This window comes from Bacillus sp. Je.9.29.b (assembly GCF_051129925.1).
Taxonomy (GTDB): Bacteria; Bacillota; Bacilli; order Bacillales; family Bacillaceae; genus Bacillus; species Bacillus safensis.
In genome coordinates this window covers 230,686-288,356 of sequence record NZ_JBCPSO010000003.1, presented here as the reverse complement: position 1 = coordinate 288,356, position 57,671 = coordinate 230,686, and the positions used below count along the sequence as shown (strand labels likewise).

Genomic DNA, 57,671 nt, shown 5'->3' with positions numbered 1-57,671 from the left:
CCGGCCGTCTAATTCAAACAGATCTGGACATTCCCACATATAGCCGAAATTGTCTAAACCATTCTTTCCGCTGCCTGCAATCGTGCCTTGAAACGTCCAATTATCTAGCGTATCAGAGGTAAATAAGACAAGGTGTCCTTTCAGATCTAAGCTTTGTGCACCAAGGACCATGTACCACTGGCCATTTCGCTTCCATACCTTCGGATCTCGAAAATGGGCAGTGAATCCTTCCGGCAGCGTTGCCACGACACCTTTTTTCTCAAAGTGAATACCATCTTCCGAAACAGCTAAACATTGATACGTCTCACGGTTCCCTTGTTCATCCCGAACGTTTCCAGTGTACATCACATACATCCGCCCATCGTCTATAAATGCACTGCCAGAATAACAGCCGTTTTGATCAAACCAATCACTTGGGGCAAGAGCGGCTTCTTCGTGCTGCCAATTGACTAGATCTGTCGATGTGTAATGCCCCCAGAATTTTGCACCATGCCCCGTTTTGAATGGCTGCCACTGATAGAAGACGTGGTAAATTCCTTTCCACTGAATCAGCCCATTCGGATCATTTAAAAGACCGACTGGCGGCATCAAATGAAAATGCTGCCGGTACACATCCTTTTTGACCAAATGCTCATAGTTTCGAATACGGTCTGCTATCTTTTGACGAAGTGCTGCGTCAGTTGTTGTCATGACTGTGACCACTCCTTGATTATTTTTCGACTTCTTTTATTTTAAAAATGATAGTGAGAATAAATGAAACAGCAACAGCGATTAACATACCAATCACATAATTGACCACATTCTGAACACCGAATGGTGCTGCAATCGCAATCATCGGTATGCCTGTTAAACCATAGGCATTGGCTGCTACCTTCGTGAAAACGACAAATGCCCCGCCCAATGCTCCTCCAATCATCGCCGCAATAAATGGTTGACGATAGCGGAGGTTTACACCGAATATGACAGGCTCAGTAATTCCTAAAAAAGCAGAGAAGGCGGCAGGAAGGGCAATTTCTTTTGTTTTTGCACGCTTGGCTAAGAAAAAGACAGCCAATCCTGCCCCTCCTTGGGCGACATTGGACATTGCCCAGATCGGCAGCAAATAGTTACGCCCAATATCATTCAGCAATCCTGCCTCAATCGCATGGAAGCTATGGTGAACCCCTGTGAGCACAATTAAAGAGTAAGCACCGCCGAAAATGAGTCCTGCTAAGAACCCTGCATGGTCATAAATAAATGTCAGTGCATTCGAAATTCCTGTACCAAGCATTCTTCCAAGCGGTCCAACTGCAATAAATGTCACAAATCCAGTGACAATCACGGTCACAAATGGGGTCACAAGTAAATCAATACTGTTTGGAACCACTTTTCTTAAATTTTTCTCAACAAGGCACATGATATATACGGTCAATAACACTGGAATAACCGTCCCTTGGTAACCAAGAAGAGCAATATCAACATTGAATAAATGCATATATTCAGGTTTTGCTTCCGTCAATCCCCACGGATTAAGCAGATTCGGGTGAATCATAATTCCCCCAATGACAGCCCCTAAATACGGATTTCCGCCAAACTCTTTCGCTGCACTGACCCCAATTAAAATCGGCAAAATGATAAAGGCTGCACTTGAGAACATATCAAGCATTTGGAAGATCGCAGAGCTTGGATCAGCCCATTTGAAGGCTTTCATCATACCTAAGAGACCCATTAACAAACCGCTTGCCACAATTGCTGGAATGATCGGTACAAAAATATTCGATAACGTCTTTGCAAAACGCGCAAGTGGATTCATTTTTTGTTTCACTGCTTCATCATGGCTGACAGGCTTTTGTTTCTCGTCGCCAGTCTCAAGACCAGTCTCACGAGCAAATGGTTCATATACTTTGTTAACAGATCCCGTTCCAAAAATGACTTGAAATTGTCCTGAACTTGAGAAAGCCCCTTTTACCCCTTCAAGTTCTTCAATGGCCTCTTTGTCAATCAAATCCTCATTTTTCACCACCAATCTGAGTCTTGTTGCACAATGCGTTGCACTGATGACATTTTCTTTGCCGCCTAACAGTTTTGTTAATTCTTTGGCTGTTTTTTGATAATCCATGAAGTTTCCTCCTTTTTTAAAGCAAAAAAGACCTAAAATTCACCAACGAGTAAAGGACATACACGTCCCCTCGTTACGCAAATTTTAGGTCTTGCCTGCCTGACAGTCACAATCCCGCAGTATCAAATTTTGATTACGCTTTCATCATAGTATAAGACTGTGACATGCGTCAACCTCTTTTTTCAAATCCAATGACCCATATACACTAATAAGAGTAGTGTGCATAAAAAAAAGCCTGCATGCAGGCACGATCATTTTAAACCAATTCGGCTTCCTGCAGACGCTGGACATGCAGCGTGATGTAGCCGATCTCCGATTCAGGGAGATGAAGTCCATATTCATCTTTTAATAAATCAGCCAGTCCAAGTGCACACCGGTACGCCGTATCATACTTTGTTTGGATAAAAATCAGCATGTCTTCGTCCATGATTTGAAATGCCTCATTCGATTCCAACCTGCCTAATGCATACCTCAAATGTGTCACAAGCCGCTGATAGGAAATACTATCCTCATCAATTGAATGCTGAAAATAGCTTTCAATATGCTCGATCATTTCTTTTATCATCGTTGTATATTTCACGGTCTTTTTCATGGACTCCGTATTCATTTTGGCCGTATGAATATGAAGTGCCACATATCCTGCCTCATCGTCTGGCAGTTCAACCCCAAGCCGCTCCTTTACATAACGAATGGCATACTTTCCAATCTCATATTCCTGCTTATATAAGACTTTGATCTCACCAAGCAATTTATTATATAGCACAATGCCTTTTTGAAGGCGTTCAATGGCGAAGGACAAATGATCAGTCAGTGATATGTGGATGTGATCACTGAGCGGCATCATGAGTTTCCCCTCTGCATAACTGATGATATGCTCTGCCACCTCAATATGCGCTTCTGGCAATGTGGCAAGAATTTGTTTGAATTTCTCATTTTCTTCACGCACAACAAAGATTTTCTCTATTTTTTGAAGAGGAACGACGTCATTTTTCCCCTTCTGAAAAGCAATTCCGGGTCCCATCACAATTTTCTCCTGATCACCCTCCTTCACAACCACTGCGTTGTTATTCAATATTTTATATATCTTCAAGGGGTATCCTCTCCCAGCAGATAACATTTCTTATGTGGGATTTTACCCTGTTTCACTTTTTCTGTAAAGGTAAGAGCGGACCAGCACGCGCCTCTCGCATCGTCTTCTCTTCAAGCATCATCAGACTTTGAGTAAACCGCTTCTCTGCCCTGCGTTTCTTCTTATGTTCTTCTGCCAGCTTCTCCAGCTCTCTCTCTTTCACTACTTGAAAGAATCCGGCATCCCCCGCGGCCGTCTGAAACCCTTGATTCTTCATCATCACACCAGGGTTCACAAGCACATTCATCATGAAACCAAACCATACGCTCAACCAGCTTTTTAATTTCTTCACTGAACATCCCTCCGCTTTTCTTAGAATCTAGCAGCTCTAGCAAAACAACTGCTCCTATCATATCCCGAGAAAAAAGAGAGGTTTGTCACAATCTGGGTGAAAAAACAAACTAGTTTTCAGAAGTTTTGTTGAAAAGTGCAGAAGATCATCATGTTCCTAGATGTTTCATTGAAAATTTTATGCACACGCTATCCCAAAGATAAGCACACCTTATCAACAGGGTTTATCCACATATCAACACCCTCTTACTAGATTTTGTGTATGTAAATTTTTTATTTTCCATATATGTATCTTAATAATCGAGTTATCAACAGATATTTGTGAATAAGTGCGACTTTATAAACAAAATAGTTCCTTATAACTATGTAAAATAAGACCATTTTAGTAAAGGAATTGTTTTCAACGTATTGAATACTTAATAACGGGCAGTGAATCTTTCCTATTTATCCACAAAAAGAAAGGCTATCTCCCTAAAAACACAGCTAGAAAGGGGAAAATTAATGAAAAAGGTAATATCTCGTTCTTCTGTTCTATTGTTCTCCACTATTTTTATTTTATCCACATTCTTTACCGGTCAACAGGCTGCTGCTGCTCCATCTAACAAAAAGATGGAACTAGAAAAAGCAGAAATCTTCGGTGAAATCAATGTCAACTCGAGAAAACAAACCACTGTCATTGTTGAATTAAAGGAAAAATCCTTAGTTGAAGCCAAGCAAGATGGCGAAGCACAAACAAAAGCCTCCCTCAAAAAATCTCGAACAAAAGTAAAGAACGCAGCACTCAAAGAGGTAGATAAAGCGAGTGTTCGTCAAGAATATGAAAAAGTCTTCTCTGGTTTCTCTATGAAACTTCCTGCAAACGAAATCCCGAAGCTGCTCGCAGTTGATGGAGTAAAAGCCGTTTATCCGGATGTTACATATAAAACCGATGAAGTGAAAAAGGAAAGCATCCAGCTTCCAAACGAAGATGTCTCCCCGCTTATGGATAAGAGCGCTCCATTTATCGGTGCACCAAAAGCATGGGATGCCGGCTATTCTGGAAAAGGGGTCAAAGTCGCAGTCATTGATACTGGAGTAGACTATACCCACCCTGATTTAAAAGGAAACTTCGGTTTATACAAAGGCTATGATTTTGTTGATAATGATTATTCTCCGCAAGAGACACCTAAAGGAGATCCTAGAGGCGAATCCACAGATCACGGCACACACGTTGCAGGAACGATTGCGGCAAATGGACAAATTAAAGGGGTCGCAAAGGATGCCACGCTTCTTGCATACCGTGTACTGGGACCAGGTGGATCTGGAACAACTGAGAACGTTCTTGCAGGCATCGACCGGGCTGTTACTGACGGAGCAGATGTCATGAACCTCTCTCTTGGGAACAGTGTCAATAACCCTGATTATGCAACGAGCATTGCACTCGATTGGGCCATGTCTGAAGGCGTTGTAGCTGTTACTTCGAATGGAAACAGCGGTCCTAATAACTGGACTGTCGGTTCTCCCGGCACGTCAAGAGAGGCCATTTCTGTCGGGGCAACTCAGCTTCCGTACAGCCTTTACAATGTGAAATTCCCGAATTATTCTACTGCAAAAGTCATGGGATACTACCAAGAGAGTGATTTAAAAGCGCTTGACCAAAAACAAGTCACACTCGTCCAAGCAGGAATCGGTGACGAAAAGGCATTTGAAGACATCGATGTTAAAGGAAAAGTGGCCGTGATTGAACGTGGTGCCATTGCTTTTGTGGATAAAGTCGACAATGCAAAAGCCGCTGGTGCAATCGGCGTTGTGATGTATAACAATACCGATGGAGAAATTCCAGTCGACGTACCAGGTCTCGCACTTCCTACAATTAAGTTGTCAAAAGCTGAAGGAACAGCGCTTATTAAAGCCATTGAGGCTGGAAACGATACAACGGCTTTCTCCATTCAATTTGTCAAAGAACTTAGTGAGCAAGTCGCTGACTTCTCATCCCGCGGACCGGTTGTGGATACGTGGATGATTAAGCCTGATTTATCAGCACCCGGTGTCAGCATTGTGAGTACGATCCCAACGCATGATCCTTCTCAGCCTTACGGATATGGTTCTAAGCAAGGAACAAGTATGGCATCTCCGCATGTGGCAGGAGTTGCAGCGATCATCAAACAAGCAAAACCATCGTACTCAACTGAACAAATCAAAGCATTGCTGATGAATACAGCAGAAAAACTGTTTGACGCAAATGGCAGCCCATTCCCTCATAACACACAAGGAACAGGCAGCGTTCGAATCATGGAATCACTTCAAGCGTCTTCTATCGTTTCTGATGCGAGCTATTCTTACGGCACTTTCTTAAAAGAAAAAGGCGTTCAAATCAAAACGAAGAAATTTAAAGTAGAAAACCTTTCAAAAGCACCGAAAACGTATACCATTGATTACAAATTCAATGGCAACGGCATTAGTACAAACGGAACGAAAAAAATCACCGTCAAAGGGAATTCCACTGGATCCTTTACTTCCGCAGTACAGGTGAATTATGGAAAAACCAAAAAAGGGACGTACCAAGGCAGCATCACCATTCGCGAAAATGGCAGAAAGGTCACGGAAATCCCTACTTTATTGATTGTGAAAGAGCCTGATTATCCGCGCGTCACTTCTGTTTCCGTAGAGCCGGACAATCGTGCTGGAAGCTATGTCATTAGCAGCTACCTGCCTGGCGGTGCTGAGAACCTTGCATTCCTTGTCTACTCGACCGATGGAGAGTATTTAGGTGAAGCTGGTGTTTATCAACATGTTGATAAAGGAGAGCACCGCGTAAAATGGAATGGCACAATCAATCAAGGCCAGAAGCTTGAAGCTGGTGAGTATACAATGCTTGCGTATGCAAGTTTGAAAGGAAAATCAGATACCGTACAAACGAAGGAACCTTTCGAAATTTACCCTGAATAAATGTGCATCACAAGAAAAGCCTTGTATGAGCGGATAAGCTCATCAAGGCTTTTCGATCATATATGTTGATATTGCTATGGATCGTTTCTTTTTTTACTGCTTTTTTTCTGACGATCACTTCGGTTTATTTTCTAACCTTTTTACATACGAAGCAGCCTCGTCCTTTTCATCAAGCATGCGAGCTGACTGTTTATGCTTCATGTATCTATCCGCTCAGCCTGCTCGTGTCAGCCGCCTTCTTCCTCACCATGATGCTCCTTTTCCCCTTGTACTTGCTCCGCAGGCGATAAATATACATACGTTATGCATCAAAGGCTTCTTTTAATAAACGATACGATGTGAGCCTGTCTTGCATGTGATGTGTGATGGTCACAGCGATCAATTCATCTGTCCGATAAGCCTTCGCGAGTGTGGTCAGCTGCTTTTTCACAGATGCTGGTGTTCCAATGACCATCCTTTGACGATTGGCAGCCACTCGTTTTTGTTCATAAGGACTGTAGGAATACGACTGTGCCTCTTCATATGAAGGAAAGCCTTCAAGATTCAGCCCCTGTTCATTGGCAAGTAAAGATAAATCTAAGCTGACAGCCAGTTTTTCTGCCTGCTCCTCTGTTTCGGCACATAAAACAAAGACTGCCAGACTGACACGCGGCTGATCACCGAATACTGAAGGTTCAAATCGGTTGATATATTGCTCCACAGAGTCTTCTCCGCCTTCACCATTAATAAAAAGCGCAAACGTGTAGCCTGCACCTGCTTTCGCCGCAAGCCTTGCACTCCCTCCAGAAGAACCAAGCATCCATACTTCTGGCGCGGTCTCTACCTTCGGAGAAGCGGTCAAATGAGGCAGCGGGTAACATTCATCCGCTAGATCATGTAAATAGACCTTCAATTCCTCTACCTGCTCAGGATACTGGTCGCCTAGACGCTTGCGCTCACCATGATGAAGGGCAATGGAGGAAATAGGCATACCACCAGGAGCACGTCCAATCCCAAGATCGATTCTGCCAGGAGCCAGCGCTTCGAGAACCCTGAAGTTCTCTGCTACTTTATAGGCACTGTAGTGGGGGAGCATAACGCCGCCAGAGCCAATGCGTATATGCGACGTAACGGCTGATAAATGGCCGAGAAGCACCTCTGGACTCGATCCTGCAAGCCGGTTTGAAAAATGATGCTCTGATACCCAAAAACGGTGATAACCCCACTTCTCCGCCTGCTTCGCCAGTTCAACCGTCTGCTTCAGTGCTTCAGCAGGCGTAGCGCCTCCTATCAAAGGAGATTGATCCAGTATACTTAATTTCATTATGCTGCACCTCTTACAGAAATCCCCCTCTCTTAATGGAAAGGGGGATATCTTATTTATTTTCGATTAAAGCCCTTCTCTTTCACAAATTCCCCAAGGAAGGCACGCTTTGGCTGACTAAAGCCCCGCAGCATCTGCTCAGACCAAGTATCTTTTCTCTCACCGTTTGTTCGTGCTTCATAATATGCGGAAATACGATCGTCGTATTCTTTTAAATAACGATCCACATGCGCTTCATCTTGCTGATATGAATTTTCATGATAGATGAGTTCAACTGGCAGCCGTTCCTTTTGTGACGACTGATTAGCTGGATGGCCAACAGCCAGACCGAATAACGGCAGCACATAAGATGGCGTTTCAAGCACTTCAGAGACTTCTCTCAGCTGATTACGCAGTCCGCCAATATAGCAGATCCCAAGTCCCATTGATTCTGCAGCAACACTGACATTTTGTGCAGCCAATGCCGCATCGATGACGCTAATGAGAAAGGCTTCCGTATTCTCAAGCGCCTCCTGATGATTCTTCCCTGCTTTTTTTGCAATATGATCATGGCGTTTCAAGTCTGCACAGAAGACAAAGAAATGCCCGTTCTTCTCAACGTATGGCTGATTCCCAGCCAGTTCAGCAAGCTTGGCCTTCTTCTTCTGATCTGTCACCCCAATAATACTATACGCCTGTACATAGCTTGATGTCGAAGCAGCCTGTGCACTTTTGATCAGTGTCAGCACCTCTTCTTCTGTCAAACGCTCGTCTGTAAACGAACGGATGGATCGATGATTTAATATGGTTTCTATCGTTTTGTTCAATTCGAAGACCTCCTTCACTTCTTCTATCATAAGGCAAAGACATAGGACTTTTCAAAAATGAAAACTCGCATAAAAAAAAGACAGCCTATGCTTAGACTGCCCTTACCTGTTTTATTTAAATAAATAACTTTGATATTTCGTTAATTGAACGCTTGCGTTATAGGCGATCCCGAATCCAATAAGAACGGACAAGACAGAGCTTCCACCAAAGCTGATAAATAAGAGTGGAATCCCTGTTACAGGCATCACGCCTATGTTCATGCCAATGTTCTGGAACGTATGGATTACAATCAATGCTGTATATCCTACGCAGAAGAATGACGCAAATCGGCTATAAGGATGGATACGGTCAATCAGTACGACAAGCCGGTAGATCAAGAAGAAGAACATGATCACAACAAACGCACAGCCGATAAAGCCAAAGGCTTCACCTATAATGGAGAAAATCATATCCGTTTGTGCTTCAGGAACGTAGACCTTTAAGTTTTTAATGCCATTCCCAAAAATCTGCCCTGCACCAATGGCCATAATCGCCTGCTCCACTTGATATTTATCAGATCCAGATGCATCCTGCGTCTGTGCTTGGTTGGCTGTTGAAGAACTATCAGGCAGCCAAGCGGTAATCCGGTTGATCTGGTACTGCTGAATGCCTATTGTTTTCGCAAAATCAGGGAATAAGATGATCACAGCTAAAACAGAAGCAACTAAAAGCACAACCACTGAACCGATGAGAGAGATCAGTTTCCAATTGACCCCTGATAAAAACACCATCACGACAACAATAAACATACAAACAGCCGCAGTCCCTGCATCCTGCAAGAAGATCAGTCCAACTGGTACAGCTGCCACTCCGGCAATTTTTAATAGAAGGAAAATATCATCCTCTAATGTCCGCTTTCCTCTAGGTGTAGACTTACCAATGACAGATGCGAGCATCATAATCAAACCAATTTTCATGAACTCTGAAGGCTGAAATGTCCCTATTCCAGGTAACACAAACCAGCTTTTTGCACCATTTTTGATTGGAGCAAAATCATGACCTCCGATTTGTGCAGGAGCGATTTTTAGAAGAATTAACAGCATAATGCCGCCTATAAATATATATAAGCTCAGTTTCTCTAATTGCTCTAAGTCAAAATAATTAATAGCAACAATACATATAACTCCGACCATATAGTATATGATCTGTCTGGTCCATGCATTAGATCCGTACTGCCCAAATTGACCCGCAGCATAAATCGCAATGACACTGATGGCAAAGAAGGCTAAAAATATAAAAATCAAATCTCCTTGATAGTAAGGAGATGTATTCTGCTTGTTCATGAACTAACCACCCTTATTACAAAACATAAAAGCCCTTATTTATATTAGATTGAAATTTTCACAAAATCAACTCACCTTAAATATGACGGAAGATACATCCGAAAGGTTCCATTCAATTTTCAAAAAATGAAATACTTTTCATCCTAACAATAGGAAAAAATCCCTCTATCCACTTTTCATTCAATCGATCTCAAGTCCTTTAAAAAGTTTATTTTACAGATTTTAAGGGGAAAATTCAATGACCTATGTGGCAATATAACAAGTAAACATCAAACGAGCATAAGCTGCACTGAGGAAAGAGGAATAAAACCATTTTGTATGGAATAAGGCCCATTTTCCAATTATTACGTTTACTTCAAAGTCAATTGTGGTATAATACTTGTAACAAAATGTTCACAATATATCCTAAAAACAGACACAATTGCATCCTGACCTCTCATTTGATTTGAATATCAACTTACAAAGGAGTTGGATACGATGGATATGTTCTTTGCGTACCTATGTATAGCAACGGCTACACCCCTGTTTTTATGGCTGGAAAACAGAAAAATTGCATTAGCATCTATTCCACCCATTATGATTATGTGGATTTTCTTTGGTCTTTACATGACAAGCAGTTTATCTCCAGCAGGACATACCTTCATGATCGCATTCTTTGCCATTAACGTGATTTTGGCTCACATTGCAGCGTTCCTCATCTACGGACTTCCATTCATTCGCAAAAGATTCAGCAGCAGATAGATATCGTCCAACTATTGGAAGCGTTATCACCATCATGATAAAAACCACTCACCTTCAAGAGATGAGTGGTTTTTTTATTATTTCTCTGAATGCTCAGACTGCTTTGGCGCAGACGGTGAATAACCGTCTTTACTGTTCTCTCCGTGGCTGTAGTGAGCCGCAAAGATCCAAACAGATCCGATGACGAAGATAATCGCACAGAACAGACCAAACAAAGTATTTCCGACTTGAACAGTTCCGTTTTCACTCTCTGTCATGTGCATAAACATGAACAGCTGCAAGAATGCTTGAATGAACGCAAAACCAAAGATAATCCATAGTTTTGCGGAACTGCCAATTTCAGCTCCAATCGCAATCCAGAATGCTAAGACTGTCAGCACAATGGATAGGATAAAGCCAACTACGTGTTTCCAAGGGAAGTGTTCGTGCTCTGCTGAGGAATGTGTTTTTCCAGCCATATCACAAAAGCCCCCCTAATCCGATCAAGTAAACAGCTGTGAAGATGAAAATCCATACAACATCAAGGAAATGCCAGTATAGACTTGAGATGAAAATCTTCGCTGCTGTTTGTGGAGTTAATCCACGCTTTTTAATTTGGAACAAGATCCCGGTAATCCAGAAGATACCGATCGATACGTGTAATCCGTGAGTTCCTAAAAGTACAAAGAATGCAGACCAATACGCACTTGTATGGATGCTCGCACCTTCATGTACATAATGGAAGAACTCAAAAAGCTCAAATCCAACGAAGCCTGCACCTAGAAGCAGTGTGAGAATCGTCCAAATGACAACCCCTTTTGTACTTCCACGGCGCATTTCATGAACAGCAATCCCGCATGTAAATGAACTAACCAATAGCAGGAATGTCATGATCAATACAAGCTTCATATCAAACAGCTCAGCTGGTAAAACGCCGCCAGCTGTTCTGCCATGTAGAACAAAGTAGGTCGCAAAAAGTGTTGAGAACAACACGATTTCCGCGCCAAGGAATATCCAGAAACCAAGGATGTTTAAACGTCCGGTTTCAGACTGATATTCAAGCGGTGCATTTGCATAGCTGCTATCATTATGTCCCATTACTTCTGCGCCTCCTTATTCTTTTTCTCTGTTTCAATGACTTCTTCAACAGGAATATAGTAGCCGTCGTCATATTCAAATGAACGTAAAATCATCGTTGCGAATACACCGATTAAGCCAATAACGCCAATCCAGTACCATTCAAATACAAGACCGAATGCACCAAGTCCAAAGAATGCAGACATGATCAGCGGTCTGCCTGAATTATGCGGCATGTGAATTTTCTTGAATTCTTTTTCAGGATGAACGTCCACATTGTTTTGCTTCCAATGATGGAATGCATCTGGTGTTGTCACTTCTGGAAGTGCTGCAAAGTTATAATGCGGCGGAATTGCAGAAGATGTCGCCCAGTCAAGTGTACGTCCTTCTCCCCAGCTGTCTCCAGACACTTCACGTTTTGAGTGTCTCCAGCTGTAGTAAATGTTGTAGCAAAGGATGATGAATCCGATACCCATCATAAATGCACCAATTGTTGAAATAAAGTTGAGTGCAGTCCAGCCATCTTCTGGTCCATACGTATAAATACGTCTTGGCATTCCTTGCAGTCCTAGGAAGTACTGCGGGAAGAAACAGATGTTAAATCCGATCATGAATACCCAGAAGAACCATTTGCCGATTCTTTCGTTTAACTTGTAACCAAACATTTTTGGATACCAGAAAACAAGACCAGCAAAACAAGCAAATACAGTACCTGCGATTAATACATAGTGGAAGTGGGATACAAGGAAGTACGTGTTATGGTACTGGTAATCCGCAGCTGCCATCGCAAGCATAACCCCAGTTACACCACCGATTACGAAGTTCGGGATGAAACCAAGTGCCCAAAGCATTGGTGATGTAAAGCTGATACGGCCTCGATACATCGTAAAGAGCCAGTTAAAGATTTTCACACCTGTTGGTACAGAAATCGCCATTGTTGTAATCGAGAAGAATGAGTTAACCGCTGCACTGTTCCCCATCGTAAAGAAGTGGTGAACCCACACAAGGAAACTAAGAACAGAAATTGCCACAATCGATACAACCATCGCTTTGTAACCAAACAACTGCTTTCTTGAGAACGTCGCAAAGATTTCTGAGAAAATACCGAAAGCCGGCAGGATCACAATATATACCTCAGGATGTCCCCAAATCCAGAAAAGGTTCGCCCAAAGCATCGGCATACCGCCTGCTTCGAGTGTAAAGAATGCAGAACCGAATAAACGATCAAATGTCATAAGTGCTAAAGCAACTGTTAGTACAGGGAATGCAAACACGATGATGACAGACGTAATCAATGTTGTCCATGTAAACATTGGCATACGCATAAGCGTCATACCTTTTGTACGCATTTTTAAGATGGTCACCATGAAGTTAATACCTGTCATAAGTGTACCAATACCTGCAATTTGGAGCCCGAGCAAGTAGTAGTTCTGTCCAGGTCCTGGTGAGAAATCATTTCCGGCGAGCGGCATGTAACTCGTCCAGCCTGCACTTGGTGATCCTCCAATAACGAAGGAAATGTTGAACAGCATTGCTCCGACCATAAATGTCCAGAAGCTAAGGTTGTTCAAATAAGGGAATGCAACGTCACGTGCACCAATTTGAAGAGGAACAACGACGTTGATTAAACCAATTAAAAATGGCATCGCCATGAATAGAATCATGATCGTACCATGCGTTGTAAAGATTTCATTATAGTGGTTTGAATCTAAAAACGTATTATTAGGAAGCGCCAGCTGCGCGCGCATCATCAGTCCGTCTACCCCACCGCGGAAGAACATAATCACAGCAGCAAGGATATACATGATTCCAAGCTTTTTATGATCAACTGATGTCAGCCATTCTTTCCAAAGCCATTTCCACTTTTTAAAGTAGGTTAAAACAAACACGATGGCAATGGAAGTAAGAGCGATAGAAATTTGCGCACCAAGAATTAATGGGTCTCCAGTTACAAAAAACTCATCCCATTTTAAATGCATAACGGCCTCCTCCTTTCCTTAGTCAGTTTATTCTGTTTCTAATTTTCTTTTATAGTTCTTCACATTCTCGAAAGGATCTGTCTTGGAATGCGGAGAAACTGCTTGATAACCTAAACGTTTGCGTGCTTGGAGTGCATATTCAGAATCTTCTCCGTGCTTCGCAAAGGATAAATGTGTTGATGAGAACGTCTGCACATCTGCAGCATCAGGAAGCATCAAGTAGTCATACGTTTTCTTCGTTAACTTTGGTGCTTCTTTCTTCGTTTTGTTTACCCATTTATCATAGTCAGACTGCGTCATCGCATTGACTTTGAATTTTTGCTGAGCAAAGCCCTCGCCTGTGAAGTTGGCGTTTCTTCCTTGGTATGTGCCTACTTCATCAGCTTGAAGATATTGTTCCATTTCCATTCCAGCCATCGCATACTTCTCCCCGCCTAGCTGAGGAATCCATAGTGATGCCATAGTATCAGCGGAAGTGATTTTGAATAAAATCGGCTGATCTTTTGGAATGTTTAAGTAGTTCACTGTCTCAATATTTTCCTCTGGATAACTAAAGATCCATTTCCAATCAACAGCTGTCGCATAAACGACAAGTGGATCTTTATGGCTTGTTGCTTGAGGTGCCTCTTCCAAAGAGTAAATTGTTTTTACAGTTGGAATCGAAAGAGCAGCAACGATTAATATTGGGATCACTGTCCAGACAACTTCTAGAAGCGTATTCCCGTGTATTTCTGGGTTATAAGAGGCGTTTCCAACGTCCTTACGCTCACGGTATTTAACCAAAATGATGGTAAACAGTACAAATACCGCACCAACGATAAAGAGCATAAATCCGATAGATAAAAGGATTAAGTCTTTTTGTTGTGCTGCGACTGGTCCTTTAGGATCTAAAACAGCGATATTGCTGCAACCTCCTAATACAAAAACACTCACGAGCATCGCTAATAAAAGCATAGGTTTAATGGCTCTGAACAAGAAGATCACCATCCTTCCTTAAATAATGTATAAATTGCTGAATAATTGTGAAAAGCCATCTGCCTTCGAAAACTTTTCTTCCCTTTGTAATGCTATCAAAATCTGTTAGAGTTAGCTTCCCTTTTTTCAAAAGTTCATTTATTTTTCAACAGATTTCTATCAAAATGTCATAAATTCGACATAAATTTATATTATTGCACACACAATAAATTTCTAGGATTTTGAAAAGTTGAGAGTTGAAGGCAAAGGACAAACAATCAAGAACTTTGTCAAATTTAGGTTTACCACAATAAAAAAGTTTGGTCAAATTTCAATTTAACTTAATGAAATTTTATCTAGGTAAACAATTTCAAAATAGGTATCCCCACATTTAACAAAAACCTTACTTATTTTAACGCAAGTTGACAAGAAAAGAAAGTATCGATCCTCTGACTATGCGGTGTAAGAATTGGCAATAAAGATGAATATGTGGAATCCCGCTAAATGACTTCCAGCAAAAAACCGGCTCAGCGCCGGCATTCTGCAGTTATTCTTCTCTCACTAAAATATCAGGGCGTCTATAGATGTCCCCTTCATGCTCAACGTCAATGTATGTCCACTTGCCTGTATAGGTTAAAAAGCGGTTCCCCTCTTTCTCTACGACTATCGTATCCTCTGACTTCAATCCAGGCAATGAAGGGTTCCAAGTAAACACTTGTTGCAGCTGAATTTCTTCCTTCGATGAGGGAACTGCAATGATTTCTCTAGATACAAAGCCCGTTTTCCCTCCTTGATGAAGCTTTTTCCAGCTATCAGGGAAGCCTTCTTTTTCATACTGAGCAATACCTGCTTTCAATACATCTCCCAATGTCTTACCAGGGCGCGTGGCAGCATTCATGACCGTGTCAATTCGTGCAAGCCGCTCTTTGTTCTCTTCAAGCTCCTTTGGAAGCTGACCGAAGTAAACAGACCTTGTGACATTCGCCACGAGTCCATGCCGTTCAGCGCAAAGAACAACAAGCGCATGCTTTTGAAGTTTTTTGTCTGTCGGAATTGGATGACGGTATTGATGAATCCGGTCATCTGTTGCCACAAGCAGTACCTCTATCGTCATTCCGTGGGCGATCGCTTTTTGAGCCGCAAGCGAAGCGATTTCGTGCTCCGTCTGTCCTGGAACGATTTCTTTACAGACACTCTCTACAATGACTGCTGTTTCATGACAAAGCGTTTCATATTGGCGGAGCTGTGATGCGGAAAGAATGGATCGGACTTGCGACAAATCCGGCTCGATCCATTCGAATCCATCCATTTGAATGTCTGACCCGATCCGTTTGTCTTTTGTGAGTGTTTGAATGTGTGCCGTATCATCCTCAAACCAATCCATCGTTACCACTTGAAATGGGTGATCGATATACGCCATCTCTTCTTCAATGATCCGCTTTTCTTCCATTTGATTCACAATGAGGACGATGTCGTCTTTTAACACAAGCAGCTTGCACACGCCCTCTGGTGTATTTAACACGATGTGATTTCTTCTTCCTCCTGTCAGCCAGGAGAAGTTATTACGCTTTTGAATCAAGACACCGTCGAGCTGTTTTTCTTCCATTAATGTTCTTACTTGTTCAATCATCTAATCACCTGCCTATATGAGTGTATGAATGAAACGTTTAAAAGCTGTTTTCCCTTGCTCGGTTCTTTTAAACACACCCGCCTGTGAGAGAATACGAGAAAAAATCATACCGACTTCTTTTTGTAAAATGGCTTCTGTATTGTCCTCTGTAAAGGTATTCTCTTCAAGCAGACGCTTTGCCCATGTTTCGTGTTTCGTAATAGCAGGGCGGGCTTTGATTTCTTCAAGGGGGTTTTTGGATAACAGCGCTTCTTTTAATTGACTTAATTCCTCTGCTAATCTACCAGGAAGAACTGCAAGACCCATCACTTCAATTAATCCGATATTCTCTTTTTTAATATGATGGACTTCTACGTGCGGGTGGAAAATTCCATCCGGGTGCCGCTTGTTTGTACGATTATTGCGCAGCACTAGATCTAATTCATAGTCATCTCCATGGCGGCGTGCAATGGGTGTAATGGTATTATGCGGCGTCTCTCCTGTATGAGCTAGCAGCTCCACTTCTTCATCTGAATACATTTTCCACTTGGTTAAGATAAAGTCTGCGGCTTCTGCAAGCGTCTGCCGGTCACTGCTTCGAAGCCGGATCACAGACATCGGCCATTTCACAATGCCAGCCCTCACATTCGGAAAGGCATTCAGAGAGAAGACATCTTCCACCTCCGCTTTCGCCATCGGAAATTCATGCGCACCGCCCTGAAAATGGTCATGACTTAATATACTGCCCCCGACAATCGGAAGGTCGGCGTTCGATCCGATGAAATAGTGCGGGTATATATATATGAAAGAAAGCAATCGTTCAAAGGTCTTTTTGGTGATGCTCATCGGCTCATGTTCGCCTTTGAACACAATACAGTGCTCGTTGTAATACACATAAGGTGAAAATTGTAGAAACCAAGATTCATCTGTGAGTGTCACAGGAATAATCCGGTGATTCTGTCTCGCTGGATGGTCGATGCGCCCCTCAAACCCAACGTTTTCTTTGCAAAGGAGACAAAGAGGATATTGCTTTTGACTAAGCTTTTTGGCTTCAGCGATTGCTTTTGGGTCCTTTTCCGGCTTTGATAGATTAATTGTGATCTCCAGCACGCCATCATCTGTTGGTGTAAACCACTGCACATTTTTGGCGATTCTGCCTGTATGAATATAGTGTGCGTGCTGCTGCATTTCATAGAACCAGCTTGTAGCCGCCTCTGGCCCTTCATGCTGGCGTTTCTCTTCAAACTTTGCGTAGATGACACTTGGAGGCGCCACCAAGCATCCCATGATTTTCGCATCTAGTAAATCGCGATACGTATCCGTCCCCTCAGGGATAAGGCCAGTCTCAACTGCCCAATCCAGCATCGGCACTAAGATGTCTTCAAGCTCCGCCTCCCCTGAGACTGTTCTCGGCTCAGCTTCATCCAGCCCAAGCACCTCAAGCAGCCGATTTCTCGTATAATCGATATCTAGTCGTGTGATCAGCTCTTGATTGATCCCGTATTGAATCAGCTGTTCCAGTTTTTCAAAAATATCAACCGCCATTCTCTCTGTCCCCTCTCTTGCCTGCCTGTTATGCGTTATTTACTCTGGTAGCCGTCTGGATGCTTCTGAAACCAATCCCACGCACTTTGAATGATGGTGTGAAGGTCAGCATATTGAGGTGTCCACCCTAATTCTTGCAGTGCTTTTTCAGAAGAAGCAATCAGCTTTGCTGGATCTCCCGCGCGTCTGTCAGCCACCTGTGCTGGGATCGCATGCCCCGTGACGTTTCTAACAGCATCTACTACCTGCTTCACGGAGAAACCAGTGCCATTCCCTAAGTTATATGTTGCACTTTCTTTTCCAGCGCGCAGACGATCAACAGCTAAGATGTGCGCGTCTACTAAATCCATGACATGAATGTAATCCCTAATACACGTGCCATCCTCTGTCTCATAATCATCACCGTAAATCATGATCTGATCTCGTTTTCCTAAAGCCACTTGCAGAATGATCGGAATGAGATGTGTCTCAGGCTGATGATCCTCTCCGACAAGTCCTTCTGTATGAGCGCCAGCTACATTAAAGTAGCGAAGCACGACGTATTTCATTCCATATGCCTGCTCAGACCACTTCAGCATTTTTTCAATGGCTAGTTTCGTTTCTCCATAAGGATTGGTTGGATTCGTCTCATCCGTTTCAACGATCGGCACTCGCTTTGGTTCACCATATGTGGCAGCGGTTGAAGAGAAAACGATGTGTTTCACATCAAATTCATTCATCACCTGAAGTAAGGCTGTTGCTCCTCCAACGTTGTTGTCATAGTACTTTAGCGGGTCTGTTACACTCTCGCCGACAAGTGAATCTGCGGCAAAGTGCATCACCGCTTCTATTTGATGTGTTTTGAAAACCTGTCTTAAAAAATCTTGATCTCGTAAATCTCCCTCTTCTAAAACAGCTCCCTCCAAAACAGCTTCTTTGTGGCCTGTCTGCAAATTATCCACTACCACCACTTGTTCACCTTTCGCTAAAAGAGCCGCTACCGCATGGCTGCCAATGTATCCTGCTCCCCCGCACACTAAAATTGTCATTACACTTCCTCCTTCGTTAGTTCTCTTGCGCCGCCTCCAATTCCAGCTGTGTAAAAAGAGGCTTGAATGCCTGTCTTCTCTTGATAAATCGCACCCGTTTCTTTTATAAATGATGCCAGCTGCTTTTCTTTCACAATACTGATGGTGCAGCCGCCAAAACCCGCGCCCGTCATACGAGAGCCAATCGTTCCAGGATGGAGCCAAGCGGCTTCTGCAAGTGTATCTAGTTCAAATCCAGTCACTTCATAATCATTCTTTAAAGAGAGATGAGAAGACTTCATGAGGGCGCCTATTTCTTCCATTTTATCATTTTTCAGAAATTTGACTGCTTTTATGGTCCGCTCGTTTTCTGTCACTACGTGTCTTGCACGTTTAAGGCATGTTTCATCCTGAATCAAATGGGCATGTTCGGCAAATTCATCTGCCGTGAGCTCACATAAGTGGGCAAGATCGATTTCTTTTCGTAAATCGTTTAAAGCTGATTGACACTCTGACCGGCGTTCATTGTATTTGGAGTCTGCCAGTGTCCGCTTTTTGTTTGTATTGGCAATGACAAGCGCCAGTCCCTCTTGCCGAAACGGACTGTATTGAAAATCAAGGGTATCGCAATTGAGCAAGATGGCGTGATCTTCTTTTCCAAGAGCAATTGAAAACTGATCCATGATGCCGCAATTGACGCCAATAAATTCATTTTCTGCACGCTGCGAAAGGAGGGCAAGACGGGCATTTGAAACGCCGAATGAATGCCATTCATTGATGAAGACGGCGGTGACAAGCTCAATCGAGGCAGAGGAAGACAGGCCTGCGCCATTAGGAATATTGCCGCCGTATACAATGTCAAAGCCTTCTTCTATCTTCATCCCTGCTTCGATAAACTGATGGAACACACCCTTCGGATAATTCGCCCAGCCGTCCGATTCTAAGTAAGCGATTTCAAAAAGGTCGAATTCTTTCACACCATCGCCATCAAAGTTCAAGGAATACATTCTCACGCGGCCATCTGTCCGCTTTGCACATGCTGCATATGTACCGAGAGTGAGCGCACAAGGGAATACATGACCTCCATTGTAATCTGTATGTTCACCAATCAAGTTCACTCTTCCCGGGGCAAAAAAATAGCGTAGTTCTTCTTCTCTATCCCCAAATTGCTGGTGAAATGCCGTGCGTAACATATCGATCATATCCATTCCCCTTTTCTCTTCTGATACTCTTATTTTAGTTGCCTGAACTGCGTAAGTTCAATGGTAAAAAAATCGTTAAAAAATACCCTTTTTTTGCTGTGAATGGTACGATGTGATATGAGGTGTACCATGATTCAAAATAGAAAAAGGTTGTTTTTTGCTGTGAAGGAGGTTTTCCAATTTGAAGAAGGAAGCATTTGCATTTCGTTTTCACCATTCTGATGTTACATTGCCGGCACAAATATGGTCTGTTGGCTGGGAGGTTCAATCATCTTCGTTATACAGCTGGAATGGCGTGGAGCGGAAGGATCAGGGCAAGTGCATCTTTCAGCTCACACTGTCTGGACATGGCATGATTGAAATCGGACAGAAGCGGTTTAAAGTCTTGCCGGGGCAGGCCTTTCTTGTGAAAAGCCCTAGTGCCTATCAATATTATTTTCCAGAGGACAGTGAGCATTGGGAATTTCTCTATTTGACGCTTTATGGGGAAGCCTGCGATCTTTGCTTTGACCAATTTATAGATCAAGGAAAGCAGGTCATGCGTTTTCATCCTCATTCCAAACCGATCCGCCTGCTGAAGAAAATTTATGATGAAGCCAGTGAAAGACGGATAACCAATCCATTTGAGGGGTCTAGCCTTGCTTATCAATTTGTCATGGAACTGTATTCATATTTGCCAAAGCTTGAGGGACAAATGGAGAAATGGCCTGAGCCTATCGTCCAAGCGGCCTTGTTTGCCAGCCATCATTTTCACGAGGAAATTGGCCCAGACGATATGGCAGCTGCGGCACGTTTATCCAAAAGTCATTTTACGAGAGAATTCAAAAAGGCCACTGGCTTCACACCTATTCACTACTTAACCAATATCCGGTTAGAAAAGGCGGAAACATTACTAAAAACAACGAAATACTCGATTGAAGAAATCGCCATACAGTGCGGCTACCGAAATGCGAATTACTTGAATAAAGTCTTTCGAAAGAAAATCGGCATGTCTCCAAAGCAACTGCGGGAAACAAGCGATGCATAATAAAAAGCAGCCGCTGCATCATTGGCTGCTTCTTTTACGCTTTTGACAGGTCAACATGAATTCTCCCTTGTCTTAAAACAATGGTCATTTGTGTATCAGGGGTCATTAAGTTTTCTAAAATGTCCGTTGCCGTTTGAAGCGCAATGTCCATTCGGTTGATCTTTTCCTTTTCTTGTTCCGAAAACGCTTCTGGATGTGCGGTCATTTCTTTGACTAGCCTCAGCACTTGTTCATGCTGCTTTTCTGTTTGTTGATATATGGCATCATATAAGTCGTCTGGCCTGCTGCTCATTTCACATCACCTATCTTTTTTTATGTGTTAAATCGCATCTTCTTTTGTTTTCTTGAAGACGAACCACTTACTGGCGACATAATTGACCACCACAATCACAAAGTTGACGAGAATTTTTGCGACGGTTTCATTGAGCGCCATTTGGCTCACAAATAAAATCATCAGCCCCAGATCTACACCTAGAGACATGAGACGGACACTAAAAAATGAAGAAAGCTCACGCATGAGGCTTTTTGTGTCACGAGCCTTTTGCTTGAAGACATACTTCTTATTGGTGATATAAGCAAAGAGAACAGCAAATACCCATGAAACAACCGTAGCTGTTTTGTAATCCATGGAAAACATCTCAACGAATAAATAGAAGCTGACGATATTGACAATGGTTGTACACACACCCATCACAAGATACATGACAACTTCTTGATACTTTTGAAAAAGGCTATACATGTCTTTCTTCATTCCTTCTTGGTGGTTTCTGTTTCTTTTAGAATACCATCTTGAGAAGAACTTCCCAAACGAACAATATGTATGTCCTGCAAAGATGAAATTTGTTCTACTCGATGGCAAATGTCAACACAATTGGTTTATATGAGTCAAATGTTTTAGGTCTTTATCATTATTTTAATTTATAATCTTTCAACTGACTTTACAATTGTTTATTATTAGAAGTAAGATTTCAATATTTATGGGTTTTTTAGTCATTTTTTTAGGGACGTGGTAGGTGATAGATTTTACAAAATAGGTTAAATGTCATCATTTTTCGACAAAATTTATTTTGCGCTGTTTTCAACCACACGTACAGTTACTAGACGGTTTGTTCAAGTCATTGGTTGCAGTGAATATGTCTTATTGAACTGGAGGATATTATGGATACGCAAGTGAAAAGAAGAGTTGACGAAGAGTGGGTTTATTTGATTCAGGAAGCGAAAAAAATTGGACTAGGCATCGAAGAAATACAAGCTTTTTTAACATCCAACGGTGATCAGAAGATGATAAACAAACCGTAAATCAACGCCGTTATCCTTTGTCTTTCAGACTGCTTTGGCTATAAGTTCTGACCTGTCAATTGACCTTTTGAAAATCCTTTCATGACGATACGCTACAATAATTGAACACCTCTCCATACCAATCCCTTCACTCAATGGGGTTCTGTCTTTCTATATTAGGAGGACAGTCCATTTCCTGTTCTTTATATGATCCCTTTTTTAGCCGTCATTCATGAAAATTGTCCTTCTCTCGTTATAAAACCAAGCTGCTCACCCATATATTAAGCATGAAAACAACGAGAAAGCAGAAAGGTGGGTAGAGCGTGAGTTCAGATTCCCTTTCGTATTATCACCAAAAAAAGGATCAGTATTATCATGGGGTAAACCCGGTCATCGTCAGCCGTATCCGCGCGGAATGGACGTCTTTGTTGGATATCGGATGCGGCACAGGCAAGCTTGGAAAAGTCCTGAAACAAAAGGGCCGGACCATTTATGGCATTGAGTCATTTGAAGATGCAGTAAAAGAGGCTAAGCAAGAGCTGGATCATGTTCTCTGCGGAAATATTGAACAGATGGCTCTCCCTTATCAACATGAACAATTTGACTGCATGATTTTCGGAGACGTCCTCGAGCATTTATTGGACCCTTGGGCCGTTTTAAAAAAGGTGAAACCCTTCCTTAAAAAAGAGGGTGCCATCCTGTCATCTATTCCAAATATCGGCCACATTTCCACGGTTTTAGAATTACTAGCCGGCAGATTTACTTATACAGATGCAGGGTTAATGGATCAAACACATTTACGTTTCTTCACCCTTCACGAAATACATGCACTCTTTCATTCAGCGGGTTTTCACATTCGCGAATTCGAGGCCATTCGCGTACAGCATCCTTCCTATGCAAGCGTGTTGAATGATTTACATGAATTACTCATGAAACACGGCATTCGTTCTGATTTTCACGAGTCTGCTACAGCCTATCAATATGTGGTCGAGGCGGTTCCATTTCATGAGTAATCCGACGATTCTGTTTGTTTTATGTGTGAATGATGAATCGATGTTTCAAGCTTGCTTCCGGCAGCTCGCTTCACTTCCGGCTCCTCATGGATACCATGTGGAGGTCTTACCAATCAGACAGGCATCAAGTATGACCTCTGCATACAATGAAGCCATCACTCATCCAGCTCAGTTTAAAATTTATCTTCATCAGGATACCTTGATTGTCAAACAGCATATGCTGCTTGAACTCATCCCGCTTTTTTTACAAAATCCATCACTTGGCATGGTTGGCGTGATTGGAGCAGAAAACGTGCCTGACAATGGAATTTGGTGGGAGAGTTCTGATTGCAGGGGAAAAGTCATTGAATATCGTCACGACACCTATCAGCTGCTTTCGTTTGAAAGAGACCGTCAGCAGCCCGAAGCGCAAGATTATATCAAAGCTGCGGCCATTGATGGTCTATTCATGGCAACACAATACGATGTGAGGTGGCGTGAGGACCTCTTTGACGGCTTTCATTTTTATGATGTCTCGCAGTCCTTTGAATTCACTCAGAAGGGCTATAAAGTTGGGATTGCAAGACAAGAAGAGCCTTGGTGTATTCATAAATGCGGAGATCATTTTGACGCAGAAGCATATGAAAAAGCGAGAGAAACATTTCTTGCAAATTATCGATAGAAAGCACCCTTTTCGGGTGCCTTTTTTATGATATACTGTCATAAACAGCCAGATCGTCTCATATGCATTGGAGTACCTTGTCCCTAATTCGTACAAAGGAGGAAACAATGGCAGACAAAAAAGTTCATTATAAGAAGGTTGCCGCTTCAGAGGATTTTCGAAAACTTCTTGAGGAAAAACGCAGATTTATCGTACCGATGACGATTTTCTTTTTTCTCTTTTACTTTTCACTTCCGGTTGCTACATCCTACTTCACCTTTTTGAACACGCCGGCAATTGGCGCGATCTCATGGGCTTGGTTATTCGCCCTCACACAATTTGTCATGACCTGGGTTTTATGTGGACTTTATGCAAAAAAAGCAGCTAAGTTCGACAATTATGTAAGCGCTTTAAAAACTGAATCAAGAGGTGATGACGAATGAGCATGGCCGCTTTTATTTTGTTCGTAGCGATCGTAGGGCTCACATTGGTCATCACATATTTTGCTGCGAAAAAAACAAGCAATGCGAGTGATTTTTACACAGCAGGCGGAGGTCTGACTGGGTTTCAAAACGGCCTTGCCATTGCTGGAGACTATATGTCTGCTGCATCATTTTTAGGGATTGCTGGAATGATCGCGTTAAACGGATTTGACGGCTTTTTCTATAGCATTGGTTTTCTAGTAGCGTATCTTGTCGTTCTTTACGTTGTGGCTGAACCGCTACGAAATCTGGGAAAATATACGATGGCCGATATGATCGCTGCACGGTTTAAGCGCCCTGCTATTCGAGGGGTTGCCGCCTTTAATACCATTACAGTTTCCACTTTTTATATGATTGCACAGCTTGTTGGGGCAGGTGCATTAATCAAGCTACTTCTTGGCATTGATTACTGGATTGCGGTGCTGATCGTAGGTGTCCTAATGACCATTTATGTCGTGTTTGGCGGCATGATTGCGACCAGCTGGGTACAGATCACAAAGGCTGTGCTTCTCATGCTTGGGACGTTAATTATTTCTCTGCTTGTGTTTGCAAAATTTGATTTTAGTCTGCTGAAGATGTTTGAACAGATGAAAACAGCGACCCCGCTCGGCGAATCGTTTCTTCACCCGGGAAATAAATATGATGTGCCTTTAGAAACCCTGTCTCTTAACCTCGCCTTAGTGCTTGGGACAGCAGGTTTGCCACATATTTTGATCCGTTTTTATACGGTAAAGGATGCGATTTCTGCGCGAAAATCGGTTCTTTCTGCTACTTGGATCATCGGGATTTTTTATTTAATGACGGTTTTCCTTGGCTTTGGCGCTGCCGCCTTTGTTGGAACAGAAGCGATCACGGCAGCAGATGCAGCAGGGAATATGGCCGCACCTCTTCTGGCACAAGCCCTTGGAGGAGATTTATTATTTGCCTTTGTTTCCGCTATCGCCTTTGCAACCATATTGGCAGTGGTGACTGGGCTTGTTTTATCCGCCGCATCTGCTTTTGCCCATGACTTTTATAGTCAGATTATCCGCAAAGGAAAAGCGAGTGAGCGGGAGCAAGTGAAGGCGGCGCGCTTTGCTTCAATCGGCGTGGCGATCCTCTCTATCATTCTTGCATTATTTGCCCAGTCCTTAAACGTCGCTTTTCTTGTGTCTCTTGCCTTCGCAGTGGCGGCAAGTGCGAACTTACCTTTGATTATCTTCACTGTTTTTTGGAAACGATTTAACTCTACGGGTGCCATCGCAGGAAGCTTAACAGGCCTTCTGAGCGCACTGATTATCGTCGCGCTCAGCCCAAGCGTCTGGGACCCATCAGGAGCAGCCATCTTCACAGGAGAGCCGCTCATCCCGCTGTCGAACCCTGGGATTATCTCAATTCCACTCGGATTCCTTGCCGCATACTTAGGCACGATATTCTCTTCTGAAAAAGCAGATGAAGACACCTTTACGGAAATTCAAGTAAAGGCACATACAGGCATGCATATGGATACTGATTCATAAGGAAAAGCCGGCTGCACAGCCGGCTTTTTAATAGCGCTGGAATAACTCTGGGTTTTTCGGAACGTTTTCTAAATAAACGATCTTCCCGTGGTCGTCCAGCTCGGCGATATCAATTCCTTCTGCTGTATAGACACGGCCATCCGAAAGTTTTCCGCAAACGGCCCAGTTTGTTTCATACTTTCCATCTTCTCTTTTTATCCACCCATCCCACATATGCTTAATGTCATCATGTACGTGGAAAAATGTGTTCAAAAACTGTGTGAATGCTTGGATACCAGGCTTTTGGGCGCCATTTAAGACAATCATGACATCTTCAGAAAACAATGCCAGCAATTCATCCAGTTTCTCCTGCCCTTTTCCTGCTTCATCGTATCGGCGAAAATACGTATTGAGCACTTCCATGTTGATTCTCCTTTATTTACCTGTCATTTCGAAAATAATCGAACTATATAATTGTACACAATTGTTTCTATCCTGTCTATTTTCCCCGGCATAAGAAAAGACATGAATTGATTCAATCCATGTCTCCTTCAGATTAAAGAGATGCTTTTTCTGCTCCAACAAGTGATTTCAGCTCTTCTGCTGCTTTTTTTGGATCGGCGCTCTGGCTAATAGCACTAATGATGCTTATACCGTCTGCCCCAGCTTGTATCACTGGTGCAGCGTTATCGTATGTGATCCCTCCGATACCTACAATCGGAATCTGAAAGCCATGACGGCGGACTTCAGTGATCAAAGACACACCCTGGACACTGCGTGTATCCTTTTTCGTTTCCGTTGGATAGACTGGGCCCATCCCGACATAATCTGCTCCGTCCTTCATGGCTTGTTTTACTTCATCTAGGTTATGCGTCGACACGCCTAATATTTTATTCCCGATCCTTTCTCTAACGTCTTTTGCATTTGTGTCTTCCTGTCCAACATGAACGCCATCTGCATCAAGATCAATCGCTAGCTGTACATCATCATTCACAATAAAAGGAACATTTGCTTCTTGGCAAAGCGCTTGAATTTGACGAGCCAATTGTTTCTTCTCATCACCCTGCAAAGCCTTTTCACCCTTTTCACGAAATTGAAACATGGTGATTCCGCCTTGAATGGCCTCTTTCACAACATCAAGCGGCTGCCTCGTTGTATTCGCTGTGCCCATAATAAAATAAACCGATAATTGCTGTTTGATTTGCTGTTGCTCAGCCTTTGTCATGTGAAACTCCCCCTATTTTCCCTAACGTCAGCACTTCATCTCCGGTTGTGTGTGATAGTTCGTTTAACAATTCCATTTGAAAAGTTCCCGGTCCTTTATCCTTTGCGTGCAGAGCTGCCCTTTCAGCGGCGACACCATAAAACAGCAATGCAGCGGCCGACGCATGAAGCGGCTGTTCACCTGCTGCACAAAATGCCCCGATGACTGACGTCAGCAAACAACCGGTTCCCGTCACCTTGGTGAGCCATTCATGTCCATTATGAATGGACAGCACCTCATCTCCATCTGACACCACATCGACTTTTCCTGTAATTACCACTATTGTCTGAAGTGCAATAGACGCTTGTTTGGCTAATGCCGATACATCTCCATTCGCCGCTTTCGCATCAACGCCTTTTGACTCCCAGCCATCCACTCCAAGTAAATGAGCCACTTCAGCAGCATTTCCTCTGACAACGGTCATTTTCACTTTCTTTAACAGCTGTTTAGCGGCATTCGCTCGAAACGTTGTCGCACCGACGCCGACAGGATCTAACAAAACAGGTACACCTTTTTCATTGGCGGCTTGTCCAGCGAGTATCATAGCTTCCACCGTCTCTCTGGTCAGTGTGCCAATATTAAGCACAAGTGCATCCGCTAATTGCGCCATTTCAGCCACTTCTTCTTTGGCGTTTGCCATGACTGGCGAAGCACCTAAAGCAAGCAGTCCATTCGCTGTAAAATTCGTCACGACTTGATTGGTGATATTATGAACGAGTGGATTTTTTTCTCGAACCTTCTCCAATAAATGAGACGCGCAGCTTGTTTTCATCCGTATCGTCCTCCCTTTTACTCTGCATCCCACACGTAGGATTTCGTATGCTTTAACCATTCTCTTGCCGCAAACGACAAATAGCGGTCTTTACGCCAAATGACACCTAAATGCCACGGGATCGATGGGTTTAGGGAAATGACCTTTACCTTTTCAGGATCAAGATCACGGCAGATTCGTTCTGGCAGAAGTCCAATCCCTAAGTTTTCAGCTACCATTTCACTAATGAAATCCCACTGAGACGTTTCATAAATGACATTTGGCCGAAATCCCGCATTCATACATTCATTCAAAATCCGGCTGTGCAGAACAAAATCTTCTCTAAAGAAAATAAAAGACTCTTCCCTTAAATCAGCTAAATGTACCTCCTCACGACCAGCCATCGGATGGGATGGGTGCGTTACGAGCTTCATGTTCTCTTTAATAATGGTGTACGTATGAAAAATTTTATCATTTGCAGGCAGTACAATGACACCAATATCAAGCGACCCATCCTCAACTCCTTCTTCTACTTTAATAGAGCCGTGCTCAACCAATTGAAATGTGACATCTGGATATTGCTGGCGGAATTCCCCCATGACATTCGGGAAGAAACTTGACCCAATCATCGGCGGCAGTCCGATTCGAATATGCCCTTTTTTCACATTCATTAAATCATTTAATTCGCTCGTTAAATTCTGAAATGACTGTGTAATTTCACTCGCCTGTGTATACATGGTTTGGCCAGCATCTGTCATTTCAACCTGCCGGCCATTGCGGTAAAACAACTGGACCCCCAGCTCATCCTCCAGGTTTTTGACCATCTTGGAAATGGTCGGCTGCGATACGTAAAGGGACTGCGATGCTTTCGTGAAGCTCTTTAACCTTGCCACTTCTAAGAAATATGTTAAATGTCTGATGTCCATATGCTTCATCCTCCCTATAGACAAAAGGAATAATTACTATTCGATATATGTATTTTACCTATAACTGAACGTGCTGTACACTTTAAAGTAAGCTCATCACTTGGAACGTTGTCATGTTTTTGTGAAACACTGAACAATTTATATAGAAAAAGGAGTGAACAGAAAGTGAAATTGCTCAAAACGCCGCTGATTGCTGCCCTTCAGATTATGGCCTTGTTTATTTTTGCGAAATTCATGAATGTGCTGGCGGCCTTTTTGCATTTAAGAATTCCGGGCACGATCTTAGGCATTCTTGTCATTTTCTTATTACTTCATTTTAAGATCATTCAATTAAAATGGATAGAACTTGGCGCCGTATGGCTGCTCGGAGAACTGCTGCTTTTCTTTATTCCATCAGCAGTTGGTGTCATTGATTATGGAAAACTGCTTTCTCAATCTGGCACAAGTATTGTCCTTGTCGTCTTAATTAGTACGTTTGTGGTCATGCTCTCAACTGGTATCATGACGCAAATGATTGCGAAACGAAAGGAGCGGAAAAAGCTATGTTAGTTGGCGGACTATTTCTGATTTTAACAGTTCTTTTATATCTCGGATCAAAAGCGGTGTACAAACGGCATCCGAAGGTTTATGTCTCACCGTTACTTGTCACTCCGCTTGTCCTTGTCGTCTTGCTGTTAATCGTCAACATTCCTTACGATGCTTATAATCAAGGCGGGAAATGGCTCACGAATATGCTGCAGCCTGCGACTGTTGCTTTTGCCATTCCTTTATATAAGTATTTTCATATCCTGAAGAAGCATGCAGTGGAAATTATTTTGAATGTGGCTTGCGGCTCTGTCATTGCGATCTTATCAACGGCATTCATCGCCAAGTTGTTTCATCTGGACACAGGCCTTATTGAGAGCCTTGTCCCAAGATCGGTCACAACACCTGTAGCGATGAGTGTGTCAGAAATGATCGGCGGCATGCCGTCCGTTACGGCCGTATTTGTCATTTTAACCGCACTGTTTGGATCGATTATCGGTCCAATGGTGATCCGTTATTTCCGCATCGATAATGACATTGCCATGGGCGTCCTGCTTGGAACAGGTGCACACGGTGCAGGAACATCGAAGGCCTTTGAAATGAACTCCGTCTCAGGGACGATCTCAAGTGTATCGATGATTATTTCAGCCATTATTACATTATGTGCAGCGCCTATCCTTATGTCGTTTGCCTTATAGAAAAAAGCCATTCCTTATCGGAAATGGCTTTTTCTTATGCTTGTATGAAGACAACCTTTAAATAGTTTCCTTCGGGATAATTCTTCGTTGTACGGAAATCCTCAGGAAGTGTATATTCTTCAAGTATCCGATAGGTTTGCCCTGATTCTTTAAAAGCCTGTGCAATAAACCCTTTAAATTTCTTCATGCCAAATGCACTGCTATTCGTTGATGCCACAATGACGCCGTTCTCAGCTGTAATTTGGATGGCTTCTTTTAATAGCTTCTTATAATCCTTCGCCGCACTGAATGTGTGCTTTTTCGTTCGTGCAAAGGAAGGCGGGTCTAAGATGACGAGATCATAGGTCCAGCCTTTTTTCGCTGCAAACGGAAAATATTTAAAGACATCCATGACTTTGATATCCTGCCCGTCCACATCAATACCATTGACTTCAAACTGCTCAGATGTTTTTTTCAAGCTGCGGTTTGCAACATCCACACTTGTCGTACGGCTCGCTCCACCAAGCGCAGCTGCCACTGAGAAAGCGCCTGTGTAAGAAAACGTATTGAGCACAGTCTTTCCTTTTGCATAACGGTCTCGGATCGATTTTCTCACATGACGCTGATCAAGGAAGATACCCGTCATCGCGCCATCATTTAAGTAAACCGCCACGTTCATCCCGTTTTCTTTCACGATGAGAGGAAATTCACCTTTCTCTCCCTTCACAAAATCATCATCTTCTATATACTGTCCAGACGTATCAAATCGTTTCTTTTCATAAATGCCTTTATAGTCTGGATATACCTGCTCAAGTGCAGCCAATACATCTTCCTTTAATGTATAGACTCCTTCGCTATACCATTGGATGAGGTAGAATCCGTCATAATGATCAATCGTGACGCCGCCAATTCCATCACCCTCTCCGTTGAAGACGCGGAAAGCAGTCGTCTGTGCATCACGAAATAAATGCGTTCTGCTTTTCGCCGCCTGCTCAAGCCTAGAGACAAAGAAAGTTTGATCTATTTTTTCGTTCGCATCAAAGGTTAGGACCCAGCCGATTCCTTTATTTTGTACACCATAATACCCTTTTCCTAAAAAAGCGCCTCGCTCATCTACCCATTCAATGAGCTCGCCTTCCCGTACACCGTTCACATGCGATACTGCATCTTTGGAAATGAGCGGATATCCTTTTTTCACTTGCTCCGCAAATGTTTGTTTTAATGAGATTTTTTTCATTTGTGTCATCCTTATCCTAAATTGACTCTCTCTATCCTACCATATGAATGTATACGTTACTTCTATTATGATAAGATGAGGAGAAAAATATCAACATGACATAGAGGAGGCACTTCGTTTGACGACATTACGCTTAGATCATACAGGTATTATGGTTTCGAATATTGATCAATCGATTGATTTTTATGAAAAAGTGGTGGGCATGAAATTAAAGGACCGCATCACTCATACAAATGGAGTGATTGAGCTTGCCTTTCTCGGTTTTAAAGATGAAACCGAAACGGAAATTGAGCTCATCCAAGGCTACAGCAGTGACCTGCCATCTGAAGGGAAGGTCCATCATCTCGCTTTCACAACAGACAATATTCATGCTGAATTCAATCGTATTCAAAAACTGCAAATTGAATTAATTGATGAAGAAATCACGACATTACCAAATGGATATTGCTACTTCTTTTTCAGAGGACCAGACCAAGAATGGATCGAATTCTTCCAGCGCTAATATTTCCTAGGAAATGGGGCCGCTAAATCTATCTTCCACTTATTCATAAAGAAAAGAGTAAGAGCATATACATGCCCTTACTCTTTTTTATAACACTTTACTAAGAAATGATTTTGTACGCTCATGCTGCGGGTTCCCAAAGAGAGCTTCCGGTTTGTCTTCCTCGACAATATATCCGCCATCCATAAAGATGACACGATCTCCTACTTCTCTTGCAAAGCCCATTTCATGTGTGACCACAATCATCGTCATGCCTTCGACAGCTAATTGTTTCATTACAGCTAATACATCCCCCACAACCTCAGGATCAAGAGCCGATGTCGGCTCATCGAATAATAGTACTTTCGGGTCCATTGCCAAGGCTCTTGCAATGGCGACACGCTGTTTTTGTCCACCAGATAATTGATTAGGAAAGCTTTGAGCTTTGTCTTTTAAGCCGACTTTTTCAAGCAAGTCTAACGCTTTTTCGACTGCTGCCTTCTTCTCGATGCCTTTTACCTTGATCGGTGCAATCGTGATATTTTCTAAAACTGTTTTATGAGGGAATAAATTAAAATGCTGAAACACCATGCCTACTTCTTGTCGTACTTTATTGATATTCACTTTTGGGTCTGTAATCGTGTGTCCGTGGACAACGACTTCTCCAGCCGTGATATCTTCTAATTTATTGAGGCATCTTAGAAACGTGCTTTTCCCTGATCCAGAAGGACCAATGACACACACTACTTCCTTTTCCTCGATGACTGCATTAATATCCTTTAACACTTCGTGATCGCCAAAGGATTTCTTTAAGTTTTTCACCGTAATCATACTCATTTGATATCAAATCTCCTTTCTGCGTAGCTAGCCAGTAGAGAAAGTAAATAAATGATCACGAAATAAATGACACCGACAATGAGCCAGACATTCAATGGATCAAATGTAGCCGATGCTTGAACTTGTCCTCGTTGCATAATATCGGCAATCCCGATAATAGATAAGAGAGATGTATCCTTCAAGCTGATGATGGCCTGGTTTGTAATCGCTGGGAGCATGCGGCGGAATGCCTGCGGAAGGACGATAAAGCGCATGTTTTGCCCCCCTGTAAAGCCTAAAGAGCGCGCAGCTTCTGTTTGTCCTTTATCAATAGACTGAATCCCTGCACGAATAATTTCTGAGAAATAAGCCCCTGCATTAATCGCTACTGTAATAATTCCTGCAGGCACTCGATCAAGCGAAATGAATTCAAGTGTATTCAAACCAAAATAAATGAAGAATAGCTGTACGATAAATGGTGTACCTCGAATGGCATTCACAAAAACGAGTGCGATGAAATTTAAGATTTTAAATGGTGACAGACGGAATAATGCCACAATTAACCCTATGATAAACCCTAAAATGATGGCAACAACAAAGATATATAAAGTGGTTTGCAAACCATCCATTAAATACGGAAATGCATTAATAATAGTATCCATGTTTCTCCCTCCCTAATTCACATACGGCTGACACATAAAGAAAGCGCGCTCGGAGCGCGCCTCGCTTGTGTTATGACTTCAAATATTTATCAATAATTTTGTCATATTCACCGTTTTTCTTTAGGTTCTCAAGACCTTTATTGATCTTCTTCAATAGGTCTTGGTTTTTCCCCTTCATGACAGAGATACCATACTGGTCTCCATTCAAGCGGTCTCCAACTGTTTTCAATTTTAAATCTTGTTGTGCGATCGCATACGTAATGACAGGATAATCCTCAATTAAGGCATCTGCATTTCCGTTTGATACTTCCTGGAACATAGATGGGCTGTCATTAAATTGAACGACTTCATACCCATATTTATCAGCGTTATCAGATGCGAATTTTGCACCAGTCGTCCCGTTTTTAACAGCTAGCTTTTTCCCCTTTAAATCATTAATAGATTTGATGCTGCTGTCCTTTTTCACAACAACTGTCAGTCCAGCGTCGAAGTAAGGATCTGAGAAATCTACTTTCTTCTTACGCTCATCTGTAATACTCATTCCGCCCATTCCAACATCAAGCTGTCCTGCCTGCATCGCTGGAATGATGCCTGAGAAGTCCATAGCTTCAAGCTTCACTTTGAAACCTTGGTCTTTCGCGATTGCATTAATTAAATCAACGTCTATCCCTTCATATTTACCGCCTTTTTCAAATTCAAATGGCGGATAAGTTGTATCTATCCCAATTTTATATGTGCCTTTGCCTTCTCCCGAACCACTGTCCGATTTTGATCCACAGGCTGCCATGACAAGCACAACAATTAGTCCCATGATCAATAACATCGATTTCTTCATAAAACACGACCCCCATTGTCAGTTTTGTCTAAATATTCGCAATAACAATAATACTATACCACGCTAAATCTATAGTGTGTGATATTTTTTATCAATACCAAAGATCCATACAATTCTAGATCAATAGTCTCTTTAAATTTTACTTTTTTGCGAATAACTCATTTTATTCTAAAAGAAGAGTGATTCACAATTATGATGTGAGATAATCTCACAAAAAACGAGTCAGTGCCTTGATAAATGAAGTTTCTCCCTTGCATACGAAAGCAAACTCAACAACTTCCTTCCTCTCTTTATTGATATTGTAATATATTTTTTTCAAAACCCTCTTTTTACCTAAAATATGTAAGCGTATACAAAAAGAGCAGTGGCTCCCTATTTCTTTCACTACTGGTTGAATTTACATCAAAAAACATGTTTTACAAACTGCACGAGAGAGCTTAAAATATAAGAAGATACTGGAATATGGGAAGTTGATTCAGAAGAACGGTTACTGATAGATGAAGAAAGGAGGATATGAATTGGCAGAAGCAGGTGTTTTGTCGTCCGTTGATGTAGCGAATATGCTCAATGATTGGTATGTCATGATGAAAAAAAGAGAGATACAAGGTGCTATCCAGTTAAAAGAAGACATTCTTCAAGCGTTTGATCGAATGGAAGAAAATCAAGACGTCTTACTTTACTATCAACTGCTAGAGTACCGTTTTAAAGATCTAATAGAAGATACAGCTTCGTTAGATCATAGTCTTTTTGTTGATGAAAATGCCATCCGTACGGATGATATGCTCAGCTATTATTTCTATTTCTTTAAAGGGATGTATGAAATGCGCAGAGGCAATCAGGATACGGCATTTCACCATTTAAAATTGGCCGAGGATAAATTAGATCTCGTGCACGATGACATTGAAAAAGCCGAATTTCATTATAAAACAGGGTGTCTTTACTATAATATTAGATCCACGCTTCTCTCCATTCACCACTTAAAGATGGCTTCATCTATTTACGACGCAGATCCATGTTATGTGAAAAAATCAATCAGCTGTCAAATGATGCTTGCTTTGAATTATGCGGATCAGTCGAAATATGATGAGTCAGAATCGCTGTTCGAAGAAGTCATTCATTCACTAGAACAGATGGATGATCCAGATTTACTTGGACATGCCTATTGCAATGCAGCCTTTATTAAAAGTCTAAGAAATGAATACAGTGAAGCTGTGCCACTCCTAGAAAAGGCTTTAATGATAGAATCATTCGAAACTTCTTCTCCAGGCGGCTATTTACTTGCCATGTACGCCTACACAAAAGCACTATTTAAGCTGAAAAAGCCAGGTTTGTTCCACTATTATGTACAGCTTTCACTTCAAAAAGCAGAAAATTTAAAACAACGAAACATTTCACTTAAATTATCCATTTTAGAAACACTTATGATTCAGCCAGACAACATGATTGAGCAAATCAAGGATTATTGCGATCAATTAGAATCAATGAATTTCCTTGTTGACCTTGAAGCTATTTGTCAGGATGCAGCAGCTTACTTAACGGATCTTGGGCTTCATGAAGAATCCTCTTATTTTAGAAACAAGGCGTTGTCCTTGAAAACTTGTTAAGAAAATGGAGTGATGTATGATGAAGAAATGGCTCATCACAAGTGCGATTTTAACCCTCTTGATAACAGGTGTTTCTGTTGGTACTTTCATTCAAAAAGACAGTCAATCTGCACAATCTCAAGATATTATTCAAAAGAGAGACCGTGGAACCAACCCTTAATATGAAAAAAGCAGCTGTGATCAAAACAGCTGCTTTTTGATGTGCTAATCAATTTCTCGTTTAATATTCTGCATTTTTTCATCTAAGTAATGTGCAATATCTGCGGCTTCCTTCAGTTCATCAGTCAGCTGATGAGGAACATCGTTTTGCAGTTTATAATAGATTTTATGCTCTAGACTCGCCCAAAAATCCATCGCAATGGTCCGCACCTGAATCTCAACCTTCACATGCTCCACACGATTTGTTAAGTAGACAGGTATCTCAACAATTAAATGAAGGCTTCTGTAGCCATTTGGTTTTGGATGTTGAATGTAGTCCTTCACTTCAAGGATCTTTAAATCCTCTCTTTGCCTCAATACATCCATAATGTTATAGATATCTTGAATAAAAGAACAGATGATGCGGACACCTGCAATATCATGGATATGCTCCTTGGCACATTGTGTCGTGATGTCGCATCCTTTTCTTGCTAGTTTATTCACTATGCTTTCAAAGGATTTAATTCGTGATTTTGTATGCTCTATTGGGTTGTGTCCATGGATTAAATTATACTCCTGGCTGATAATTGAAAACTTTGTATCCATTTCATCTAATGCAAATTTATATACTAATAGTTCATTTTTCCAGTCTTCCATGACATTTTTCAAATCTTCTACATGAGTTGCTGACATATTCATTTTCTTTTTGTCATCTCCTTTTGGGAAACGGCAGCTGCACCGCTTTCCGTTTACTAGACGGAGAGAGGACTCGAATGGTTTTAAAAAATACGCAGTTAGCCTCGTTGTTTATAATATGTCAGCGCCAGCGCAAGGGCCAGCACAGAGCCTTTCACAATATCCATTGCATAATAAGGGACAGACATCATCACAAGCCCATTTTGTAAGATACCGATGAGTACAGCTCCGATAAAAGTGCCAAATGCGTTTGGTTTACCTGCTCCCATGACGGAAAAGCCGATAAAAGCAGCTGCTACTCCATCCATTAAATATGGTGCACCCGCATTAATTTCTGCTGTCATGACCCTTGATGCCAGTACGATACCGCCGATCGCTGCAAATAACGCAGAAAGCAGATAGGCCGCAATTTTGTATTTGTTCACATGTATGCCAGACAATCGAGCCGCTTCCTTATTCCCACCGATGATGTACATGAATCGGCCGTGCTTTGTGTAGGTCATGAAAACATGCGCAAATAGTACAATGACAGCCATAATCAGAATGATATATGGCACCTGTCCAATTTTGCTGAAAAAGGCAGGAATCGTTCCCGTTGAGAACGTGCCATCGGGAAGCACCATATTTTCAGAAATAGTCGCCCCTTTCGTATACGTTTGAGCCAGCCCTTGAATGATAAACATCATGGCTAATGTCATGAGCATATCTGGAATTTTCATTTTGACGATCATCCATGCATTTAGCAAACCAACAATGATAGAAGCTGCTAGTGCAGAGAGGATTGCAATCAGTGGGTTTTGCGAGAACCATACGAACATAGAAATGACAATCGCATTAGATAGCGTAGCGACTGATCCAACTGATAAATCAAAGCCGTTTACTGCCAATGAGATGGTTAAGCCCACCGCAATGATGGTCACTATTGAGATAGATCGTAGAATATTGATGATATTTCCTGATTGCAAAAACGCTGGATTCGATGCCGCAAATACCACAATCAACACGACAATGGTTAAGATTGTGCCATATTGATAAAAGAAATCAAACAGATGAAAGGATGGCCGCTGTTTTTTGATTTGCTGCACAGGGGCTGGAATTTGTTGTTCGCTCATGATTGTCCTCCTGTTGAATGATATAAAAGCTCCTCTTCAGTCGTCGGTGCGGTCATTTCCCGGGCAATGCTGCCATCATATAGCACGTATACTCGGTCTGCGATACCTGCAATCTCTGACAGCTCACTCGACGCATAAATGACAGATTTTCCGCGGGCAGCAAGCTCTGCAATCAGAGTAAAAATATCTTTTTTCGCTCCAACGTCTACACCTTTGGTTGGTTCATCAAAGAGATACACATCTGCCTCAGCCAGTAGCCATTTTCCGATGGCAACCTTTTGCTGATTTCCACCAGATAGGTGCTTCACCTTTGCTTCAAGCGACGGCGTTTTGACACCAAGCCGTTTGACGATGTCGCCTGCTTCCCGCTTTTCCTTCGAACGATGTAAGAAGCTGAATATCCGTGAAAATGAGTGAAGACTTGCAGCCGTTAAGTTCCACCCCACGCTCTCTTCGGTCAGAATCCCTTCTTTTCTCCGCTCTTCCGGCACAAGCGCCATTCCAGCTCTCACCGCTTGATGAGGCGATGTGATGCGAATGGTTTGACCATGAAGCTGCACGGTCCCCGTCTTTTTTTCTGAGGCACCGAAAAGGGCTTTGCACAATTCTGTTTTACCAGCACCGACAAGTCCTGCGATCCCGAGAATTTCTCCTTTTTTGACATAAAAGTGAATGTTGTTTAATTTATGTTGATCGTTTAGCTCTTTCACTTCAAGCACTATCGGTGCATCTTTCAGTGGCCTGCGAGACGGGAACTGCTCCTCTAATGGGGCACCTAACATTTCTTCAATGACCTGCTGCGGATTTGTGTCTTTGACAAGGTGAGCTGCGACATCCGTTCCATTTCGCATCACAGTCAGTTCATCACAGATGGTGAAAATTTCAGGCATGCGGTGAGAAATAAACACGATCCCCGTCCCATGCTGTTTCAACCGATCAATCATTGAGAATAATTTGCTTGTTTCTGCATGACTAAGCGGAGCCGTTGGTTCATCTAAGATTAAAATGCTGCATTTAATGGAAACGGCCTTGGCAATGAGCACCATCTGTTTTTCAGCAAGGGTCAGATCGCTGACAAGTCGTTTTGTGGAAATGTCGATGTCCATTTCTTTTAATAGCTGAGCCGCCTTGCGATGCAGCTCTTTCCAGCTGACAAATGTTTTTTTCTCAATTTCATGCATCATCATATTCTCACCAACACTTAAGTAGGGAACAAGCGCCGTATCCACTTCTTGATGGACCGTCTGCACACCATATGAGGATGCATCCTTTGGGGTTTGAATGGTTGCCGCCTGGCCATTGATGTGGATGGTCCCGTCGAAGTGGGAATGAGCGCCAGAAAGAACCTTCATTAACGTTGACTTCCCAGCACCATTTGCTCCAATCAGTGCATGGACCGTCCCTTTTTTTAATGTGAAATTTACTTGATCTAACGCTTTGACCCCTGGGAATTCAATTGAAATATTTTTCATACGAACAAGCGGCGCTGTCATTGGTGTCCTCCTTCTCTTGATATCATCTGAAAAACGAAACACCCTCTATGAAAAGAGAGTGCACGTCACTTATTTTGTATAATGCTTCTTCAAGGTCTTCATCCAATCTTCCTCAAAAGCAGTCGATGAACCGAATCCCTTCACTTCGTCTGCAAGATTGACCATGTTAATGGCTTTTCCTGCTTGCTGAAGCTGCTTTTGCGAGATGAGAGAGGCCTCAAGGTCATAGGAAGATGGTGTTTTCTCACCAGCTATTTTCTTCGCAAGAATCCTCACGTCGACGGCGCCGATGAGCTTCGGATCAACCGCTGCTGTGTACTTCCACGGACTGTCCTTCGCCGTCATTTCTTGAAGATCCGCATTTGACACATCAATCCCATAAATCTTCACTTCTGTTCTTCCTGCTTCCTTTAACGCTCTTGCTGCCCCAATGGCAAAGGCATCCCATGTGGCAAAAATAGCGTCCAGCTTGCCCTTTGGATACTTATTCAGCATGGCTGCTACTGCATTTTGCGTTTGAACAGACGTATCAGAGGAGGCAATACCAAAGCGGTCAAGCTCCTTGATCCCTGAATGTTGTTTAAGCGTTTCTTGATAGACCTTATTTCGTCTCACCATTGGCGGGAATCCATCTACCCACAGGTATGCAATATTTGCTTTTCCTTTAAAATCAGACACGAGCGCATCTAATGATTTTTTTGCTAATTGTTCGTCATCTTGAGATGTCACTGTGACCCCTTTGATGTCCTTCAGCTTAGGATTCGAATCAAATGCTACAACTGGAATGCCTTTCGCTGTGATCTTTTTCACATCAGCGACTGTCGCCTCGTCGTCCCCGTGAGAGATGATAAAGCCATCGTAATTTTCTTCAAGCGCCTGAGAGATGGCATCATGAAACTTCGCTGTATCTCCATTTGCTGTGTAGACATCTACCTTAAAGCCGAGTGCCTCACCTTCTGCCTTCGTTCCAGCTAAAAATTGAGCTGTATGATCGTCTCCTCCAATTTTGCGGATGACTTTAATTTTTGCCCCCTGTCCCTTTGCAAATCGCTTCGGTACATTATCAAAGGAAACCTTTTCGTTCGTATTTGCCTTTGAGCCCGCACTTGATCCGGTGCCACATCCAGTTAACAGGACGGTCAATGCCGTTAATAAGACAAGAAATGATGTAAAATGATTACGCTTCATTGCTGTTCCTCCTCGAGTTGTTTTTATTTTTCACATCGGAAAACTAGGTAAAAAAGTGGAAATACGCCTGTAAAACAGGCATTTGATTCGAAAAAGAGACGAAAAAAAGCCTCTCTTGGAAAGAGAGGCTTGATCACCGTTGCATGAAACATGTATCGGGAAGTCTTCCTCTCTTATCTGTCAAAGCTGTAACAGCTTTGCAGGAATTAGCACCAATTTCTAAAATAGAAACGGTTGCTGGGCGTCATAGGGCCAGTCCCTCTGCCTCTCTTGATAAGAGATCCGTTATGAAATTTGTTTTCGTTGAAATGTCTTCTTTACTTTAATGTGATGTCACATCAATGTCAATGACTTTTTTGAAAATTTCTAAAATATCATCAGCCTCCGATGATTTTCTTCGCAGGTGATGATTTCTTCAGACGGAAATCATATTTTTTCTCATTCACAAATTGCGGGTTGAGATGTGCTGATCCTTTATCTTGACCGCTTTTAGAAAGATACGTTTTGTAGCCTTCCAACCATTTCCCGCGCCATACCCACTGTGATGCTTTCGCACCTTTGCGGTCATCATAAACGTTCTTCTGGAAGGTATTCTTTTGGTTCACTTGATAAAGATTCACGACTAAGTAATGCGAGGCACTAGCTGTCATGATATTATTCGTGATTCGATTGTTCACTGCTTGATATTGCATCAGCAATTGACCGCCTTCTAAGCCGGCTGTGTCATTTTTGTACAAAGTATTATGTGAAATCGTCGTATGGGTTGTACCGCCCCGCTTCTTATCATAGCCGCCAATAGAAATGCCTGTATAACGGTTTAAATATACTTGATTGTGTTCGATACGGATACGGTCCGCCATTTTTCCTTTATGTTCGCTTGTGACTTCAATCCCCAGGTCGTTGTGATGTGAGATGTTATGATCGATCACAATGTCTTTTCCGCCATCAACATAAATTCCGCCAGCGGAGATGTCGCTGCCATAGGCTGGGTTCCCTGCACTCGTAATTTCATATACTTTGTTTCTAGAGACGACCCCATTTCTAACTTGATCATACTTTTTAGAGGGTGCTACGTTCTCAAAACCAATTAAATCAATGCCAATATTATCAGTGTGCCGGACCGTGTTATGTGTCACACGGAACTTGTTGACGTTTCCATTTAGCACAAGCGCTTCACTGAAGCCCAGCTTTAATTTTTCAACGGTATTTCCTTTGATTTCAATGTCTTCAATCGCTGCAGGAGCTTTTGTCCCATAGACAGCAATTCCATGTGCATTTCCATTTTTATGTTTCGTCTGAATATCATACACTCGGTTATTAAGCAGCTTGACGCCTTTACCGCTTCCTTTGATGAAAATACCAACTGGTGTCAAATCTTCTTTATTCGTCTTAAGGTGTCCTACAGTCAGGCCTTTGAGGGTGATGTAGCTCTTTTGATCGATCGTGACAAGACCTCCATCGGCTTGATTTCCTTTTAGGGAAGCCCCGCTAATCACAGGTTTTTCCTTTCCGTAAGCTTGAAAGACAACGGGTGCTTTCTTTGTTCCTGAATGGCGGACAATCAATTTTTCTTTGTATGTACCGCCTCTCATGTAAATGGTTGCCCCAGCCTTCGCCATACTTGCTGCTTTTTTCAGCGTGCGGAAAGGTTTTTGCTTTGTTCCCGGGTTTTTGTCGCTTCCGTTTACCGCTACGTAATAGGCTGTGCTTTGCTTAGCGCCAGCCTCATCTGTCATCGCCTGACAGCCAAAGCTGATCACGGTCATGAATAAAATGAGTAAAATGCCTGGTATCGCTCGTTTCATCTTGTTGTTTGCTCCTTTCTCTTCTCTTCTTCCTTTATCGGTTAAAAAAAAGAGGATTAAAATATGAAGATGTCCCTTGCAATGTACTAGTCAAAAGGTGTATGGTTGAAAGAATATCTTACAGGAAAACCATTCGTTTTTAAATTATCAGATTAATCAGTTAATAATGTATTTGGATTTTATTTCTTTTTTTAAAAGGGGTGACAGGAGCCAAACTGACAGCAGAGAAAAGGAAAGCGCTTTAACAGATTTTTCTTGTCTGAATTCCAGAAAACCTATTGCTAATATTTTGTGAAGGTATAGAATAGAATCATAATTATTTCATATTATTAGAATTTTCAAATAATCAAACAGCAAGGAGATTTACAATGCCAAAACAACCCATCCGCGTTGAACTTAGTTCAACAAAAAAACCAAAACCTCAATCTGATCAACTTGAATTCGGAAAAATCTTCACTGATCACATGTTTGTGATGGATTATTCAGTTGATAAAGGTTGGTACGATCCAAGAATTATCCCTTATCAGGCCATTCCAATGGACCCAGCTTCGATGGTCTACCATTATGGTCAATCTGTTTTTGAAGGCTTGAAGGCTTATGTTTCTGAGGATCAAAAAATTCTCTTATTCCGTCCGGAAAAAAACATGGAGCGCTTAAACAGATCCAATGACCGCCTGTGTATTCCGCAAATTGATACAGAAACAGTATTAGAGGGCTTAAATGAACTCATTCGTATTGATAAGGATTGGGTACCTGATGCAGAGGGCACTTCCTTGTATATTCGTCCATTCATTATTTCCACTGAGCCGTATTTAGGCGTTGCACCGTCTAGCACGTATAAGCTGCTGATTATCTTATCTCCAGTGGGATCATACTATAAAGAAGGCATTCATCCGGTCAAAATTGCAGTTGAAAATGAGTTTGTCCGTGCCGTTAAGGGTGGAACAGGAAATGCCAAAACAGCTGGAAACTATGCCTCAAGCCTTAAAGCACAGCAAGTTGCTGAAACGAAAGGATTTTCACAGGTTCTTTGGCTTGATGGGGTCGAGAAAAAATACATCGAAGAAGTCGGCAGCATGAATATCTTCTTTAAAATCAATGGAGAAATCGTGACGCCTGAATTGAACGGCAGCATTTTAGAAGGCATCACACGTAACTCTGTACTTGAACTGTTAAAGCATTGGGGAATTCCAGTAACAGAGCGCAAAATTTCAATTGATGAGTTAATTGAAGCACATCAATCTGGCGAGCTTGAAGAAATTTTCGGAACTGGAACGGCAGCCGTAATCTCTCCTGTCGGGGAATTAATTTATCATGATCAGCCATATGTGATCCAAAATGGTCAAACAGGCGAAGTATCCAAGAAATTGTATGAGGCCATTACTGGCATTCAAAAAGGGACACAGCCAGACATCTTTGGCTGGACAGTTGAAGTTGACTCAGTCGTCAAGCAAGCATAAGCATATAAAAAGAACCTTTCAATCATGAAGGGTTCCTTTTTGTTTATTTACCTCTCTTTTATCCCTCATAATGGTAAATACACATAAATAAGGAGAGTGATGGTATGTTTTTTACTTATCTACTAGCGTTCTTTGGAATCTGCATAGGATCGATGATCGTCGCCACTGGTTTCGATGATTCACCGTTCCTCACCCGGTTTTTATTTAAGGCTCTTGGAATCTCTATCCTTGCTCTTTCCATCTCTTTTGTAAAGGTCCGACGAAAGAAGTTACAGAAAAAAAGGCGAAATAGACTTAGTTGACCCGTCTGCTTCCCATCAAATCGTGCACCAAAACAAGACCGACACCCCAACAATCGCCCCTGCGTATATCCACTGTTTCCTTTTGATGCTCCGCTTTTTTTCGATCAGTAAAAAGATCTCTGGCAAAAAGATGATCATGATTTCTAGGATAAAGACAAGATAATAAACAAGCGGCATTGGCTGGAAATCAAATTTTCTTGCATCTCCTCCAATCGTTGCGAAATACATCAACAGATTGGTCACGGGAATGGTAAAACAAACGAGCAGGCGGAGAACATAGATCCACACATATTCCTTATGCCGAATGAGGCCAACAAATGAAGCAATAAGGCCATACAAAAACAAGATCACTGTACCATAACTCATGACAGGCTGTACGACAAACCCGTAAAACATTAAACCAATTGCAACCATATTCCAACAGTCCTTTCTTTGAAGCCATACATGCTGTTATTTCTAATCATACACTTCTTTCTCCAGTTTCCATATGGGGCAATCATAAAAAATGACCCCATAAAGGGGCCATTATGTGTTAAGCATTGACTGATTTGAAGAATTGCGGTAAATGCTCACGATGCGCTTCGAGCATTTCGTCTAAAATTTGCTTTGCAATGTCGTCAGATGGGACGAGCGGGTTGATGGTCATCGCCACAAGAGCCGTCTCGTAATCTCCAGTCACAGCCGCTTCTGCTGCCACACGCTCGAATGATTTGATTTGTTGAACGAGTCCTCTTACAGCTACAGGCAGATCACCTATCGCGATTGGTTTTGGTCCGTCCTTCGTAATGATACAGTTTACTTCAACCGCTGATTCAGCCGGAATGCTGGCAATCGCCCCTCTGTTCACTGTATTGACTGGTTGAATGTCGTGCTTATCATTATAGATGGAGCTGATTAAGTTACAGGCCGCATCGCTGTAATAGGCCCCGCCTCTTTTTTCGAGCTGCGGTGGTTTAATCGACAAATCAGGATCTTTATAGAGCTCAAATAATTCCTGCTCGACCTGCTGTACAACCTCTGCTCGTGTTCCTTTCTCTTGAGCCGCCTTTTGCTCTTCTTCCAGCATATCTTTCGTTTTATAGTAATAGCGGTGATACGGACATGGGATGACCCCTAATCCTTTCACAAAAGAAGGCTCCCAGTTTTTCGCTTCAATGTTTTTCATGGACCACTGGCTGTTCGGATTTCCTAGTTCATCAAGCACTTGATCCATAATGCTGACCCCGTCTAAATATACGTTTAATCCATAGACCATGTGATTGAGACCAGCAAACTGTACTTCGATGCGTTCAACGTCCACATCAAGCGCTTTGGCAATCCCCATTTTGATCCCAATCGGCACATTGCATAGACCGACCACTTTTTTTAGATTCGTGTAGCGTAAAACAGCTTCTGTGACCATGCCCGCTGGATTTGTAAAGTTCACAAGCCATGCGTCTGGGCAAAGCTCTTCCATATCCTTCACAATGTCTAGTATGACTGGGATGGTCCGAAGGCCTTTAAATAAACCGCCTGGTCCGTTCGTTTCCTGACCGATGACGCCGTATTTAAGCGGTATTCTCTCATCCTTTGCCCGTGCTTCCAGCAGTCCTACACGAAATTGTGTCGTCACAAAATCTGCGTCCTTCAAGGCCTCCCGGCGATCAAGAGTCAGGTGTACCTCAATCGGCAGACCCGCTTTTTCAACCATACGTTTCGCCAAAGCGCCCACGATGTTTAACTTTTCCTGACCCGCTTTAATATCCACAAGCCATAATTCCTTTACAGGCAATTCTTGATATCGTTTAATAAACCCTTCGACGAGCTCAGGCGTATAGCTCGATCCACCGCCTATTGTGACAATTTTGATTCCTTCTTTCATGAATTGACACCTCCGAGTTGCTTCATTTTTTCATGGAGCTCGATGATTTCTGCTGCGAGCTCCTTGACGGTCATTGCGTTCATGAGATGATCCTGCGCATGAATCATTAAGAGGCTAATATCCGTCTTTTCGCCCCTGATTTCTCCCTGGATCAGCTCTGTCTGTGCGTGATGCGCCTCATTTAACGCGTCTTGTGCGTCCTGCAATTTTTGCTTCGCCTCATCAAATTTTCCTTCTTTTGCACATGTAATGGCCTCCATCGCGGAGCTTCTGCCATTTCCGCCGTGCAGGATGAGTTGAAACACAATTTGTTCCATTTCCATCGGCCGCATCCCCCTTGTTCCCTCTATTACATGCTGACGACATTTTCATCAGTTGATGCTTTTGTTTCTAGCTCACTTTCTTCTTTCAATTTCTGCTTATCCCACATTCTAAAGAATGGGTAGTATAGAGCAAATGACAGCGCAAGGTTAATCAGCTGCATGACAGCACCAGAGATTTTGCCTCCTGTGGCGAGATAGCCTGAAATGATTGGCGGCATGGTCCATGGGACAGCGATCCCGGCTGGTTTTGCCACAAGCCCTGTGCTCATTCCGATATATGTGGTGATGATCATCATGATTGGCGTAAGGATAAACGGAATGAGGAGCATTGGGTTCATGACAATCGGCATTCCAAAAATGATCGGTTCGTTGATGTTAAAGATGGCTGGCCCAATGGCAAGGCGGCCAAGCTGTTTCATTTGTTTACTTCTGGCGCGTAAGATCATGGTCAGCACCAAAGCAAGCGTTGCTCCGCTTCCGCCGACGTTGATGAAGATTTCAAAGAACTGCGCTGTGAAAATATTCGGCAGTACTTCTCCTGCTTGGAATGCAAGACGATTCTCATCCATTGCACCGAGCCAAATTGGCCCCATGACGCCGCCGACAATAGTTGCTCCGTGAATACCACATGCCCAAAGGAGCATTTGCACACCCATCGCAACGATACTGCCGCCTAAGCTGCCACCAAGAATGGAAAGCGGTGTGCCAATTAAGACCGTGATAATATTATGAATACTCTCAAAAGGTGTCATCTCAATCACAAGTCTAGCGACCCAGATCAGCGTGATGACCACAAAACCTGGAATAAGTGCAATAAACGATTTACTGACTGCTGGCGGTACACCATCAGGCATTTTGATGACGATATTCCGCTGTACAATAAAGCGGTAAATTTCGGTTGAAAGCATGGCAATAATCATGGCAACGAATAAACCTTTACTGCCCATCAGTGTGACAGGAATTCCCCCGCCCACTAGGATAGCTTCTGTTGAGCCTTCAGGTGTGAAAGGTACTTGATATGGTGTAGCCAAAAGGAAAGCCGCAACAGCGATTGCACCAGATGATAGCGCATCAACGGCATACTTTTCAGCTAGCCTGTAAGCAATCCCGAAGGTCGCAACAAGTGCCATAATGTCAAAGGTTGCATTCACAGGATAGGATAGTTTCGTGGCCCATTCTGCTCCGAAGATACTTGCCATAAAATCGCTGTATCCTGGGATCGGAAGGTTGGCTAAAATGAGAAACAGTGAACCGACAATAATGAGAGGCATCGTTAAAACAATTCCGTCACGCAATGCTTGTAAATGTCTTTGAGCGGCAATCTTCCCTGCAAACGGCATGACCTTCTCTTCTAGAAATCGGTTGAATCCATTCATCCCCTCCGCCCCCTTTATCCGTTCACTAACTGTTCAGCAGATTTTAAAACCTCAGCGCCATTACATACGCCATAATGCACAGTATTAATCACGTCTACTGGGATTCCTTTTTCTTCTCCGAGCTTTTTCATTTGCGGTAATAAATATCGAACCTGAGGTCCTAATAAAAGCACATCGGCTTGATCAATATGATTTTTCGCAGAATCTCCAGATACTGCCCAAATACGATAATCTTTTCCTTGTTCTTGTGCGCTTTTCTCCATTTTTGTGACAAGTAAGCTGGTAGACATACCTGCTGCGCAAACCAATAAGATGTTCATGTGTAAACGCCCCCTTTTCAAAGTGTGAAGCTATTCTTTACACATTCATCATATTATGAAACCGCTTTCATAAACACCCATACTTTTTCCTTTAGGAAGCGGAAAAAGTTAATATCACACAGTTAGTTCTTGTACGAAGGAGCCTTTTTATACATGATATCAAGCATGTCTTCAAATGTATCACAGGCGATCAGGTGCTGAATGAATTTCACATTATGCACAAGCTCCCCCAGCAGGCGGTACATGCCTTTTAAATCTTTGGCATTCTCTTTTTCGACACAAAGCAGGCAGACAAATTGAACCTTTTTCTCTCCCCAAATGATTGGTTTTTCTAATGTACATATCGCCCAAAACGTCTCATCTGTCAGCGGCGTCATCGGGTGCGGAATCGCTGTATAATGTCCGAAAGAGGTAGGCGCAGCCTCTTCTCTTTCCATGACAGATGGTGTGATCTCAGCTGGCGCTAAGCCCATATCGATGACTTTTTGTGTTAAAAAGGTGATGATCTCTTCCTTTGTTTGAAAGGCGCGTTTTGTAAAAACCAATTCCTTTTTCATATATTGAGAGGCCAATGTCACCCTTGTTTCACTCGTCAGGGCTTCTTCAATTTTTAAAAAATCACCGCCTCCCAAAATGGTGTTCACTTGAATGACTGGAACCGGTAAATCCATATGAATTGGGATCGTTGTAATAATCAAATCCAAGGCATGCAAAGAGACATGCGGAAGCGAATACAGCTCTGCTGTTCCTAAAATGGTCAGCTTTGACCCAAATTGTGACCGCAAACGATCCTGCAGCAGCCTTGCACTCCCTGCACCAGACGCACAGACAATGAGACACCGCTTCGGCGGGATCTCCATTTTCCTCCGCTCTAATGCCGCACCAAAATGAAGCGCCATATATCCGATTTCATTCTCATGAATACTCAGCCCCTCCTCTTCTTCAAGGACCCTGCTGGCGATAATCCCCGCTTCAAATGCAAGGGGATACCCCGCTTTTATTTCATCAAGCATCGGATTTCTTAAGTTCATTCCATATTTACATCGGTTGATGGCAGGCTTTAAGTGCAGACTGAGTCCAATCATTAGTTCCGTATCACCTGCTAAATCAAGCTGCAGTTTTTGATCAATAGCCTTCAGGATGAGCTGTACAAGCCGGCTCGTGTCATCATCTACAATTTGTTTTTGGCCGCTCGAGGAAAAGGACTGTACCATTTTGGCTGTTCCTAGCAAATGAATGGTGATATAGACGATTTCCTCTTGTGGAAATGAGACATCCAGCAGCCCTTCAAGACGCTCCACCATTTTTTTAGCGACCTTATATTCCTTTGCCCGGGGAATTTCGCTGATTTCCTCTGGAAGAACAGATACATAGTTTCCGTGTCTAATTCGTTTGCAGGCAATGGCGACATGAACGATTAAATTATTCATGCAAATGTCTGATAGATTCATACCTTCCTCATTGATATAATTGATCATTGTTTTCTGGATCAATTCGAGTTCATGCTTTGGCAAAATGGTAACAGCTGTGTTCAGCATCGTTTGATAAGAACGACGTTCATTGAATAAATATTCTGACATACAATAACGGATTTTCATCTCTGATCCCTTGATTCGGCAGCCTTTGCTCGGCTTCGCTTCCAGCTTCAGATCAAAGGGCTCCAGCTTACGTTTGACCGATTTCACATCGTTGCTCATCGTTGATTTACTAATAAACAGCTGCTCCTGTAAATCCTCCAGCTTCACATAGGATTCTGCCAAAAGAAGCCTTTTTAAAATAAACCGAACACGCTCCTCTGGCAGCACAGCAAGCGGCTCTTCCTGCTCGACCTCCTCCTTCATAAAACGGCGAAAGGCATTCTCATCGTTGATCAGCAGCTCATAACCAGCTCCTCTAACAGCTGTTACTGCCGCTCGATAAGGGGCAAGACGGTCGTTCAGTTCTTTTATGTCTGTACGAATGGTGCGGCTTGTCACTTGTAAACTGGCAGAAAGTGCAGCGCTTGTGAGCGGGGTCTCAGCTGCCATGAGCTGACTTAAGATGTGCGCCAGTCTTTTATTCAGCATCAGATCGGCCTCCTTATGTAGGGGTGGAGAATCTGCCTTGTCTGGACAGGTTGTATACGCTTGCAGTTCTCTTCATTACTCATATTCTACTGAAAAGAAATAAAAATTGCCAACTCATATATATGACAAATGCCCCTATTTATACAACTAACCACATCTAATGTCCTACGAATCTTTTTGAAGATACTTGCGAAAACCACGAAAAAAAGGCTTGATCGAGCATATCGGCTTGTTTCATTCGATATTGATCAAGCTTCTTTATCGCTTTCTTTTTACCTGCATCGTCTTTTTTCGCTGTAGCTTGTACATAGTCAACAAAGTAGCCGATATGACTTGACCAAATGTCCTTGAATTGTTTGCCTGCTTTTTTTCCATACACAGAGGCAATTGCATCTGATAAGTCATTCGTGTTTTCATTTAAAGCCGCCGCTGCTTGATTGAAGTCTTTACTGCCGTCAATTCCTTTTTGCATCGTGACCACTGCTAAATAGGCATGCTCTGAAAACAGCTGATCTAGTGCTGCTCGAAGATCTGTGGCTTTATTTGACACTTCTTGTGACGAAGACGTCTTCTTCGCCTCCCCATACATATGTCCTTCGTGTGCACTTGCGATATGAGCCGCTGGGAATAATAATGCTGCGCTCAGTGGAATGGTTAACATTGCTTTCTTCATGTTCATCTTTTTATTTCCTCCTCTTTCCGTTTGTTATGTACTTAACGGAGAGAGGGAGAAAATAGATCATTCGATTCTATTATTTTTTTCTTACAACACAGGCTCTGTATGTTTGCATAAAAAAAGCCGGATTATCCGGCTGATACGTTACGACGTTTAGATTCTTTTCGCTCTTTATATATTTTTCTCACCAATGGATAAATCACAGGTGCCCATTTGACAATTTGTTTCAGCCATTTTTTCATTTCTCCCGCGCCTCCTTATTGTCATTCTTAAAGGACGATTCCCCATCTTGTCATGAAATAAACAGGTGCGGGAGAGCAGGAGTTAAATCACGCCTTGTGCGATCATGGCATCTGCCACCTTACGAAATCCTGCAATATTTGCTCCAACCATGATGTTTCCTGAGTGTCCATATTCGTCTGCTGTCTCTGTACACTGACGATAAATAGACTGCATCATTTGTTTCAGCTGAGCATCTACTTCTTCAAATGTCCAAGATATTCTTGCACTGTTTTGTGCCATTTCCAATGCTGAGACACCTACTCCGCCAGCATTCGCCGCTTTTGCCGGCGCAAACAAAATACGATTCTTTTCAAATACTTTGACCGCCTTAAGAGTGGACGGCATATTGGCTCCTTCTCCTACAGCGATGACACCATTTGCCACAAGCTGCTGTGCATGCGCCTCTGATATTTCATTTTGTGTTGCACATGGCAGCGCAATATCACAAGGAACGGACCAAATTTGTTCGCAATCTTCAATTAATTCAGCATGCGGGTGAATGTCTATATATGCCCCAATCCGCTGATTCTCGATTTCCTTCAGCTGCTTGATGGTCTCAAGTGAAATCCCTTGAGGATCATAAATCGCTCCGCTTGAATCACTGCAAGCCACAACCTTACCGCCTAATTCGATTACCTTTTCCATTGCATAAATAGACACATTTCCTGAGCCCGACACAACAACAGAACGTCCTTCAAATTGGAGCCCATGTGCTTTCAGCATTTCCTCCATGAAGTACACCAGTCCGTAGCCTGTCGCCTCTTTTCTCGCTAAGCTGCCTCCGAATCCAGGGCTTTTCCCCGTGAGTACACCCGCTTCATAAGCACCGCGCATTTTCTTGTACTGTCCGAACATATAGCCAATTTCGCGTGCTCCTACACCAATATCACCTGCTGGCACATCTTGATCAGGTCCAATATATCGGCCGAGTTCACTCATAAAGCTTTGAACGAAACGCATGATTTCTCCATCAGACTTCCCTTTAGGATCAAAATCCGATCCGCCTTTCCCTCCGCCAATCGGCATACCAGTCAGTGCGTTTTTAAAGATTTGTTCAAACCCTAAAAACTTGATAATGCTTGCATTGACGGTTGGATGGAAACGAATGCCTCCTTTATAAGGACCGATGGCACTATTGAATTGAACCCTAAACCCTCGATTGACTTGTACTTTGCCCTCATCGTCTACCCATGGCACTCGAAATACCACAAGCCGCTCAGGCTCAATGAGCCGTTCTAAAATGCCTTGTTTTTCATACTCTGGATGCTTTGCAAAAACTGGGACGAGTGATTCCAGAATTTCTTTTACGGCTTGCTGGAACTCCTCCTCGCCGGGATTTCGTTTTTCCACCTCTTCTAACACACGGTGGATGTAGCTTTGTGCTGTTTGTGCTGCTCGATCTAAGGTCAACATGTCGCATCTGCCTCCTTGTAGATATCTTCACACATTTAATTGTTAGATTTTCTAACGCATATTGAGACTAATTTAACACCAATTGTAAAATCTGATCAATATTGATAACAGATGAAAATGATGCCGAATTGAGATAGATCAAGCAGCCGCAGCGATTGTCTTTAAAAATAAGCGCTCAAGGAATGACTAATGTGCTAGAAACGAACAAGCGGATGTTTCTCGTCCCGTTTTCTTTGACAAATACATGAATCATGATGAATTTCTAGCTGGTTTTCCATTGAAAAAAGGGTCAAAAGTTTGATCGGATGCACTCAATCTTTTCGGGGCTTCCCGCCTCTTTTTCGATCAGGTAACACGACACAAAGCCAATATAAAATAGAAGACGATGGAAAGTTAATGAGACCGACAATGCCCCAAAACCACTTGTAACGCCCTCTTTTCTTTGCATCCATAAATAAAAGAAAGCCCTGTGCAAACAATAACGGCAAGACGCACAATAAGATGATCATTTCCGACTGACTCATAAGGAAGACCCTCCTTTGATATGTTGATATTCCTTGTAGCCAACAACAAAGCAGATGGGGACGCTCACTATTTGGAGAAGTATGAAGATGATAGGCAAATGGGTAATGGCAGCTGCAAAGAGTGCTAGAATAGTCAAACTGATCAAAACGTATGCCAGCACTTCTTGTTTAAAACGCCTTTTCTCTTGTTCCTTCGCCTGTTTCAGCATCATCATGACAGCCTGCTCACTTGGCTTTTCCACTTCAATTTGTTCGTCTAGCTGCTTAAGCTCTTCTTTTAAACGTTCGGTCAAACGATCTTCCTTCATAAATCCCACTCCTTTCGAATTTTCTTTAATCCATGATGAACCCTTGATTTCACAGTGCCTTCTCTCATTCCGAGCATTGAAGCCATTTCTGGATAGGTAAAGCCATAATAATAGTGCAGAATAATCGGTGCTCTCTCCTGAGCCTTTAATTCATTTAAAGCATCCCACATGTCATGCCATGTGTTCCCCTTTTGCTGAACGTCCCATTTAAAGCGGCGTATAGCCTCCTGATTCGCTTTTCCTTCTCTCATTTGTTCACGTTTTCTTTTCTTCTGGTGATCTAAAAATTGCCTAGATGCAATCGAAATGAGCCAGGTTGAAAATAAGGCATCTCCTCTAAATGAAGAAAGTTTCATATACGCTTTCAGCATCGTTTCTTGCATGATTTCCTCTGCCAGCTCTTGTTGAAGGGTGAGCTTCAACATATATCGGTAAACAAAGGAATAATGATGCCGATAAAGGGCTGTAAACGCGGCATCATCTCCCTGTTTTGCCCGCTGAATCAATAATATCTCTTCTGTCTGCTCCAAACACACCCCTCCTTCCTTTTCTTCTCTTACTCATAAGACGACACGGATGATAATATCGTTTAAATTAGACCTTATTTTTTAGCATACCTTCTATGATTCTCGTTTTATATCCAATTTTTTCTTATGTAATGATTATGGCATTCCTTCTTCTCTAACAAAATGATGCGTTTATAATCATCTTGATTTTCTACCAAACGGAGAGCCTCCTCTCCATAATCAAGATGTCATCCTCATACCTATCGACAATGGTCCTTATCTCATGAAGATGAAAATGAAATAATCATTGGCTTAGCTCCCTAGAAAATCATGGAATACGCTGCGCCTATCCTTAGCCGATGATACCTTTTTGCATGCTATGCTCATCCTACATTCCGAATGAAGCGATGCTTGTGAAGGAAGGAGGAGTAGTTGAATCACAGCTTATTTTGGAAACGTTTTCATTAAAATAAAATAGAATGGAGATGTTGAATTTGAAGAGAAAAATTCCAATGTTAGCCGGTGTATTAGCTGTTGGTCTCGTCACTTCATTATTTGCACCAAACGGGGAGGCAAAGGCAGCAGCCAAATATCCAGAAAGCCCTTCTATTATGGCCAACTTTAATCAACAAGGCTTCTCCACATTAAATGGCGGCACAACAGGCGGTGAAGGCGGTAAAACCGTCACAGTCAAAACTGGAAATGAACTATTGGCTGCCCTCAAAAATAAAGGAACAAACGAAAAATTAAAAATTGTTGTAGACGGGACCATTACCCCTTCTAATACATCAGCCAATAAAATCGATGTGAAAGATACAAATAATGTCTCGATCGTCGGTAAAGGGACGAACGGCGAATTGAATGGGATTGGCATTAAAGTATGGCGTGCCAATAACATCATCATCCGCAACTTGAAAATCCACCACAGCAAAATCGGTGACAAGGATGCCATCGGGATTGAAGGCGGCGCTAAAAACATATGGGTCGATCATAATGAACTGTACAACACATTGAATTCTGGGAAGGATGACTACGATGGTTTATTTGATGTAAAAAATGACTCTGACTACATTACCTTCTCGTGGAACTATGTACATGACAGCTGGAAAACAATGCTCATGGGCAGCTCCGATAACGATAACTACAATCGAAAAATTACGTTCCATAACAACCGCTTTGAAAACCTAAACTCTCGTGTACCGTCTATGCGCTTCGGGGAAGGACATGTCTATAACAACTATTACAAAGACATCCTCACAACAGCGATTAACTCGCGTATGGGCGCGAAGATGAGAATTGAACACAACGTATTTGAAAACACCAAAAATGCGATCGGAAGCTGGGACAGCAGTCAAGTTGGTACATGGCATGTCATCAACAACTCGTATATTAACAGCACAGGCAGTCTGCCAACGTCTTCAACAGGTACGTATAAACCTCCTTATAACTACTCTTTGCTTAACGTGAACAATGTGAAATCAGAAGTGATATCAAATGCAGGTGTTGGGAAAGTAAACCCTTAAACCACAAAACGTTCGGGCAGAGATTTCCTGTCCGAACGTTCTTGTCATTTCATTCATTTATATTGTAGAAAATGGACGATCCATTTCATACAACTTTTGATAACGCTTGTTTTCTTTTAGTAAATCCTGATGCTGCCCCTGCATCTCAATGCGCCCGTCTTCAATAAACATGATGCGGTCACATGCCTCACAGCCAGTCAGGTGATGGGTAATCCAAATAACTGTTTTCCCTTTTAACACACGGAAAATGGTTTCAAGCAATTCACGCTCTGTCCGCGGATCAAGCCCGACGGTCGGTTCATCTAATACAACAACCGGCGTGTCCTGCAGCAAAATCCGAGCTAACGCCATACGCTGTCTTTCTCCACCTGAAAATCGAACCCCTGTCTCCTGAACACCTGTGTGATACCCTTCTGGCAAAGACTCGATGTCATCATGCAGCTGCACTTGTCTAGCTGCTTCTTTTACCTGCTCTTCTGTTGCCTCTGGAGATCCTAAACGAATATTGTTTAAAACAGACGTATCGAATAAATATGGCTGTTGATTGAGCACAGATACATAGGCAGACACCTTCTCTTGAATGCTTTGAACCGGTTTTCCTTGAATGCTGACAGCCCCTTGATTTGGAACAACTGCCCCTTCTAACAATTTCAAAATGGTTGATTTTCCTGCACCGCTTTTTCCTAAAAGCGCGAGTGATTCCCCTTGCTTCAGAGAAAATGACAGGTCTTGAAGGACATATTGATGCGTGTCATATCGAAAGGACACTTGATCAAAACAGACAGCTTCATCTTGAGAAATGGCTGACTGATCCACTGCCTCGCTTTCAGTTTCTCCTTCATATGACTGCTTTTCATAATGATGTAATCTGCTGACAGCATGCTGATAGGCGGGAATATCACCTGCCGCATCTGACAGTGGAAGAAAAGCTTCTGTTAAAGGAAACAGCACAAGTACAAAGGCTGCAATCAGTGTGTGTGACATGGATCCTGACTGAACGACGGAGCCGCTCCAATACACAACAAGCACGACAGCTCCTCCAATCAAGAGCTGTGCAAAAAATTGACGCACGCGGATAAATCGGTGTTTCGCTGCTTCAAGCGCTAACAGCTGTGCTTCTTTCTGTTCATAACTATCAACAAAATCTTTCTGCCTGCCGCTGAACAGCCAGTCACTAACGCCCATGACCGCATCTGTTAAATGGCTGTACAGTTCATTTCTGCCTTTTTTCATTTGAATTTGTCTTGCCCGGTTCACAAGCACTGTGACGTATGGGAAAACGAATACGAGAAGTGCCATATAAAGCAGCATCAGTCCAGCAAAAGGCCATGAGAAAAGGCCAAGTGCTCCAATGGATGCGGCATATAAAAGCAGTGCACCGATGGATGGAAAGATGGTTTTTAAATAGGCGTCCTGCAGTCTCTCTACATCATCTGACAAGAGGCCAAGCATTTCACCTGTCCCAAGCTTTGTCTGTCTGGCACTTCGTTCAGCCATGTCATACAGGCGTACACGCATTTTTTCAATCATTGTCAAAATGAGCTGATGGCTTGCCAGCCTTTCTGCGTAGCGGGCAGCAGAGCGCGAAATACCAAAGGTACGTACAGCCACAATTGGGACGTAGACCATGAGTATATTCTCAGGTCTTGTGGCAGCTTTTGAAATGAGAAATCCCGACGTGTACATCAGCATAGAAGCAGAGAATACCGCAATGGCTCCTAAAAATAAAACCAAGGCAAACAGCTTTTGATTCTCCTTGATATAAGGTATAAACCAGCCTTTACTGACCATGTGTGACCGCCCCCATTTGCTCCTGTACCAATTGATAATACACACCTTTTCTTTGCATTAATGATTCATGTGTCCCCATTTCTGCGACGGTTCCTTGATCCATGACAATGATTTCATCCATGTCCGGCATCCAATGGAGCCTGTGTGTCGCTAAGAACACAAGTTTATGTTCAAACAGTGGAAGCATTGTTTTCTTCAGTTCATACTCTGTTTCAATATCGAGATGCGCCGTTGGTTCATCTAACAGCATAATGGACCGCTGGCCCAGCACAGTTCGAGCAAGCGCAATTCTTTGCGCCTGTCCTCCGCTTAGCTCTCTTCCCTGTTCTCCAATGACCTCATCCAAGCCATTTGGCAGCTGCGTAACCAGCTGAGATAAGCCAGCCTCATGTACAGCTCTTTCCACTTCTTCGTCTGTTGCATTCGGTTCATAAAAACGAATGTTTTCTTTTAATGTCATGTGAAATAAATAGGGATGCTGCGGCATATAGACAACTTCCTTTTGCCATTCGTTCATCTGTAAATGAACAAGCGGCTGGCCGTTTAGCGTAATTTGACCTGAAGACGGTTCAACAAAACCGCCGAGGACATCGGTTAATGTTGATTTCCCTGAACCACTGGCACCAATGATGCCGATTTTTTTCTTCCCTTTGACAGTGAGATCCACATCCTGAATGGAATAAGGGGCATGTTCATCATGCTGGACACAAACATCCTGCAGCGTGAGCACGGATTGTTCATCCCACTTATTCAGCTGCACAGATTGTGTCTCCTGTACGCGGAAGCCTTTTTCTTCTAAAATGACCTGCATGGCTTCATTCGCTTCTTTTCCATTTAACGT

Annotated in this window: 58 protein-coding genes, 1 pseudogene and 1 riboswitch (2 of these 60 only partly in view); of the genes and pseudogenes, 15 read left to right on the top strand and 44 right to left on the bottom strand. The window is 42.6% G+C overall.

Features of this window, described 5'->3' with window-relative positions:
• The 4 genes from AAZR19_RS07635 to AAZR19_RS07620 form a co-directional block, all read right to left on the bottom strand.
• Nucleotides 1–690: the 5' end (the start) of a glycoside hydrolase family 32 protein gene (locus tag AAZR19_RS07635; protein WP_254806028.1), read on the bottom strand. It extends 768 nt beyond the left edge of the window; 690 of the gene's 1,458 nt are visible here — the first part of the coding sequence; its start codon is at nt 688–690; the stop codon falls past the left edge of the window.
• Between the two features lie 19 nt (nt 691–709).
• Nucleotides 710–2,098 (bottom strand): sucrose-specific PTS transporter subunit IIBC, encoded by a 1,389-nt coding sequence (locus tag AAZR19_RS07630; RefSeq protein ID WP_075621524.1) that lies wholly within the window; start codon nt 2,096–2,098, stop codon nt 710–712.
• 256 nt (nt 2,099–2,354) lie between these two features.
• Nucleotides 2,355–3,188: a PRD domain-containing protein gene (locus AAZR19_RS07625; RefSeq protein WP_024423828.1), complete on the bottom strand. Its 834-nt coding sequence runs from the start codon at nt 3,186–3,188 to the stop codon at nt 2,355–2,357.
• A gap of 52 nt (nt 3,189–3,240) precedes the next feature.
• Complete coding sequence (locus tag AAZR19_RS07620; protein ID WP_041108294.1) at nt 3,241–3,519, bottom strand: hypothetical protein; 279 nt, start codon at nt 3,517–3,519, stop codon at nt 3,241–3,243.
• Between the two features lie 500 nt (nt 3,520–4,019).
• On the opposite strand from AAZR19_RS07620, the gene AAZR19_RS07615 reads away from it, so the two are divergent.
• On the top strand, nt 4,020–6,446 hold the full coding sequence (locus tag AAZR19_RS07615) for a S8 family peptidase (RefSeq protein WP_434702767.1): 2,427 nt from the start codon (nt 4,020–4,022) through the stop codon (nt 6,444–6,446).
• A gap of 301 nt (nt 6,447–6,747) precedes the next feature.
• Here AAZR19_RS07615 and AAZR19_RS07610 read toward each other — a convergent pair whose 3' ends face one another.
• The 3 genes from AAZR19_RS07610 to AAZR19_RS07600 all read right to left on the bottom strand — a co-directional run bounded on the left by AAZR19_RS07610 (nt 6,748) and on the right by AAZR19_RS07600 (nt 9,878).
• Nucleotides 6,748–7,749: an LLM class flavin-dependent oxidoreductase gene (locus AAZR19_RS07610; protein ID WP_080769528.1), complete on the bottom strand. Its 1,002-nt coding sequence runs from the start codon at nt 7,747–7,749 to the stop codon at nt 6,748–6,750.
• A 56-nt stretch (nt 7,750–7,805) separates the two neighbouring features.
• Entirely contained in the window at nt 7,806–8,555 is a 750-nt protein-coding gene (gene nfsA, locus AAZR19_RS07605; protein WP_041108300.1) for an oxygen-insensitive NADPH nitroreductase, read from the bottom strand.
• 111 nt (nt 8,556–8,666) lie between these two features.
• Nucleotides 8,667–9,878, bottom strand: coding sequence for an FtsW/RodA/SpoVE family cell cycle protein (locus AAZR19_RS07600; protein ID WP_041108302.1), 1,212 nt, complete (start codon nt 9,876–9,878; stop codon nt 8,667–8,669).
• Between the two features lie 477 nt (nt 9,879–10,355).
• Here AAZR19_RS07600 and AAZR19_RS07595 point away from each other — a divergent pair, with 477 nt between their 5' ends.
• Nucleotides 10,356–10,619 (top strand): spore morphogenesis/germination protein YwcE, encoded by a 264-nt coding sequence (locus tag AAZR19_RS07595; RefSeq protein WP_008345491.1) that lies wholly within the window; start codon nt 10,356–10,358, stop codon nt 10,617–10,619.
• 77 nt (nt 10,620–10,696) lie between these two features.
• Here the strand turns inward: AAZR19_RS07595 and qoxD are convergent, their stop codons facing one another.
• From qoxD to AAZR19_RS07555, 8 genes are all read right to left on the bottom strand, one after another.
• Nucleotides 10,697–11,077 (bottom strand): cytochrome aa3 quinol oxidase subunit IV, encoded by a 381-nt coding sequence (qoxD, locus tag AAZR19_RS07590; protein ID WP_012011667.1) that lies wholly within the window; start codon nt 11,075–11,077, stop codon nt 10,697–10,699.
• A 1-nt stretch (nt 11,078) separates the two neighbouring features.
• Nucleotides 11,079–11,696, bottom strand: a complete 618-nt coding sequence (gene qoxC, locus AAZR19_RS07585) for a cytochrome aa3 quinol oxidase subunit III (RefSeq protein ID WP_024423834.1) — start codon at nt 11,694–11,696, stop codon at nt 11,079–11,081.
• Nucleotides 11,696–13,654: a cytochrome aa3 quinol oxidase subunit I gene (gene qoxB / locus AAZR19_RS07580; RefSeq protein WP_024423835.1), complete on the bottom strand. Its 1,959-nt coding sequence runs from the start codon at nt 13,652–13,654 to the stop codon at nt 11,696–11,698. The genes qoxC and qoxB overlap by 1 nt, the downstream gene beginning before the upstream one ends.
• Nucleotides 13,655–13,681: 27 nt before the next feature.
• Nucleotides 13,682–14,638: a cytochrome aa3 quinol oxidase subunit II gene (qoxA, locus tag AAZR19_RS07575; protein ID WP_087976235.1), complete on the bottom strand. Its 957-nt coding sequence runs from the start codon at nt 14,636–14,638 to the stop codon at nt 13,682–13,684.
• 517 nt (nt 14,639–15,155) lie between these two features.
• A complete protein-coding gene (locus AAZR19_RS07570) occupies nt 15,156–16,238 on the bottom strand; it encodes a M24 family metallopeptidase (protein ID WP_041108306.1) in 1,083 nt (360 codons plus the stop codon).
• 12 nt (nt 16,239–16,250) lie between these two features.
• Nucleotides 16,251–17,762 (bottom strand): UDP-glucose--hexose-1-phosphate uridylyltransferase, encoded by a 1,512-nt coding sequence (gene galT / locus AAZR19_RS07565; protein ID WP_041108308.1) that lies wholly within the window; start codon nt 17,760–17,762, stop codon nt 16,251–16,253.
• Nucleotides 17,763–17,797: 35 nt separating this feature from the next.
• Nucleotides 17,798–18,790 (bottom strand): UDP-glucose 4-epimerase GalE, encoded by a 993-nt coding sequence (gene galE / locus AAZR19_RS07560; protein WP_034621905.1) that lies wholly within the window; start codon nt 18,788–18,790, stop codon nt 17,798–17,800.
• Nucleotides 18,790–19,971 carry a galactokinase gene (locus AAZR19_RS07555; protein ID WP_041108529.1) on the bottom strand — a complete coding sequence of 394 codons (1,182 nt, stop codon included), beginning with the start codon at nt 19,969–19,971 and terminating at the stop codon, nt 18,790–18,792. Before AAZR19_RS07555 ends, galE begins: the two co-directional genes overlap by 1 nt.
• Nucleotides 19,972–20,152: 181 nt before the next feature.
• Here AAZR19_RS07555 and AAZR19_RS07550 point away from each other — a divergent pair, with 181 nt between their 5' ends.
• The gene (locus AAZR19_RS07550; protein WP_024423841.1) at nt 20,153–20,998 is read left to right on the top strand and encodes an AraC family transcriptional regulator; all 846 of its coding nucleotides are present in this window, start codon (nt 20,153–20,155) and stop codon (nt 20,996–20,998) included.
• A 34-nt stretch (nt 20,999–21,032) separates the two neighbouring features.
• On the opposite strand, the gene AAZR19_RS07545 is transcribed toward AAZR19_RS07550, so the two are convergent.
• Both AAZR19_RS07545 and AAZR19_RS07540 read right to left on the bottom strand, forming a co-directional pair.
• Nucleotides 21,033–21,290: a hypothetical protein gene (locus AAZR19_RS07545; protein ID WP_024423842.1), complete on the bottom strand. Its 258-nt coding sequence runs from the start codon at nt 21,288–21,290 to the stop codon at nt 21,033–21,035.
• Nucleotides 21,291–21,317: 27 nt separating this feature from the next.
• Nucleotides 21,318–21,701 (bottom strand): GtrA family protein, encoded by a 384-nt coding sequence (locus AAZR19_RS07540; protein ID WP_012011676.1) that lies wholly within the window; start codon nt 21,699–21,701, stop codon nt 21,318–21,320.
• Between the two features lie 455 nt (nt 21,702–22,156).
• Here AAZR19_RS07540 and AAZR19_RS07535 point away from each other — a divergent pair, with 455 nt between their 5' ends.
• The 5 genes from AAZR19_RS07535 (at nt 22,157) to AAZR19_RS07515 (ending at nt 25,910) form a co-directional block, all read left to right on the top strand.
• A complete protein-coding gene (locus tag AAZR19_RS07535; protein ID WP_008345506.1) occupies nt 22,157–22,297 on the top strand; it encodes an anti-repressor SinI family protein in 141 nt (46 codons plus the stop codon).
• Nucleotides 22,298–22,599: 302 nt separating this feature from the next.
• On the top strand, nt 22,600–23,289 hold the full coding sequence (locus AAZR19_RS07530; RefSeq protein ID WP_041108311.1) for a class I SAM-dependent methyltransferase: 690 nt from the start codon (nt 22,600–22,602) through the stop codon (nt 23,287–23,289).
• The gene (locus tag AAZR19_RS07525) at nt 23,282–23,950 is read left to right on the top strand and encodes a glycosyltransferase family protein (RefSeq protein WP_041108313.1); all 669 of its coding nucleotides are present in this window, start codon (nt 23,282–23,284) and stop codon (nt 23,948–23,950) included. The genes AAZR19_RS07530 and AAZR19_RS07525 overlap by 8 nt, the downstream gene beginning before the upstream one ends.
• A 107-nt stretch (nt 23,951–24,057) precedes the next feature.
• Nucleotides 24,058–24,372, top strand: coding sequence for a DUF485 domain-containing protein (locus tag AAZR19_RS07520; protein ID WP_024423845.1), 315 nt, complete (start codon nt 24,058–24,060; stop codon nt 24,370–24,372).
• Nucleotides 24,369–25,910, top strand: a complete 1,542-nt coding sequence (locus tag AAZR19_RS07515; protein WP_434702759.1) for a solute symporter family protein — start codon at nt 24,369–24,371, stop codon at nt 25,908–25,910. The genes AAZR19_RS07520 and AAZR19_RS07515 overlap by 4 nt, the downstream gene beginning before the upstream one ends.
• Before the next feature lie 27 nt (nt 25,911–25,937).
• On the opposite strand, the gene AAZR19_RS07510 is transcribed toward AAZR19_RS07515, so the two are convergent.
• The 4 genes from AAZR19_RS07510 to cidR all read right to left on the bottom strand — a co-directional run bounded on the left by AAZR19_RS07510 (nt 25,938) and on the right by cidR (nt 28,830).
• Nucleotides 25,938–26,312: a nuclear transport factor 2 family protein gene (locus AAZR19_RS07510; protein ID WP_041108317.1), complete on the bottom strand. Its 375-nt coding sequence runs from the start codon at nt 26,310–26,312 to the stop codon at nt 25,938–25,940.
• Between the two features lie 133 nt (nt 26,313–26,445).
• Nucleotides 26,446–27,114, bottom strand: coding sequence for a thiamine phosphate synthase (gene thiE / locus AAZR19_RS07505; RefSeq protein ID WP_434702757.1), 669 nt, complete (start codon nt 27,112–27,114; stop codon nt 26,446–26,448).
• On the bottom strand, nt 27,101–27,925 hold the full coding sequence (gene thiM / locus AAZR19_RS07500) for a hydroxyethylthiazole kinase (protein ID WP_041108321.1): 825 nt from the start codon (nt 27,923–27,925) through the stop codon (nt 27,101–27,103). The genes thiE and thiM overlap by 14 nt, the downstream gene beginning before the upstream one ends.
• Before the next feature lie 17 nt (nt 27,926–27,942).
• Nucleotides 27,943–28,830: a cidABC operon transcriptional activator CidR gene (gene cidR / locus AAZR19_RS07495; protein WP_039182411.1), complete on the bottom strand. Its 888-nt coding sequence runs from the start codon at nt 28,828–28,830 to the stop codon at nt 27,943–27,945.
• 165 nt (nt 28,831–28,995) lie between these two features.
• Here cidR and AAZR19_RS07490 point away from each other — a divergent pair, with 165 nt between their 5' ends.
• Nucleotides 28,996–29,379, top strand: coding sequence for a CidA/LrgA family holin-like protein (locus AAZR19_RS07490; RefSeq protein ID WP_024423851.1), 384 nt, complete (start codon nt 28,996–28,998; stop codon nt 29,377–29,379).
• Entirely contained in the window at nt 29,373–30,053 is a 681-nt protein-coding gene (locus AAZR19_RS07485) for a CidB/LrgB family autolysis modulator (protein WP_041108324.1), read from the top strand. The genes AAZR19_RS07490 and AAZR19_RS07485 overlap by 7 nt, the downstream gene beginning before the upstream one ends.
• A gap of 34 nt (nt 30,054–30,087) precedes the next feature.
• Here AAZR19_RS07485 and AAZR19_RS07480 read toward each other — a convergent pair whose 3' ends face one another.
• Entirely contained in the window at nt 30,088–31,269 is a 1,182-nt protein-coding gene (locus AAZR19_RS07480) for a class I SAM-dependent rRNA methyltransferase (protein ID WP_041108326.1), read from the bottom strand.
• A gap of 118 nt (nt 31,270–31,387) precedes the next feature.
• On the opposite strand from AAZR19_RS07480, the gene AAZR19_RS07475 reads away from it, so the two are divergent.
• Nucleotides 31,388–31,771: a VOC family protein gene (locus AAZR19_RS07475; RefSeq protein ID WP_024423854.1), complete on the top strand. Its 384-nt coding sequence runs from the start codon at nt 31,388–31,390 to the stop codon at nt 31,769–31,771.
• 87 nt (nt 31,772–31,858) lie between these two features.
• Here the strand turns inward: AAZR19_RS07475 and AAZR19_RS07470 are convergent, their stop codons facing one another.
• From AAZR19_RS07470 to AAZR19_RS07460, 3 genes are all read right to left on the bottom strand, one after another.
• Nucleotides 31,859–32,587, bottom strand: coding sequence for an amino acid ABC transporter ATP-binding protein (locus AAZR19_RS07470; protein WP_024423855.1), 729 nt, complete (start codon nt 32,585–32,587; stop codon nt 31,859–31,861).
• Nucleotides 32,584–33,228, bottom strand: a complete 645-nt coding sequence (locus tag AAZR19_RS07465) for an amino acid ABC transporter permease (RefSeq protein WP_024423856.1) — start codon at nt 33,226–33,228, stop codon at nt 32,584–32,586. Before AAZR19_RS07465 ends, AAZR19_RS07470 begins: the two co-directional genes overlap by 4 nt.
• 70 nt (nt 33,229–33,298) lie before the next feature.
• The gene (locus AAZR19_RS07460) at nt 33,299–34,063 is read right to left on the bottom strand and encodes a transporter substrate-binding domain-containing protein (protein WP_024423857.1); all 765 of its coding nucleotides are present in this window, start codon (nt 34,061–34,063) and stop codon (nt 33,299–33,301) included.
• A gap of 518 nt (nt 34,064–34,581) precedes the next feature.
• On the opposite strand from AAZR19_RS07460, the gene AAZR19_RS07455 reads away from it, so the two are divergent.
• Both AAZR19_RS07455 and AAZR19_RS07450 read left to right on the top strand, forming a co-directional pair.
• Entirely contained in the window at nt 34,582–35,667 is a 1,086-nt protein-coding gene (locus tag AAZR19_RS07455; protein ID WP_041108330.1) for a Rap family tetratricopeptide repeat protein, read from the top strand.
• A gap of 19 nt (nt 35,668–35,686) precedes the next feature.
• The gene (locus AAZR19_RS07450; protein WP_164512173.1) at nt 35,687–35,827 is read left to right on the top strand and encodes a hypothetical protein; all 141 of its coding nucleotides are present in this window, start codon (nt 35,687–35,689) and stop codon (nt 35,825–35,827) included.
• Between the two features lie 44 nt (nt 35,828–35,871).
• Here AAZR19_RS07450 and AAZR19_RS07445 read toward each other — a convergent pair whose 3' ends face one another.
• From AAZR19_RS07445 to AAZR19_RS07425, 5 genes are all read right to left on the bottom strand, one after another.
• Nucleotides 35,872–36,504 (bottom strand): GTP pyrophosphokinase, encoded by a 633-nt coding sequence (locus tag AAZR19_RS07445; RefSeq protein WP_025093809.1) that lies wholly within the window; start codon nt 36,502–36,504, stop codon nt 35,872–35,874.
• A 95-nt stretch (nt 36,505–36,599) separates the two neighbouring features.
• Nucleotides 36,600–37,613 (bottom strand): ABC transporter permease, encoded by a 1,014-nt coding sequence (locus AAZR19_RS07440; protein ID WP_041108333.1) that lies wholly within the window; start codon nt 37,611–37,613, stop codon nt 36,600–36,602.
• On the bottom strand, nt 37,610–39,106 hold the full coding sequence (locus AAZR19_RS07435) for a sugar ABC transporter ATP-binding protein (RefSeq protein WP_218676764.1): 1,497 nt from the start codon (nt 39,104–39,106) through the stop codon (nt 37,610–37,612). The genes AAZR19_RS07440 and AAZR19_RS07435 overlap by 4 nt, the downstream gene beginning before the upstream one ends.
• Before the next feature lie 69 nt (nt 39,107–39,175).
• Nucleotides 39,176–40,294, bottom strand: coding sequence for a sugar ABC transporter substrate-binding protein (locus AAZR19_RS07430; RefSeq protein ID WP_218676765.1), 1,119 nt, complete (start codon nt 40,292–40,294; stop codon nt 39,176–39,178).
• 170 nt (nt 40,295–40,464) lie between these two features.
• Nucleotides 40,465–40,574, bottom strand: a riboswitch (SAM riboswitch).
• 97 nt (nt 40,575–40,671) lie between these two features.
• Nucleotides 40,672–42,099 carry a right-handed parallel beta-helix repeat-containing protein gene (locus AAZR19_RS07425; protein ID WP_326349791.1) on the bottom strand — a complete coding sequence of 476 codons (1,428 nt, stop codon included), beginning with the start codon at nt 42,097–42,099 and terminating at the stop codon, nt 40,672–40,674.
• Nucleotides 42,100–42,467: 368 nt separating this feature from the next.
• On the opposite strand from AAZR19_RS07425, the gene AAZR19_RS07420 reads away from it, so the two are divergent.
• The gene (locus tag AAZR19_RS07420) at nt 42,468–43,559 is read left to right on the top strand and encodes a branched-chain amino acid aminotransferase (RefSeq protein ID WP_024426445.1); all 1,092 of its coding nucleotides are present in this window, start codon (nt 42,468–42,470) and stop codon (nt 43,557–43,559) included.
• 317 nt (nt 43,560–43,876) lie between these two features.
• Here AAZR19_RS07420 and AAZR19_RS07415 read toward each other — a convergent pair whose 3' ends face one another.
• From AAZR19_RS07415 to sigY, 12 genes and pseudogenes are all read right to left on the bottom strand, one after another.
• Nucleotides 43,877–44,275, bottom strand: coding sequence for a hypothetical protein (locus AAZR19_RS07415; RefSeq protein WP_034281330.1), 399 nt, complete (start codon nt 44,273–44,275; stop codon nt 43,877–43,879).
• Between the two features lie 118 nt (nt 44,276–44,393).
• Nucleotides 44,394–45,722 (bottom strand): 6-phospho-beta-glucosidase, encoded by a 1,329-nt coding sequence (locus tag AAZR19_RS07410; protein ID WP_041108344.1) that lies wholly within the window; start codon nt 45,720–45,722, stop codon nt 44,394–44,396.
• Entirely contained in the window at nt 45,719–46,045 is a 327-nt protein-coding gene (locus AAZR19_RS07405) for a PTS lactose/cellobiose transporter subunit IIA (RefSeq protein ID WP_056765419.1), read from the bottom strand. Before AAZR19_RS07405 ends, AAZR19_RS07410 begins: the two co-directional genes overlap by 4 nt.
• A gap of 26 nt (nt 46,046–46,071) precedes the next feature.
• Nucleotides 46,072–47,421 carry a PTS cellobiose transporter subunit IIC gene (celB, locus tag AAZR19_RS07400; RefSeq protein WP_024423868.1) on the bottom strand — a complete coding sequence of 450 codons (1,350 nt, stop codon included), beginning with the start codon at nt 47,419–47,421 and terminating at the stop codon, nt 46,072–46,074.
• Nucleotides 47,422–47,435: 14 nt separating this feature from the next.
• Nucleotides 47,436–47,741 (bottom strand): PTS sugar transporter subunit IIB, encoded by a 306-nt coding sequence (locus AAZR19_RS07395; RefSeq protein WP_003214824.1) that lies wholly within the window; start codon nt 47,739–47,741, stop codon nt 47,436–47,438.
• A gap of 122 nt (nt 47,742–47,863) precedes the next feature.
• A complete protein-coding gene (locus tag AAZR19_RS07390) occupies nt 47,864–49,807 on the bottom strand; it encodes a BglG family transcription antiterminator (protein WP_326349790.1) in 1,944 nt (647 codons plus the stop codon).
• Nucleotides 49,808–50,015: 208 nt separating this feature from the next.
• A pseudogene (locus AAZR19_RS07385) lies at nt 50,016–50,486 on the bottom strand (copper amine oxidase); the annotation flags it as partial.
• A 125-nt stretch (nt 50,487–50,611) separates the two neighbouring features.
• On the bottom strand, nt 50,612–50,725 hold the full coding sequence (locus tag AAZR19_RS07380; protein ID WP_226015292.1) for a hypothetical protein: 114 nt from the start codon (nt 50,723–50,725) through the stop codon (nt 50,612–50,614).
• A gap of 82 nt (nt 50,726–50,807) precedes the next feature.
• Nucleotides 50,808–52,178, bottom strand: a complete 1,371-nt coding sequence (gene gdhA / locus AAZR19_RS07375) for an NADP-specific glutamate dehydrogenase (protein WP_326349789.1) — start codon at nt 52,176–52,178, stop codon at nt 50,808–50,810.
• Between the two features lie 311 nt (nt 52,179–52,489).
• Entirely contained in the window at nt 52,490–52,702 is a 213-nt protein-coding gene (locus AAZR19_RS07370) for a hypothetical protein (protein WP_041108354.1), read from the bottom strand.
• The gene (locus tag AAZR19_RS07365) at nt 52,699–53,010 is read right to left on the bottom strand and encodes a YxlC family protein (protein ID WP_041108357.1); all 312 of its coding nucleotides are present in this window, start codon (nt 53,008–53,010) and stop codon (nt 52,699–52,701) included. The genes AAZR19_RS07370 and AAZR19_RS07365 overlap by 4 nt, the downstream gene beginning before the upstream one ends.
• A complete protein-coding gene (gene sigY / locus AAZR19_RS07360; protein ID WP_056765404.1) occupies nt 53,007–53,540 on the bottom strand; it encodes an RNA polymerase sigma factor SigY in 534 nt (177 codons plus the stop codon). Before sigY ends, AAZR19_RS07365 begins: the two co-directional genes overlap by 4 nt.
• A 488-nt stretch (nt 53,541–54,028) precedes the next feature.
• Here sigY and AAZR19_RS07355 point away from each other — a divergent pair, with 488 nt between their 5' ends.
• Nucleotides 54,029–55,039 (top strand): pectate lyase family protein, encoded by a 1,011-nt coding sequence (locus AAZR19_RS07355; RefSeq protein WP_434702900.1) that lies wholly within the window; start codon nt 54,029–54,031, stop codon nt 55,037–55,039.
• A gap of 57 nt (nt 55,040–55,096) precedes the next feature.
• Here AAZR19_RS07355 and cydC read toward each other — a convergent pair whose 3' ends face one another.
• Nucleotides 55,097–56,830 (bottom strand): thiol reductant ABC exporter subunit CydC, encoded by a 1,734-nt coding sequence (cydC, locus tag AAZR19_RS07350; protein WP_248350981.1) that lies wholly within the window; start codon nt 56,828–56,830, stop codon nt 55,097–55,099.
• A protein-coding gene (cydD, locus tag AAZR19_RS07345) for a thiol reductant ABC exporter subunit CydD (protein ID WP_248350980.1) crosses the window boundary here: on the bottom strand, nt 56,820–57,671 show its final stretch. 885 nt of this gene lie beyond the right edge of the window; the window shows 852 of its 1,737 coding nt (coding positions 886–1,737); its start codon lies beyond the right edge, outside the window; the stop codon is at nt 56,820–56,822. The genes cydC and cydD overlap by 11 nt, the downstream gene beginning before the upstream one ends.

Excerpts from the sequence above, each read along its gene's own strand:
- AAZR19_RS07630 (WP_075621524.1), bottom strand. The coding sequence starts at position 2,098 with ATGGATTATCAAAAAACAGCCAAAGAATTAACAAAACTGTTAGGCGGC.
- AAZR19_RS07615 (WP_434702767.1), top strand. The coding sequence starts at position 4,020 with ATGAAAAAGGTAATATCTCGTTCTTCTGTTCTATTGTTCTCCACTATT.
- AAZR19_RS07610 (WP_080769528.1), bottom strand. The coding sequence starts at position 7,749 with ATGAAATTAAGTATACTGGATCAATCTCCTTTGATAGGAGGCGCTACG.
- AAZR19_RS07600 (WP_041108302.1), bottom strand. The coding sequence starts at position 9,878 with ATGAACAAGCAGAATACATCTCCTTACTATCAAGGAGATTTGATTTTT.
- AAZR19_RS07595 (WP_008345491.1), top strand. The coding sequence starts at position 10,356 with ATGGATATGTTCTTTGCGTACCTATGTATAGCAACGGCTACACCCCTG.
- qoxD (WP_012011667.1), bottom strand. The coding sequence starts at position 11,077 with ATGGCTGGAAAAACACATTCCTCAGCAGAGCACGAACACTTCCCTTGG.
- qoxC (WP_024423834.1), bottom strand. The coding sequence starts at position 11,696 with ATGGGACATAATGATAGCAGCTATGCAAATGCACCGCTTGAATATCAG.
- qoxB (WP_024423835.1), bottom strand. The coding sequence starts at position 13,654 with ATGCATTTAAAATGGGATGAGTTTTTTGTAACTGGAGACCCATTAATT.
- AAZR19_RS07570 (WP_041108306.1), bottom strand. The coding sequence starts at position 16,238 with ATGATTGAACAAGTAAGAACATTAATGGAAGAAAAACAGCTCGACGGT.
- galT (WP_041108308.1), bottom strand. The coding sequence starts at position 17,762 with ATGGCGGTTGATATTTTTGAAAAACTGGAACAGCTGATTCAATACGGG.
- galE (WP_034621905.1), bottom strand. The coding sequence starts at position 18,790 with ATGACAATTTTAGTGTGCGGGGGAGCAGGATACATTGGCAGCCATGCG.
- AAZR19_RS07555 (WP_041108529.1), bottom strand. The coding sequence starts at position 19,971 with ATGATCGATATGTTACGCACGGCATTTCACCAGCAATTTGGGGATAGA.
- AAZR19_RS07545 (WP_024423842.1), bottom strand. The coding sequence starts at position 21,290 with ATGAGCAGCAGGCCAGACGACTTATATGATGCCATATATCAACAAACA.
- AAZR19_RS07540 (WP_012011676.1), bottom strand. The coding sequence starts at position 21,701 with ATGTATCTTGTGATGGGTGTGTGTACAACCATTGTCAATATCGTCAGC.
- AAZR19_RS07535 (WP_008345506.1), top strand. The coding sequence starts at position 22,157 with ATGGATACGCAAGTGAAAAGAAGAGTTGACGAAGAGTGGGTTTATTTG.
- AAZR19_RS07525 (WP_041108313.1), top strand. The coding sequence starts at position 23,282 with ATGAGTAATCCGACGATTCTGTTTGTTTTATGTGTGAATGATGAATCG.
- AAZR19_RS07520 (WP_024423845.1), top strand. The coding sequence starts at position 24,058 with ATGGCAGACAAAAAAGTTCATTATAAGAAGGTTGCCGCTTCAGAGGAT.
- AAZR19_RS07515 (WP_434702759.1), top strand. The coding sequence starts at position 24,369 with ATGAGCATGGCCGCTTTTATTTTGTTCGTAGCGATCGTAGGGCTCACA.
- AAZR19_RS07510 (WP_041108317.1), bottom strand. The coding sequence starts at position 26,312 with ATGGAAGTGCTCAATACGTATTTTCGCCGATACGATGAAGCAGGAAAA.
- thiE (WP_434702757.1), bottom strand. The coding sequence starts at position 27,114 with ATGACAAAGGCTGAGCAACAGCAAATCAAACAGCAATTATCGGTTTAT.
- thiM (WP_041108321.1), bottom strand. The coding sequence starts at position 27,925 with ATGAAAACAAGCTGCGCGTCTCATTTATTGGAGAAGGTTCGAGAAAAA.
- cidR (WP_039182411.1), bottom strand. The coding sequence starts at position 28,830 with ATGGACATCAGACATTTAACATATTTCTTAGAAGTGGCAAGGTTAAAG.
- AAZR19_RS07485 (WP_041108324.1), top strand. The coding sequence starts at position 29,373 with ATGTTAGTTGGCGGACTATTTCTGATTTTAACAGTTCTTTTATATCTC.
- AAZR19_RS07480 (WP_041108326.1), bottom strand. The coding sequence starts at position 31,269 with ATGAAAAAAATCTCATTAAAACAAACATTTGCGGAGCAAGTGAAAAAA.
- AAZR19_RS07470 (WP_024423855.1), bottom strand. The coding sequence starts at position 32,587 with ATGAGTATGATTACGGTGAAAAACTTAAAGAAATCCTTTGGCGATCAC.
- AAZR19_RS07465 (WP_024423856.1), bottom strand. The coding sequence starts at position 33,228 with ATGGATACTATTATTAATGCATTTCCGTATTTAATGGATGGTTTGCAA.
- AAZR19_RS07460 (WP_024423857.1), bottom strand. The coding sequence starts at position 34,063 with ATGAAGAAATCGATGTTATTGATCATGGGACTAATTGTTGTGCTTGTC.
- AAZR19_RS07450 (WP_164512173.1), top strand. The coding sequence starts at position 35,687 with ATGAAGAAATGGCTCATCACAAGTGCGATTTTAACCCTCTTGATAACA.
- AAZR19_RS07445 (WP_025093809.1), bottom strand. The coding sequence starts at position 36,504 with ATGAATATGTCAGCAACTCATGTAGAAGATTTGAAAAATGTCATGGAA.
- AAZR19_RS07440 (WP_041108333.1), bottom strand. The coding sequence starts at position 37,613 with ATGAGCGAACAACAAATTCCAGCCCCTGTGCAGCAAATCAAAAAACAG.
- AAZR19_RS07435 (WP_218676764.1), bottom strand. The coding sequence starts at position 39,106 with ATGACAGCGCCGCTTGTTCGTATGAAAAATATTTCAATTGAATTCCCA.
- AAZR19_RS07430 (WP_218676765.1), bottom strand. The coding sequence starts at position 40,294 with ATGAAGCGTAATCATTTTACATCATTTCTTGTCTTATTAACGGCATTG.
- AAZR19_RS07425 (WP_326349791.1), bottom strand. The coding sequence starts at position 42,099 with ATGAAACGAGCGATACCAGGCATTTTACTCATTTTATTCATGACCGTG.
- AAZR19_RS07420 (WP_024426445.1), top strand. The coding sequence starts at position 42,468 with ATGCCAAAACAACCCATCCGCGTTGAACTTAGTTCAACAAAAAAACCA.
- AAZR19_RS07415 (WP_034281330.1), bottom strand. The coding sequence starts at position 44,275 with ATGGTTGCAATTGGTTTAATGTTTTACGGGTTTGTCGTACAGCCTGTC.
- AAZR19_RS07410 (WP_041108344.1), bottom strand. The coding sequence starts at position 45,722 with ATGAAAGAAGGAATCAAAATTGTCACAATAGGCGGTGGATCGAGCTAT.
- AAZR19_RS07405 (WP_056765419.1), bottom strand. The coding sequence starts at position 46,045 with ATGGAAATGGAACAAATTGTGTTTCAACTCATCCTGCACGGCGGAAAT.
- celB (WP_024423868.1), bottom strand. The coding sequence starts at position 47,421 with ATGAATGGATTCAACCGATTTCTAGAAGAGAAGGTCATGCCGTTTGCA.
- AAZR19_RS07395 (WP_003214824.1), bottom strand. The coding sequence starts at position 47,741 with ATGAACATCTTATTGGTTTGCGCAGCAGGTATGTCTACCAGCTTACTT.
- AAZR19_RS07390 (WP_326349790.1), bottom strand. The coding sequence starts at position 49,807 with ATGCTGAATAAAAGACTGGCGCACATCTTAAGTCAGCTCATGGCAGCT.
- AAZR19_RS07380 (WP_226015292.1), bottom strand. The coding sequence starts at position 50,725 with ATGAAAAAATGGCTGAAACAAATTGTCAAATGGGCACCTGTGATTTAT.
- gdhA (WP_326349789.1), bottom strand. The coding sequence starts at position 52,178 with ATGTTGACCTTAGATCGAGCAGCACAAACAGCACAAAGCTACATCCAC.
- AAZR19_RS07370 (WP_041108354.1), bottom strand. The coding sequence starts at position 52,702 with ATGAGTCAGTCGGAAATGATCATCTTATTGTGCGTCTTGCCGTTATTG.
- AAZR19_RS07365 (WP_041108357.1), bottom strand. The coding sequence starts at position 53,010 with ATGAAGGAAGATCGTTTGACCGAACGTTTAAAAGAAGAGCTTAAGCAG.
- AAZR19_RS07355 (WP_434702900.1), top strand. The coding sequence starts at position 54,029 with ATGTTAGCCGGTGTATTAGCTGTTGGTCTCGTCACTTCATTATTTGCA.
- cydC (WP_248350981.1), bottom strand. The coding sequence starts at position 56,830 with ATGGTCAGTAAAGGCTGGTTTATACCTTATATCAAGGAGAATCAAAAG.